The organism is Burkholderia sp. MSMB1826 (assembly GCF_001526325.1).
Lineage (GTDB): Bacteria > Pseudomonadota > Gammaproteobacteria > Burkholderiales > Burkholderiaceae > Burkholderia.
The window spans coordinates 1-57671 of the sequence record NZ_LOYN01000015.1 but is presented as its reverse complement, the minus strand read 5'-3'; the positions used below and the strand labels follow the sequence as shown (position 1 = coordinate 57671).

The window sequence follows — 57671 nt, the reverse complement described above, 5'->3', positions numbered from 1 at the left end:
ATGACTGATACCTTTTCGAGAGTCGGACGGTACGTCTGCTAGCCGGCCGCCGCTTGTTCGTGAAAGCGTCGACGCTGACTGAATTCCGATGCAACCTTCGTGCCAATACACATGAATTTTCATGTAATCGGAGATGGCCGATGCCGACCGTCGAGGCGTCGCGCGTGTGCGTTGTGCGGCGCAGCAACCAATTGCGGTGGCTTTTCGGCAATGAGGTTGTTAAAAGAATAGTACTTTGACCCGTCGGCACCCAGAAACGCAGGAAAACCCGTCCTTGGGACGCCGGCAATATCCCGTTCCTGCAATGGATATCCACGTCCTGCGAAAAGTAAAAGTACATGATTATTCATGTATTGACGGAGGGGATGTGGCGACCGAAAGTGAAGCACATGGGCACGACGTGCCGGACGAATCACTTAGAGGACCACGATGGCCGAGCGATCTTTTGTCGAAGAGGTAAAGAAACTGCGCCTGGGGGCGGGCGAGTTGTTCAGTGGCGAGGGTATTCTTGCCGTAACGAAGGCGCTGCTGGAATCCGGGGTTGCGTACGTCGCCGGCTACCAGGGCGCACCGATTTCGCATCTGATGGACGTGCTGGCCGACGCACAGGACATTCTCGGCGAGTACGGCATCCGCTTCGAGAACAGCGCGAGCGAAGCCACGGCCGCCGCGACGTTGGCCGCGTCCGTCAACTACCCGCTGCGGGGCGCAGTCACCTTCAAGGCGACGGTCGGAACCAACGTGGCATCCGACGCGCTCGCCAACCTGGCATCCGGCGGCGTCGTGGGCGGCGCGCTCATCATCGTCGGCGAAGACTATGGCGAAGGCTCGTCGATCATGCAGGAACGCAGTCACGCGTTCGCGATGAAGTCGCAAATGTGGCTGCTCGACCCGCGGCCGAACCTGCCGTGCATCGTGCAGGCGGTCAAGGACGGGTTCGAGCTGTCTGAAGCGAGCAGCACGCCCGTCATGCTGCAGATGCGCATCCGTTCGTGCCATGTGCACGGTCAGTTCGTGACGTCGCAAAATCGCCATCCCAAATTTACGGTCAAGGATGCACTGGAGAATCCGACGCGGGACCTGAGCCGCATTGTCTTGCCGCCGGCCAGCTTTTGGCATGAAAAGGAAAAGGTGCAGGAGCGCTGGCCGGCAGCGATCCGCTTCATCCAGGAGCGCCAGCTCAACGAATTCTTTGCGGACGGTGCGGCCGACGTCGGGATCGCGCTGCAGGGCGGGAACTACAACACACTGATCCGGGCACTCGAGAAGCTGGGCCTTGCGGACGTCTACGGCGAGTCGAAGATCCCGCTCTACGTAATGAACGTCGCGTATCCACTGGTCGACGCGGAATTCGAGCGCTTCTGCCAGGGCAAACGCGCCATTCTGGTTCTCGAGGAGGGGCAGCCGAACTTCGTCGAGCAGAACGTCGCGAACATCCTTCGTCAACTGGGCGTCGACACCGTGCTGCACGGCAAGGACCTGTTGCCGATGGCCGGCGAATACAACACCGCGACCGTTCTTGCGGGTGTGCGTGCGTTCCTCGAACGATATGGCATCGTCGAGCCGAAGCCGGTTCAGGCACCGGTGCGTCGAGTCATCCCGCTCGTGCAGGCGCCGGCGGATTCGATGTCTGCTGCGAAAGCGCCTGTACTCGCGGCCCAGGCCGACGGCGGCGAGGTCGAGGAAACGGCCGAACTGGATCGCGCGGTTCACGCGCGCCCGCCGGGCTTCTGTACCGGCTGCCCTGAGCGGCCGATCTTCACCGCAATGAAGCTCGTCGAACGCGAGCTGGGCCCGCACCACATCAGCGCGGATATCGGCTGCCATCTCTTCTCGATTCTGCCGCCGTTCAACCTCGGCAATACGACGATGGGATACGGTCTCGGCGGCGCGGGCGCTGCGGCGCTGAACGCGCCGTCCGGGAAGCGCGCGATTTCGGTGATGGGCGACGGCGGGTTCTGGCACAACGGCCTGACGAGCGGCGTCGCGAATTCGGTCTTCAACCGTAGCGACAACCTGACCATCGTCATCGACAACAGTTACACATCCGCGACCGGCGGGCAGGACATCCTGTCGTCGACCGCGACCAATCCGACCCGCAGCACGGGGCACGAGATCGAGAAGGCAGTCAAGGGTGTGGGTGTCGAATGGGTTCGCACCATCAAACGCACCTACGACCTGAAGGCCATGACGGCGACGTTGCGGGAAGCGCTCACCACGACGGCCAAGGGGCCGAAGGTGCTGATCGCGCAGAGCGAATGCATGCTCAACAAGCAGCGGCGAGAGAAGCCCAAGATGCGCAAGGCCATCGCCGCGGGCGAGCGCGTGGTGCGGGAACGTTTCGGCGTCGACCCGGACACCTGCACCGGGGACCATTCGTGTATCCGTTTGTCCGGCTGCCCGTCTCTTTCGATCCGCGAGAATCCCGATCCGTTGCGCCGCGACCCCGTCGCCACGGTGATGGACAGTTGTGTCGGATGCGGGTTGTGCGGCGAGGTTTCGCATGCCGCAGTGCTTTGCCCTTCGTTCTATCGCGCGCAAATCGTCAGCAATCCGACGCGTCTGGATCGCCTGCGCCAGCGCGTGCGCGATGCGGTGATCGGCTGGCTGCAGCGCGGCGATGCGCGGCGTCGTGCCCGGTTTGCGTTCTGATACCTGTCGCACCCGGCGTCGCGCTCCCGTGCGCGGCGCCGCAAAACGAGTCAGGCGGGTTTCGTTACCCGTCATCGCTTCATGAGGAACCAAGGAATGAATGCTGAGCCGATCAAGATCGCCATTCTCGCCATGGGCGGCGAGGGCGGCGGCGTGCTTGCCGACTGGATCGTCAATCTGGGTGAGGAGAACGGCTATTTCGCCCAGACCACGTCAGTGCCCGGCGTGGCGCAGCGCACCGGTGCGACGATCTACTACGTCGAGATGTTTCCGGGCGCGGACGCTGCCGTCCCGCGCGCGCCCGTTCTTGCGCTGATGCCCATGCCGGGCGACGTGGACGTAGTGCTCGCTTCCGAACTGATGGAAGCGGGGCGCGCGGTACAGCGCGGCATCGTCACGTCGGACCGGACGACGCTGGTTGCATCGAGTCATCGTGTCTACTCGATCGGAGAGAAGGCGGCGATGGGGGACGGCCGTGTCGACAGCGATGCCCTCGTGCGTCAATCGCGGCGCGCGGCGAAGCGTTTCGTGCATTTCGATATGGCGGAAGTCGCCGAGCGAACCGGTAGTGTCATCAGCGCCGTGCTGTTCGGGGCACTTTGCGCGGCCGAGGTATTGCCGTTTTCACGTGAACAGTTCGAGGCGACGATCGAGCGCGGCGGTGTGGGCGTCAAGCCGAGCCTCAAGGCGTTCGACGCCGGCTACAAGCGTGCGCAACAGGGCGACACGGAGACCGTGACCGCCTCGTCCAGGCCAGAACCGGCGGCGGCACCCTCATCTCCGCGTCACCCGGCTGTCGCTGCGCTTGTCGAGCGCGCGCGTGGCTTTCCGCAGGAAGCGTCGGTTCTCGCCGTTGAAGGCGTCCGTCGCCTGATCGACTATCAGGATGTCGCTTATGCCCGGCTGTATCTGGATCGCCTGGATGTGCTGCGGTCGGCGCCGGGCGGCAAAGATGCCAAGCTGCTGGGCGAGACGGCACGGCATCTGGCGCTATGGATGTCGTACGAGGACACGATTCGCGTGGCCGATCTCAAGACGCGTGCAAGCCGCTTCGACCGGGTGCGCGGGGAAGTGCGGGCGAAGCCGGAGCAACTCCTGCAGATCAACGAGTTCATGCACCCGCGCATCGAGGAGATTGCCGAGACGTTGCCGGCCGCATTGGGCCGATGGCTGGCACGCCCGCATGCGGTACACCGTTTTGTCGCGCGCTTTGCGCGAGAGGGGCGTGTCGTCAAGACGAGCTCGCTGGGCGGTTTTCTGATGTTGTATCTGCTGGCCCGCTGGCGTCGCTGGCGTCGCGTCACGCTGCGCTATGTGGTCGAGAACGAGCGTATCGAAACGTGGCTCGCGCGCGTGCGCGCGCTGGCAGCGACCGATCCGGCGCTCGCGCTCGAGACGGCGCAATGTCAGCGGCTCGTCAAGGGATACGGCGATACGCATGCACGCGGGCTGAAGAATTATGAGACCGTGATGGCGGTCGTCGATCGCCATGCAACGTCGCTGAAGCCGGCCACGTTGCGCGAGTTGCGCGACGCCGCGCTGGCAGACGAACACGGCAACGCACTGCGTGCCTGCATCCAGCGGCATGCACTTTCCACCGGAGGGCAGGCGTGATGAATCCGCGCAAATTGACACAAAAGCATCGGATCCGCTTCGCCGAATGCGATCCGGCCGGCATCGTGTTTTATCCGCAGTACTTCGTGATGTTCAACAATCTGCTCGAGTCGTGGATCGACGGCCTGCTGCCGGATGGTTTTGCGGGATATATCGGCAAGCACCGCTTCGGTTTGCCCACAGTTCGCCTCGAGGCCGATTTCCGATCGATCAGCCGCATGGGGGACGACGTGGAACTGAGCCTCGAAGTGCTCCGTCTCGGCGGAAAGTCGCTGACGTTGTCACTCACGTGCACCGGCATCGAAGGTGACGTTCGCATGAGTGTGACCCAGGTACTGGTCGCCACGTCGCTGGAGACGCATCGGGCGATCGACATTCCCGTCATTCTTCGTCAGGCACTGAGCCTGGAATCGGTCAACGAATAAGGAGACTAGTGTGAAAATCGTCTGTATTGGCGGGGGACCCGCAGGCCTTTACTTTGGATTACTGATGAAGTTGCAGGATCCGAATAACGAGGTGATCGTGATCGAACGGAACCGGCCATACGATACGTTCGGATGGGGTGTCGTTTTTTCCGACGCAACGCTGGACAATCTTCGCGAGGCGGACCCGGTCTCCGCGAAGCAGATCGCCGATGAATTCAGCCGATGGGACGACATCGATATCCATTTTAAGGATCGGACGATCCGTAGCGGAGGACACGGTTTCATCGGGATCGGGCGCAAGAAGCTGCTCAATATCCTGCAAGCCCGTTGCGAGGAAGTTGGCGTACAGCTGGTTTTCGAAACTGAGATCAAGGACGACCAGGCCGTGGCCAAAGAGTACGGGGCCGATCTCGTCATCGCATCAGATGGCATCAACAGCCCGGTCAGAACGCGATATGCGGATACGTACCATCCGGACATCGACCAGCGGAACTGTCGCTTCGTCTGGCTGGGAACCAACAAGATCTTCGATGCATTCACCTTCATTTTTGTTCCGACCCAGCATGGATGGTTCCAGGCCCATGCGTACCAGTTCGAGGAAGGCCGGTCGACGTTCATCGTCGAAACGACCGACGAAGCATGGCGCGCGGCCGGCATCGACCAGATGTCCCAGGAAGAGGGCATCGCCTTCTGTGAGCGGATTTTCGCGCCGTGGCTGCAGGGCGAGCGGCTCATTTCGAATGCGTCGCACCTGCGCGGCTCGGCGATCTGGATTCGCTTCCCGCGCGTGATTTGCGGCAAGTGGGTTCACTGGACGAAACCCGACGGAGCAGCGGGCCGGGACGTGCCCGTAGTGCTGATGGGCGACGCCGCGCATACGGCACACTTTTCAATCGGCTCCGGAACGAAGCTCGCGCTCGAAGACGCCATCGAGCTGTGCAACACGTTGAAGGCGAAACAGGGCGATCTCCGCGCAGGGCTGGCGCATTACGAGGACGTGCGTGGTGTCGAGGTGCTGAAGATCCAGAACGCCGCACGCAACTCGACCGAGTGGTTCGAGAACGTAGCGCGCTATGCCGCGCTCGAGCCCGAACAGTTCGCCTATTCGTTGCTGACCCGTTCGCAGCGAATTTCCCACGAGAACCTCCGGGTGCGCGACCCGCAATGGCTCGCCGACTATGAGGGCTGGCTTGCGCGGCGTGCAGGCGCGCCGACCACCGACGACGCCCGCCCGCGCCCACCGCTGCTGACTCCCTATACCGTGCGCGGCGTGACGCTGAAGAATCGTGTCGTCGTGTCGCCGACCCTGCTGTATGCGAGCCGCGATGGCGTGCCTGATCCGTTCCATCTGGTGCACCTGGGCAGCCGGGCGCTCGGCGGTGCAGGCCTTTTGCTGACCGAGGCGACCGCGGTATCCGCCGAAGGCCGCATGACGCGGGGATGTCCGGGTTTGTGGAACGACGAGCAGGTTCACGCGTGGAAGCGCGTCACCGAATTCATCCACGCAAATAGCGACGCGCGTATCGGCGTGCAGCTGAGTCACGCAGGCCGCCGCGGTTCGACACAACTCGGCTGGGAGCGACCGGACCATCCGCTGGCGGAGGGCAACTGGCCGCTCGTGTCCGCGAGCGCAATTCCCTATCTCCCCGGTGTTTCCCAGGTTCCGCGCGAAGCCAGCCGGGAAGATCTGGCGCAGATTCGGGCGCAGTTCGTGGACGCGGCGCGCCGCGCGGCAGCCGCCGGTTTCGACTGGATCGAATTGCAGGCTGCCCACGGTTGCCTGCTGTCCAGTTTCATCTCGCCGCTGACGAATCGGCGCGACGACGAATATGGCGGTTCGCTCGAAAACCGTCTGCGCTTTCCGCTGGACGTGCTTGCAGCCGTGCGTGAAGCATGGCCCGCGCATTTGCCGATTTCCGTGCGCATTTCGAGCACGGACTGGGCGGAGGGGGGAACGACGGTCGACGAGGCGGTGGAGATCGCGAAGCGCCTGCATCTCGCCGGGGCGGACGTGATCGACGTGTCGTCCGGCGAAGTCACGCCCGACCAAAAGCCCGTGTATGGGCGGATGTACCAGGCACCGATGGCCGACCGTATCCGCAACGAAGCGGGCGTACCGACGATCGCGGTCGGCGCGATTACGGAAGCGGATCAGGTCAACGGAATCGTTGCATCCGGGCGCGCGGATCTCTGTGCGTTGTCGCGCCCTTATCTGGCGGACCCAGCCTGGCTGCTGCACGAGTGCGCCAAACACGGCTGGAGCGAAGTCGAATGGCCGGCGGCGTATGCGACCGGCAAGGACCAGCTCGAACGCAACTACGCACGTAACCGGACCTGACGTCAGGCTCCCCCACAGGATCGATACAAGGAGATCACGCGATGACAACAGCAGCATACGATCAGTATCGGGAACAGACTGCCGGACGCGCCGACGTCGAGGACACACCGGAGCTGATTGCGTATTACGAACAGCTTTCGAGCATGAAGACCGGCGCGCTGTGGACGGTGGCCAACAAGATCGAGCCGTGGCAGCCGAAGTCCGAATCCGTGCCGGTGCTGTGGCGCTACCGCGATCTGCGCGATCACGTGCTGCGCTCGGTTGAGCTCGTGACGCCGGAGAAGGCGGGACGACGCGTCATTTATCTCGACAACCCCGGCAGGCGCGACGTGTCGGCTGCGGTCGGGTGGCTGTATTCGGGGCTGCAGGTCATGCACCCGGGCGAGGTCGCATCCGCGCATGCGCATTCTTCGTCGGCACTTCGCTTCATCATGGAAGGACGCGGCGCTTACACGATCGTCGACGGCCATAAGATGACCCTCGGGGCCAACGATTTCGTGCTGACGCCGAACGGCACCTGGCACGAGCATGGCGTGGAAGCGGACGGACTGCCCTGCATCTGGCAAGACGGTCTCGACATCCCGCTCGTCAACGCGCTCGAGGCCGGCTTCTATGCCGTGCATCCGGACCTGCATCAGGCGGTTGCCCATCCAGTCGATGATTCGGTCGCCCTGTGGGGTGCGCCCGGCCTGCGTCCGCAAGACGCAGGCTGGAGCAAGCCGTACTCGCCGCTCTTCAAGTACCAATGGGAGCCGACTTATGTGGCGTTGCAGCGATACGCGAAGGCCAGCGAAGGCAGTCCGTTCGACGGCTTGCTGATGCATTACACCAATCCGGTGACGGGCGGGCATGTGATGTCGACGATCGGCGCGAGCATGCAACTGCTGCGTCCTGGATTCGTCGGTAAGGCGCATCGCCACACGGGCAGCTTTCTCTATCAGGTCGCCAAGGGCAGCGGCTACTCGATCATCGATGGACGTCGCTTCGACTGGAGCGAACGCGACATTTTTTGCGTTCCGTCGTGGGCGTGGCACGAACACGTCAACACCAGCGCGACCGACGATGCGTGCCTCTTCTGCTTCAGCGACCTGCCGGTGATGGAGAAGCTCTCGCTGTATCGGGAGGAAAAGCTGGCCGAGAACGGTGGCCATCAACCAGTGGCTTGACCCGGAAATACACAAGTTGCCATTTACACAGACATCAACCCAATCAGGATTCAGCTCATGAAACTCGTTACCTATCGCGCAAATGTGAATGCGGCGGCCCGTCTCGGGGCGATCGTGGACGATACCGTGGTCGATCTGGCGCATTTCGGCGCACACGTCGGCTATGCATTGCCGGACAATATGCTTGATTTCATCGATCTCGGGCCGCACGCGGTGACCGTGACGACCGCGCTGCTGGACAATCACAGTGGAAAATGGCCGCTCGCTGCCGCCGTGCCGCTCGCCAACGTGAAGCTTCTTGCGCCCATTCCGCGTCCGCGCAAGAACATCTTCGGGATCGGCCTCAACTACGTCGAGCACGTCGCGGAATCGAGCCGGACGCTGGACACGTCGAAGGAATTGCCGAAGCAGCCTGTCATCTTCAGCAAGCCGCCGACCACGGTCATCGGGCCGGACGACGCGATCGAGCATAACGAGGCCATCACGAAACAGCTCGACTGGGAAGTCGAGCTGGCGGTGATCATCGGCACGCGCGCCAAGCGCGTCAACGAGGCCGACGCGCTGAACTACGTGTTCGGCTACAGCCTGCTGATTGATATGAGTGCTCGCGACTGCCGACGTGCAGGCCAATGGATCTACTCGAAGGGCCAGGATACCTACGCGCCGTTCGGGCCGGTCATCGTCACGGCGGACGAGATTCCCGACCCCCATGTGCTGGATCTGAGCCTGACCGTCAATGGGGTCACCAAACAGAACTCCAACACGCGCCACATGCTGTTCAAGGTTCCGGCGTTGATCGCCGACATCAGTGCAGGCATCACGCTGGAGCCCGGCGATATTATCGCAACCGGTACGCCGGAGGGGGTGGGCGCAGGTCGCGATCCGCAGGAATGGGTCTGGCCGGGCGACATCATCGAGGCGCGACTCGAGAAAATCGGCGAGCTTCGGCATCCGGTCGTCGCGGTCGGTGATGCCTCGCGCTCCCGCGCCGCCGTCAGCGGCGATTGAAGCGACGACTCGACCGAAATCGGAGGGATTAGACGATGCTTGAACTTCCCCAATTCAAGGCCGCCGCGGTGCAGTCGGCGCCGGTCTTCCTGCAGACGGATGCGACGGTCGACAAGGCATGCCGGCTGATCGAGGAAGCGGCAGACAACGGTGCGCGCTTGGTTGCGTTCCCGGAAGTCTTCGTGGCGGGCTACCCGTACTGGAGCTGGATCATGAATCCGGTCGAAGGCAGCCCGTGGTTCGAAAAGCTGGCGCGCTCGGCAATCGAGTTGCCGGGTCCGGAGATCGCGAAGATTGCGCAGGCAGCGGCGCGTCATCGTATCAACGTCGTGATTGGCGTGAACGAGCGCAACCGCCACGGGATCGGTACGCTGTACAACACGGTCGTCACCATAGCCGACGACGGCCGCATTCTCGGCCGCCACCGCAAGCTGGTTCCCACGTGGGCCGAGAAGCTTACGTGGGCGCCGGGTGACGGCGCCGGGCTGCGCGTGCACGAGACCAGCGTTGGGCCCCTGGGCGTCCTTGCCTGCGGCGAGAACACCAATACGCTCGCGCGCTTCGCATTGCTGACGCAAGGTGAACTCGTGCACGTCGCCAGCTATATCTCGTTGCCGGTTGCGCCGCCCGATTACGACATGGCGGAAGCGATCAAGGTTCGTGCGGCCGCGCACTGCTTCGAGGGCAAGCTTTTCACGATCGTCTCGTGTTCGACGGTCTCGGAGGAGATCATCGAGGCGATGGCGGCATCACATCCGAACGCGCGTGAGCTGCTGTCGCGCCGAAACAGCGCCTTCTCCGGCATTCTCGGGCCGGACGGTCGCGTGATCGGCCAGCCGCTCATCGATGAAGAGGGCATCGTCTATGCGGACATCGACCTTTCGCGCTGCATCCAGCCACGCCAAATGCACGACATCACCGGTCACTACAACCGTTTCGACGTGTTCGATCTGCATGTCAACCGTCGTTCGCTGCAGGCAGCACGCTTCGACGACGTCGCGGCAGCGGACACGTTCGCGGCCCCATCCGAGCCAGCATGCGAACTGAACCAGGAGACGCTGTCTTGAGCAACAATCGTACATACCGTATCGGCCAGATCGTCCCGTCGTCGAACACGACGATGGAGACCGAGATTCCGGCGATTCTGCGCGTCCGTGAAGCCCATCAGCCAGAGCACTTCACGTTCCATTCCAGCCGCATGCGCATGAAGCATGTCACGAAGGAGGAACTGGCCGCGATGGACGCCGACAGCGATCGCTGCGCACTGGAATTGTCGGATGCGCAAGTTGACGTCCTCGGCTACGCCTGTCTCGTCGCGATCATGAGCATGGGGCAGGGCTATCACCGGGTATCCGAGAAGCGTCTGCACCAACGCACGCAGGAGAACGGATCGCCGGCACCGATCGTGACGAGCGCCGGTGCGCTGGTCGACGGTCTGCATGCGATCGGCGCGAAGAAAGTGTCGATTCTCGCGCCGTACATGAAGCCGCTGACGCAACTGGTGATCGACTACATCGAAAACGAGGGTATCGAAGTGGTCGACAGCATCTCCCTGGAAATTCCCGATAATCTCGAGGTTGGGCGCCAGAATCCGCTGGCACCCGTCGAGATCACCAAGCGACTGAAAACGACCGGGGTGGACGCGGTCGTGGCGTCCGCGTGCGTGCAGATGCCGTCGCTGGCGTCGATCCAGCTGATAGAGGATCGGGTCGGCATGCCGGTTGTCTCCTCGTCGGTGGCGACTACGTTCATGATGCTCAAGCGGCTCGGATTGAATACGTCCGTACCGGGCTTCGGGTCCCTGCTTTCCGGGAAGTTCTGATCATGCAGGGTTGGGCTGGCGATTCCTCTCCGGATGCGGGGAGGGAGGTAGAATCCTCGCTGTTTCGTGAAGACGATGAGGCAGCGAGGGGAATGACCAAAACAAAGGCATTTGTCGACAACTACCTGCCGGCCCTGCTCGGCCAAGCGTGGCATCTTGTCTCGACGGAATTTCATGCCGTTGTGGAGCAGCACGGCCTTTCCATTCTGGAATGGCGTGTGCTGTCGACGTTGGCAAGCAATGGCCCGATGACCATTTCCGCGTTGGCGCAAATGACGGTCAGCAAACAGCCGACGGTGACGCGATTATTACTGCGCCTCGAGGCGCAAGGACATGTCGAGCGGTCGACAAGCCGTGACGACCGGCGCTATACGCTCGTCAAGGTGACCCGCAACGGGCGCCGCCTCGTAACCGGCCTGATTGCTCAAGCCGAAGCGCATGAACGGGCGCTGCTGAAGCCCTTCAACTCGCAGAAGATCGAGACTCTCAAGGAAATACTGCACGAATTGATCGACCGGCATCGACCGCCGGTCTGATCTCGATCGACGCCCCTATCGGCGAACCTATTTGGGGCGATACATTGAGAATTTCCCCGCCGCCAGAACTTCGAAGTAGTCGGCGGGGCCGCCTCCGCGCAGAATCGGTTGCGCGAGCGCAGTGTCGTAAATGCCGTCGCGCAGCAACGCGCGATCGATGTGCACGGCTACGACTTCGCCTATCACCATCCAGGTATCGAGACGCGCGACGTCGACGGAGGAAAGTTGTTGCACGTGCGTAACTACGCATTCGAGTGCGACCGGGCTTTCTGCCACGCGCGGGACAGACACGACCGTGGAAGGCGCGGGCGTCAGGCCGGCCAGCTCGAACTCATCCACGTGCGGCGGCGCTTCGATGCTTGTCCGGTTGACCTTGTCCGCCAGTTTTCGCGTCGCAAGGTTGTAGACAAACTCACCCAGTGCTTGAGCGTTCCTGACGCTGTCTTTCTTGCCGACACTGGAGAATGCCACCAGCGGCGGTCGATAGTTGAAGATATTGAAAAAGCTGTAAGGCGCGAGATTCAAATTGTCGTTCGCATCGCTGGTGGAAATCCAGCCGATGGGGCGTGGCCCGAGGATCGCCGGAATAGGGTCATGTGGCAAGCCGTGGCCGTCGGCGAGCCGATAGCTATGAATTCTATCCGTCTTCATCGCAAGAGTCCCAAGTTGATTTGAATTTCTGGGGTTAAGTTACCCGGAACGAGTGATAGGTGGATCCCGCGTCGCCAACTTTCTGCCGAAACTGGATACCGACGGCGCAATTTGGACGACAGTGTGTTGTTTGTCGCGGTTGCCGGCGGCTTGGAAGGCTTCTGGCACGAAGGCGCGCGATTGCCCAATCGAATTTCCGAATTCGTCAGATCTCGAACGGCCTGTATCGATTGCAGAAATCGGATGACGGGTGCAGGAATCGGCTGAAGAGACTGGGCTGTCGATCCGTTAAATAATAGGCCTTGCCGTGAACTGTTTGATGTCGTTCGCATATTCCTGGATTCCGCAGCCTTCTCCTGCACACGGAATAGGTGGCGAAATCGGAACCGTGACGTTCGCAGCGGGATACCAGAAAACGAATCAATTTTCGGAAAGACTACATGAAGAAGCGCGGTCTGAAAGTGTCCACACGCCTATCACTCGGATTTGGTGCGCTGTTTCTGCTATTTCTGATCGGAGGAGTAGTCTCTCTGCGGCAGATCGGAGAGATGAGCATGCGCATCTCTGAAATCGTGGACGATGGAAACGTAAAGCTGTCGTTGGCGGAAGACCTTTCGCGTCAAGTCTTTATCGGAGTGGACTCGGTAAAAACCATGTTGCTGGTGACCGACACTAATGTAGTGGCGGCACTGGCCAAGCGCGGCTACGAGGCCAAACAACGATTCATGAGTGACCGCGAGATGCTTCGCAAGCTGAGTCGAAGTTCCGTCGAGGCTACTTCGCTCGTCGATGCCATATTCGAGACGAATGATAAACGCGCGGTTGCCGACTTTGACCAGTTCATTGCACTTGTGAAGCAGGGGCAGCGCGAAGCGGCGGGGCAATGGTTGGTTGGCCGAACGGCGCCATCCATGCAGGCACTTCAGGATACAATCACACGTTATATCGAATTCCAGGCGGCACGTAATGCGGAGCTGAAGTCGCATAGTCAAACCGACTACGAGCGTTCGAGAATTGCTCTGACAGTAATCTTGACGATCTGCATGGCTGCAGTTGTCGGAACCGGTATCGCTCTGGCGCATAGCTTGCGATGCGAACTGGGTGCAGAACCAGCGGAGGTGCGTGACATCGCCAGTCTGGTCGCACGGGGCGACCTATCTTGTACGTTGCCAATTCAAGGTGCACCGCCTGAAAGTCTTATCGTCGCGATGAGTGAGATGCAGATCGGCTTGCGCCATGTAGTCGAGCGAGTTCGTCACCATGCCGAACGCGTTACTACAGCGAGTCACGAGATTGCGCAGGGCAACAACGAATTGTCGGCGCGCACCGAAAGGCAGGCCGCCTCACTTGAAGAGACCGCGGCCAGCATGACGCAACTGACCGAAACGGTAAAGCAGAATGCCCATAACGCTCGGCAAGCAAATTCGCTCGCCCTTCATGCAACCGACCTTGCCGACACAGGGGACGAGGCAGTGCAGGAGATGGTGTGCACGATCATGGATATTAGCAATAGCTCCAGCAAGATCTCGGATATCACGAACATGATCGAAGGTATCGCGTTCCAGACGAATATTCTGGCGCTCAATGCGGCCGTCGAGGCCGCGCGCGCTGGCGAGCAAGGGAAAGGCTTTGCTGTCGTGGCAAGCGAAGTCCGCGGTCTTGCCCAACGCTCAGCCTCTGCAGCGAAGGAAATCAAGGAGCTAATTGCGTCTTCCGTTGCGATGGTTCAGGATGGTGCGAAGAGAGCCGGTGACGTTGGCACGACGATGAGCGAGGTCAAGCAGGCTATTAAGCGGGTATCTGACATTGTTGGAGAAATTTCTACTGCGTCCGATGAACAGAGCCGTGGCATCGAACAGATTCATCAAGCCATCTCCCAAATGGACGAGGTGACCCAACAAAATGCGGCCCTGGTCGAGCAAGCGGCCGCCGCTACGCAGTCACTTGACAATCAGGCGCAGAACTTGCGGGAGGCTGTGTCGGTATTTCAGCTCGTCGCGTAATCGATTACGTGATCAAGCACGGTTCGTATTGAGCCTATCCGAACATTTGTGCATGAACATAAGCTGATGGCCGAGGCGCCACTTCGTGCCAAGCAAATGCGAGGAAAAGGCGACGATTGCCCCGATAACGGTGAACCTCCACGCGTTCGACGTGGGGGGAAGCTGGGGCGATCATGGCTCAGGTTTCGAACAACGCGTGACCGCGACCGACGGTGCTGCAACGACGTCGCGACGGAGTGGGCGCGGGTCCTCGCGGTGCCGCGCTCGGTGACAACTTTAATGAGCGGCTACCAAATCCTTGAATTCACAAGGGTCCGCGGTGCTCGGGTGGCCCCGAACCGGAGAGGTGACATCAGTGCTTTGCAAACGGCGACAACTTCCTTTGGCCTACGGCTGCCGTGCGCGCATTGTTTCATCATTCTGATGCTGATGCCCTCAGCGGTGTAGGGCACGCGTATGCCGGTACCGCTCTACTGCAGCTCTTCTATTTCGTCTACTGACCACTGACGCCGCAGGCGGTCGAAACGCCGCGTTGGCTGCGACGGGGCTGGATTTTTGCGGCCGCCGCGACCGCTGTCGCCCTAATCCTGCGAGTCACCTGCGTTGGAACATGCGCCGCGGTGCTTCATCGGGATCGCTGGCACCACCGTCCGGAGCAATTTCGATCTCTCGGGGACGGTGTCGGGTTGATCGCCCACACGCGACACGTTCCGTGTTGGCGCATTTTGCTGGCCAGTGCGACGGCGTTGATGGGGTGCCGCGTCGCGGACGGGGCTATGGTGTGGCGTGCGCATGGCTCTAGCCGGAGCGACTTGACCTATTTTTTTGCTGAGCCTAGCGCTCGTCCACCGCGAGTTGTGCCGCGCGCGCCGCGAGGGGTCAACCGATGCCGCACCTGCATTGGGCATGACAGAGGCCCAATACGCGTGCAGCGGCGCTGCGCGCTTGTGACACACCGACAATTGTGGTGCGCTACGGTCTCTAGGCCACATTGATTCTGCCGCCCCAAAAAGGACCTTATCACGACGGCACGATTGCCCGTTCAAACGCGGGTTCCGCGTGACTGGAACGCCGGCGGTTCAAATTCGTCCCGAACGAGTTGATGCTTATCTTCGCGAGGTGGGGGGATGCGACTTTATTTGGGTCTGCCTGAGGCAAAACGGCGAGCGGCGCGAGCAGATAAAAGGGTGTGTGAATAGAAAAATGCCAAAATACGGGATTTTTCTCGCAATATAAGTGGGGACGGAATATGTGAGAGGTCTGGTCTATGAGGAAAATTCGCTAAATTTTCGGGTAAACGCGGATCTTTGCATGGTTGGAGGTGCTGAGAGGTTTGTTGACAAATCCCGTAATTCGGGATTACAGTAAAAACACTTCAGCCAACCCCGTCGAGCAGCCGCATGAACATCCCCCAGTCGGACAGCGATACCGAAGCAAGAAGCGGAGCGAGCGTCGTGCTCGCGACAGCGCGAGACGCCGGTGTCGACGTCTGTTTTGCCAATCCCGGCACGACCGAGATGCCGTTCGTCGGTGCGCTCGACACCGTGGCGGGCATGCGCTCGATCCTCGGGCTGTTCGAGGGCGTGTGCACGGGCGCCGCGGACGGCTACGGCCGCATGGCCGGCAAGCCCGCGATGACGCTGCTGCACCTCGGGCCGGGCCACGCGAACGGCATTGCCAACCTGCACAATGCGCGCCGCGCCCGCACGCCGATCCTGAACATCGTCGGCGATCACACGCGCGAGCATCTGAAGTACGACGCGCCGCTGACGTCCGACATCGAATCGCTCGCCCGTCCGGTGTCGGTGTGGTATCGCAGCGTGGCGCGCGATACCGATCTCGCGACGGATACGGCCGCTGCGATTTCGGCCTCGATGGGCGCGCAGCGGGGCGTCGCGACCCTCGTGCTGCCCGTCGATCTCCAGTCGGCCGTGGTGCGTGGCGCGGCGCTGCCCGCCGTGGTTCGCCCGGCCACGGTGTCGTTCGACGCCGCTCGAGTCGAGCGCGTGGCCGATCTGCTGCTCGGCGACCAGCACACCGTCCTGCTGATGGGCGCCCGCGCACTGTCGGCACGCGGGCAGCGTGCGGCGGCACGCATCGCGGCGGCCACCGGCGCGACCTGCTTCAGCGAGACTTTTCCGGCGCGCGCGGAGCGCGGCGGCGGCTTGCCGGACATCGACCGGCTGCCTTATTTCCCCGAGCCGGCGCGGGCCGCGCTGGCTGGCCGGCGCGTGGTGCTGGCGGGCGCGCTCGCGCCCGTCACCTACTTCGGCTACGAAGGCATTCCGGGCGAACTCGCGCGGCCCGAGGACATCGTGACGCTGGCGGCGCCGGGCGATGCGGCCGACGACGCGCTGGAGGCGCTGGCCGATCGTATCGGCGCGGCAACGAACGACGAGGGTGTCCGCGTCGAGCGCTGGCGCGTGGAGGACGGACCGCTCACGCCGCAGGCCGTCGGCCGCGTGCTCGCGAATGCGTTGCCCGACGACGCGATCGTATCGATCGAAGGCGGTACGTGCGGCTATCCGTTCGTGACCGCGTCAGCGCGCGCCCGTCGCCACACGATCTTGACGAACACGGGCGGTGCGATCGGCCAGGGCCTGCCGGTGGCGCTCGGCGCCGCCGTCGCCTGCCCCGACCGCCGCGTGTTCGCGCTGCAGTCGGACGGTAGCGCGCAGTACACGATCCAGTCGCTGTGGACGATGGCGCGCGAGCGTTTGCCGATCGTGATGCTGATCGCATCGAACCGACGCTACGGCATCCTGCAGACGGAGCTCGCACGCAGCGGCTTGCCGGCCGACACGCCGCACGCCAGCCGCCTGACGCAACTGGACGACCCGCCGATCGACTGGCTCGCGCTGGCGCGCGGCTATGGCGTGCCGGCCGAGCGCGCGAGCACGACGCAAGCGCTGGTGCGGGCGCTCGACGACGCACTCGCGCATGTCGACGGGCCGACGCTCATCGAAATGCAGTTGTCCTGATCGCGCAACCCGCCCCTTTCTCCAATTCAGACTCTCACCTTTCATCGTTATGGATCTGCAACTCCACGGAAAAGCCGCATTCGTCACCGGCGGCAGCATGGGCATCGGCAAGGCGGTCGCGCTCGAACTGGCGCGCGAAGGCGTCAACGTCGCAATCGCCGCGCGGCGCATGGAACATCTCGAAGCGGCGGCCGTCGAGATTCGCGCGGCGCTCGCGCCGCTGGGCAACGCGGCCGGCGCAATCCTGCCCGTCACGGTGGACACGACCGACATGGCGTCGATCGAAGCGGCGATGGCCGCGAGCGTCGAGCGCTTCGGCCGGCTCGACATCCTGCTGAACGGCGCCGCGCATCCGGGCGGCCTCGTGCGGGCCGAGCTCGAACACGCCGATCCGCAGGGGCTGCTGCAGGACATCGATATCAAGGTGGTCGGCTATCTGCGCTGCGCGAAGGCGGCCGCGCCCTACATGCGGCGCAACGGCTTCGGCCGGATCGTCAACGTCGGCGGCCTGACGGGGCGCGGCAGCAAGCAGCTGTCCGGCATGCGCAACGTGGCGATCGTGCACCTGACCAAGACGCTGTCCGACCAGCTCGGCCCGTTCGGCATCACGGTCAACACGATTCATCCGGGCGTCGTCGAGACGCCGCACATCCACGAGCTCTACGAGAAGGAAGCGCAGAAGCAGGGGCTCACCGCCGCGGAAGTCGAGGCCAACTACGTGAAGGTCACGCCGATCCGCCGCGTGCTGCAGCCGGAAGAGATGGGGTGGATCGTCGCGTTTCTCGCGTCGCCGAAGTCCGGCTCGATCACCGGCGAGTCGATCGGCTGCGACGGCGGGCTCACGCGCGGCATTTTTCTCTGACACAAGGAGCATGTCATGACCGCAACCGTACTGGTCGCCACCGCAGGGCAAGGCATCCTGCGCTCGAACGACGACGGCAACACCTGGCATCGCCTCGGGCTCGCCGAACCGATCGAGTTCGACGGCATCGTGCGCGCGCTCGCGGTGGATCCCGCGACGCCGTCGCGCGTCTATGCCGGCGCCGATTCGGGGTTGTGCATCAGCGACGATGGCGGCGCGCACTGGTTCCGGCCCGAGAACCTGCTGAACGGGCAGACGGTCTGGTCCATCGCGATCGACCCCGCGAATCCGGCGGTGCTCTATGCGGGCACCGGCGCGCCGTCGCGCGCCGCGCTTTACAAGTCGAGCGACGCGGGCGTGACCTGGGAGAGAACGGCGCCCGAGTTTCCGGAGTTCTGCTCGGGTGTCAATCGTCCGCGGCTGCTCACGATCTGCGTGGATCCGGACGACGCCCGCAACGTCTGGTACGGCGTGGAGGAGGGCGGCGCGTGGCGCAGCCGCGATGCCGGTGCGAGCTGGACGCGCGTGGACGGTCCCGGCACCGCGATCCGCAACAGCGACATTCACGCGATCGCGATCCTGCCCGCGAGGCCAGGCCGGCCGAAGACCACGGTGCTGCTGACGGTCAATGCGGTGTACGTGAGCGAGGACGACGGCCTGACGTGGGACGGCAAGCTGTCGCGCGACCGCTTCGACGGGCTGTACTACACGCGCACCGTCGTGCAACTGCCGCAGCCGGGAGGCGACCTGCTGATGGCGATCGGTGACGGGACGCCCGGCACCCGCAGCCGCATCTACCGCTCGACCGATCGCGGCTACGCGTGGCGCGAGACGGATCTGCACACGCCGCCGAACTCCACGTTCTGGGCGTTCGGGGTGCATGCGGCCCAGCCGGCGCTCGTCTATGCGGGCACCAAGTACGGACACCTGTTCCGTTCGCGCGACGGCGGCCGGAACTGGACCAAGGAATGGCGCGATTTCAGCGAGATCACGGCGGTTGCGTGGACCCCGTTCGAGGCGCCGCTGGCCGCCCACGCGCAATCGACCCACTGAGCGGAGCGAACGATGACACCGTCCGATATCCGGCAACATGCCGAGCGTGCGAACGCGAGCGGCCTGCCGCTGCCGACGCCGCGCGTGCAGCGCACGCACCTGTCGCTGTTCGTACGGGACCCTGTCCGTTCGAGCACCTGGTACGCCGACGTGCTCGGCATGACGGAAACCGCGCGCGGCGAGCAGTGGGTGTTCATGTCCTTCGGCCAGAAGCACCACGACATCGCGCTGATTCGGGCGGCGTCCGATGCGGAACTCGGCACGATCGGCCTACAGCACTACGGCCTCGAAATCGCAGGCGGCCTGACCGAACTGCGCCGCTTGTACGGCATGCTGATTCGCCGCGACGTGCCGATCGTCAAGATCACCGATCACAAGGTCGGGATCGGCGTGTATTTCACGGACCCGGACGGCAACCGGCTCGAATTCTTCTGCGAAACCGTCATGGACGACGAAGAGGGCAAGCGCGTGCTGCATCGATACAACGCGCCGAGCGATCCCGTCCAGCTCGAACCATTGTTCGACTGACGAGCCGCCTTTCAATCCGCACCATCGACGTTTTATATAGGAATGCAAATGAGCAAGACCGCCAATTTCGAAGGCTTTCACATCCGCAAGTGGTACACGCAGATCGAGGATTCGCTCGCGAACGAAACCGGCCAGCTCGCGGATGGCGAGCCGCTGCGCAAGATCGTGATCGCCGCGGCCGTTCACAACCCGTATGCGGGGCGATTCAGCGAAAACCTCGACGACCTCGTGCGTCCGTCGCCCGCGCTCGGCAAGGAGTTCGCGCGGCGCATCGAGTCGCTGGCCGCCGGGCGGGCGATCGAGAGCTACGGCAAGGCCTGCCTGGTCGGTTCGGCCGGCGAATACGAACACGGCAACGCGTTCCTCACGTCGATCTTCGCGGAGCCGATCCGGGCCGCGTTGGGCGGCGGCAAATCGTGGGTGCCGTCGAGCGGCAAGCGCGGCCCGATCAATACGGTGATCGACGTGCCGCTCGCGCACAAGGATGCGCTCTACGTGCGCTCGCACTACGACACGGTGACGTGCCTGTTTCCCGATGCGCCCAACGACGACGAAGTGCTGGTGATCTTCGCGTTCGCGACGCGCGGCCGGTTGCACGCACGTCTCGGCGGCCTGAAGGCGAGCGAGATCGTCGGTCGCGACGGTCTCGTCTGATCGCGCATGCCGGTCGAGGAGCAGATGATGAACACGGCATCCGCCAAGGATGGATGGGTCGGCAACGATGGACTGAGGCTGCACTACGTGAGCTGGGGGCACGACGATGCGCCGGCCGTGGTGATGCTGCACGGCTTGCGCAGTTACGCGCATACCTGGGCGCCCGTCGCCGCCGCGCTGGCCGACCGCTATCGGGTCGTCGCGCTCGATCAGCGCGGGCGCGGGTTGAGCGACTGGGATCCGCGGCGGGACTACTATGCGCCGGCCTACGTGCGCGATCTCGACGCGCTGGTGCGCGCGCTCGACCTGCGACGATTCGTGCTGGTCGGGCACTCGATGGGCGGCGCCAATGCGTTCGTCTATGCCGCGGCGCAACCGGAACGGCTCGCGGGTCTCGTGATCGAGGACATGGGTCCCGGCGCGTCGGCCGGCTCGCCGGGTTCCGAGCGCATCAAGCGCGAGTTGGAGGACACGCCGGACGCGTTCGCATCGTGGGACGACGCGCGCGCGTTCTGGCGACGCCAGCGGCCGAACATCGCGGAATCCGCGCTCGATTCGCGCGTCGCGCACTCGCTGAAAGAGAGCGAGCCGGGGCGGATCGTATGGCGGCACGATGCGCAAGGGATTGCCGCGGCACGGCTGGCCGCGACGCCTGAACAGCTCGTCCATCTGTGGCCGTCGATCCTCAATCTGCACGTGCCCACCTTGTTGTTGCGCGGCGGCGACTCGGACTTCCTGTCCGCGGACGTGGCGGCCGAAATGGCGGCCGCCAATGCGGAAATCGAGCGGATCGACATTCCGGGGGCAACGCATTACGTGCATGACGATCAGCCGGATGCATTCAATCACGCGCTGCGCACCTGGCTCGATCGTCTCGACGACGCTGCATGGCGCGTGGGAGGCGTGGGCGAATGAAAGCGAACAACCGGAACCGGACATCGGTCGCGATCGTCGGCGCGGGGCCGAACGGTGTGGCGATGGCGAACCTGCTCGGCCTGTACGGCGTCGATACGATCGTCGTCGAGCGGGCGCCGCAGATCGTCGAATTTCCGCGTGCGGTCGGCATCGACGACGAGGCGCTGCGGCTGTTTCAGACGGCCGGTCTGGCCGACGAGCTGAGCCGCGACATCATCCAGAACGTGCCGCTGCGAATGTTCAACGCGAACGGCGAATGCTTCGCCGACATCCGTCCGTCGATACGCGAGTTCGGCTGGTGGCGCCGCAACATCTTCATGCAGCACCTGGCCGAACGCACGCTGCGCGATGCACTGGCCCGCTACTCCCATGTGTCGCTGCGTACGGGCGAAGAGGTCGTCGGTCTGGCGCAGGACGAAGAATGCGTGACGCTTCGGGTGCGCGCGGCCGACGGGCGGCAATACGAACTCGACGCCGACTACGTGGTGGCAGCCGACGGCGGGCGTAGCCCTGTGCGCGAGATGCTCGGCATCGAGCTGGCCGGGACGACGCATCCGATGAAGTGGGTGGTGGTCGACGTCAGGAACGCGCAACTCGACCAGCCGTGTACCGCACTGAACTGCGATCCGCGACGCCCGAACGTCTGCATTTATCTGCCGTTCAACTATCGACGCTGGGAATTTCTCGTGTTTCCGCACGAGGACGAAGAGGCGATCGCGCGACCGGAGTCGATTCGCGCGCTGATCGCACCGTACGTCGACGACGTCGAGCGGCTCGAGATCGTGCGGGCGCGCACCTATACGCATCACTCTCGTGTGGCCGAACGTTTCGTCACCGGACGGGTGGCGCTCGTCGGCGACGCCGCGCACCTGAGCCCGCCGTGGATCGGTCAGGGGCTGAACGCGGGGCTGCGTGACGTCGGCAATCTGGCCTGGAAGCTTGCGGGAGTCGTGAACGGCACGTTGCACCGGAGCGTGATCGCGACGTACGAGTCGGAGCGCCGCGATCACGCGAAGGCGATGATCGATCTCGCGGACACGTTCGGCGCCATGCTGATGCCGACCAGCCGTCCGATCGCGTTCCTGCGCGACCGATTCCTCGCGTTCGCACGGTATGCGCCGGGTCTGAAGGACTACGTGCTGCAGATGCGCTTCAAGCCGATGCCCAGCTATACGCACGGGATCGTGGTCGCGGGTACGTCGGACGCTGTCGGGCGGATGATCGCCCAACCCGACGTCGAAACGGCCGACGGCACGCGTCGCAAGCTCGACGACGTGCTCGGCCCGTGGTTCTCGATCATCGGCTGGCGATGCGATCCACAGGCGTGCCTGAGCGACGACGATCGCGCGTTCTGGACCGCGCTGGGCGCGAAATTCGTGCAGATCGTACGGTCTCGCAGCGGAACGTGCCGTGAGCAGCGCATCGCGAGCGCGCACGGCAGCGTGTGCGTCGAGGACGTCGACAACGCGATGGCCGAATGGTTCGACAGGCACGCGGGACCGCTCGTCGTCGTCCGTCCGGACCGGTACGTGGCAGCGCAGACGGACGCCGTCGGCATGGCCGGCGTGACCGCCGCGTTCCGGGCGTTTGCAGCGCGACAATGGGAGACCGCGGATGTTTGTTGAGCAACGCACCTACACGCTGGTGCCGGGCGGCGTCGCCGAGTATCTGCGGCTGTATGCGGAATGCGGTCGCGCGCCGCAGGAGCACGCACTCGGCACGATGGTCGGCTGTTTCGCGACGGAGATCGGACCGCTGAACCAGCTCGTCTATCTGTGGGCGTTCGAGTCGCTGGACGATCGCGCTCGGCGTCGCGCGGTACTGATGGCCGATCCCGAATTCAGGACGTTTCGCGGCAAGGTCCGGCATCTGCTCGTCCGGCAGGACAACCAGATCCTCCGACAGGAAATCGGCGGCTTGCTGCGCGCACCGTCACCGGCCGCGTGATGCGATCGACGCACTGTCCGGCCCATCGTGCAGTCTTTACCGAGGTATCCGTCTTGATTCCGTTTACGCCCCTGACTTCCCACATGACGCCTGACATGCACCGCGATTACGCGTCGCTCGGGCTGTACATCGACGGCCGGTTTCTTCAGGCCGACGGCCGGCGCACGCAACCCGTTCTCGATCCGGGAACCGATAGCGTGCTCGGCGACCTGCCACATGCGACACCGGATGATATCGACGCCGCGGTGCGCGCCGCGCATCGTGCGTTCGCGACGTGGCGCCGCGAGTCGCCGCTCGCGCGTTCGGACATTCTGCGCCGGGCAGCCGCGCTGGTGCGCGAGCGCGCCGAGGCAATCGGCCGTCACATCACGATGGATCAGGGCAAGCCGCTGCGCGAGGCGATCGCCGAGGTCGTGTCGTCAGCCGAGCAACTCGAATGGCATGCGGAGGAGGGGCGTCGCACGTACGGCCGCGTCGTGCCGTCGCGCTCGCCGGACGTCGCGCAGACGGTGCTGCGGGAACCGATCGGCGTGTGCGCGGCGTTCTCGCCGTGGAATTTTCCGTTCAGCCAGGCGATGCACAAGATCGCGGCCGCGCTTGGGTCGGGCTGCACGCTGGTGCTGAAAGGGCCGGAGGATTCGCCGAGCGCGATCGTCGCGCTCGCGCGCATCTTTCACGATGCAGGATTGCCCGCGGGCTGCCTGAACATCGTCTGGGGCGTGCCGGGCGACGTGTCCCGGCAACTGATCGAATCGCCGCTCGTGCGCAAGATCTCGTTTACGGGATCGGTACCGGTCGGCAAGCAACTGGCGGCGCTCGCCGCGTCGCACATGAAGCGCATGACCATGGAGCTGGGCGGGCATGCGCCGGTGCTGGTCTGTGCGGACGCCGAAATCGAGCGCGCCGCGACGATGCTGGCCACATACAAGTTTCGCAATGCCGGACAGGTGTGCGTATCGCCGACGCGTTTTTTCGTGCAGCGCCCGGTGTTCGAACGGTTCGTCGTCGCGTATCTCGAGGCGGTCGGCAAGATTCGCGTCGGCCATGGGCTGGACGAGGCGACCACGATGGGACCGCTCGCGCATGCGCGACGCGTATCCGCGATCGACGCCTTCGTCGCCGACGCGAAGGCAAAAGGGGCGGAGATTGCCGCGGGCGGGACGCGCTTGCCGGGACCGGGGCACTACTTCGCGCCGACGGTCGTGCTGGGTCCGGCACGCGACACGCGGCTGATGAACGAAGAGCCGTTCGGCCCGATCGTCGGGATCGTGCCGTTCGATGCGCTCGACGATGCGCTCGACGAAGCCAATCGCTTGCCGTTCGGCCTCGCGTCGTACGCGTTCACGACGTCGGCGCGCGATGCGCACCGAATAGGCCGTGCGCTCGAGGCCGGCATGGTCAACATCAATCACTTCGGCATGGGGCCGGCGGAGATCCCGTTCGGCGGCGTCAAGGACAGCGGCTTCGGCAGCGAGGGCGGAACGGAGACGTTCGACGGCTATCTGGTCACCAAGTTCATCACGCAGATGAACTGACCGCGTATGCGTCGGCGATCGGGCGCGGCTTCGCTCGCGATGCCGAGCGAATGCTCAGGTGGCGCCGCCGATCTGGGCGGTGGCGTCGATCAGGAGCTTACCGAGGACGTGTTCGTCGAACAGTGCGAAATGTTCGGCGCGGAAGATCAGCGACAGGCTGCTGTTGACATCGCCGCTGCTGGCGGTGCGAATCGGCGCGGCGATGCCGACGAATCCTTCATCGAGTTCGCCCCGCGAGATCCAGTATCCCGCGTCGACGATCTGCTGGCAGGTGCGCCAGAACTGCGTCCAGTCGGCGGCGAACTCGCCGAGCTCGGCGTTGTGCCGTTCGTGCAGGCGCTTGAGCCGCGCGCGCGACATCGCGGCCACGATCACTTTCGACGAGGCACCCTGGAACAGCGGCATGATGCGGCCGCGGCCGAAGCCCAACTGCAGGTTCTCGGCGCCGGTTTCGTGCATCACGTTGATGATCTGCTCGTCGAACAGCGTCGAGACGAGCGCATCGCCGCCGGTGACCTGAACCAGTTTCTGGATGACGGGCTTCGCGGCGGTGAGCGTCGGGTCCGACTGCCGCATGTTGTAGTCGAGATGGATGATGCGCGGGCCCAGCGTATAGCGGCCGTTGCTGCCGACGAGCAGGCCGACGGAAGCCAGTTCCTTCACGTAGCGATAGCACGTGGTGCGCGAAAAGCCCATGTGTTCGGCGATTTCCTCGGCGGTCATCGACGTCGCGGACGAAGAGAAGACGTCGAGGATGGACAGCATTTTGGTGAGGCTCGACATGACGTGATCCGGGATTCAGACGGCTTGCGGCAATGGAACGGACGGACGAATGCGGTTCGGGCTGCCGACCTGCGGCACGGGATGCGGCGCCGCGGGCGACAGGCCGTAGTCTAACGTAAGTCGTGCAGGGGGCAACCGGAACCGCGTCGGGGTGGATCGCCCCGGCGAAATTGATATGGATTCCTATTCTAATGGGTGAAATTTTGCCGGATCGATGTTGCTGCCGTGCCGGTCGGTTCACGGGCGCATCGGCCGGGACGATTCGATGAGGAGAAGACGATGAAAGCGTGGTTCAGGATGGTGGCATGGTGCGGCTGCGGTGCCGTTGCGCCCGCGTTTGCGCAATCGAGCGTGACGCTTTACGGGTCGCTGGACACGGGGCTGACCTATACGAGCGACGTGGCGTCTGCCCCGCGCGGCGGGCGTCAGCTCGCCTTGCAGGCCGGCGTGTCGCGCAACGACGTGTGGGGCCTGACGGGCAGGGAGGATCTCGGCGGCGCCAACTTCGCGGTCTTTCGACTGGAGAGCCAGTTCCAGACCTCCGACGGTGCGCTGACCGTGCCGGGCTCCGCGTTCAGTTCGCAAGCGTACGTCGGGCTCGGCGGCGACTGGGGGACCGTGACGCTCGGGCGGCAGTTCGATTTCGTCGGCGATCTCATGCCGGCCTTCGCGGTCGGCGCGAATACGCCGGCCGGCCTGCTCGCGTGGGGCTTGCCGACGAATGCGTCGGCCGGCGGCGCGCTCGACAACCGCGTGTGGGGTGTCCAGGTAAACAATGCGGTGAAGTACGTGAGCCCGACATTCGGCGGGGTGGCGTTCGGCGGCATGTGGGGGTTCGGCAACGTGCCCGGCACGGTTGCGCGCAGCAGCGTGCAAAGCGCGATGCTGTCGTACACGCAAGGGGCGTTCAGCGCCGCGCTCGCCTATTTCGGCCAGCACGACGTGGCTGCCGGCGGCAATCTGCGCAATTTCTCGGGCGGGGCAGGCTACAACGTCGGGCCGTTCCGCGTCTTCGGCATGGTGTCGGACGTACGAATCAGTGCCGCCGCGTCGCGGCGGGCCACGACTTACGACGCCGGATTGATCTATGCCGTCACGCCGTCGTTGCAGCTCGGCGGCGGTTTTCAGTATCAGCAGCGCGGCGGCGACATCGGTTCGGCCAACCAGATCACGTTGAGCGCCGACTATTCGCTGTCGAAACGTACCGGCCTCTACGCGGTATTCGCACGCGGGCACGACAGTGCGTACGGCGCGCAGGTCGAAGCGGCGCTCGGCGGGGCGGCGTCCGGCTCGACGCAGACGGCGGTTCGGCTCGGGGTGCGGCATCAGTTCTGACGGTACGGGAAGACACGGGCTGCCGCGTACGCCGTGCGAGCCCGTGTTTTTTCGCCGGGTTCAGAAGCGGTGCATCATCCCGACGCGCAACGCCAGCTGGTTGCGGCCCGACGACTGCCCGGCCGTGCCGAGCACGTGCGCGTAGTCGAAATCGGTGCCGGTATTGCCGGTTGCATGCTGGTACGCGCCCTGGATGTACGTCGAGGTCCGCTTGCTGAAATCGTAGTCGAACATCATCGACACCTGGTGCCAGCTCGGCGACGCATCGGCCGCCGCCGTCGCGACATGCGCGTGCGTGTAGGTATAGGCGGCGCCGAGCCAGAGGTCCGGCCGGAAGAAATACTGGCCGTTGACCTCGAAGTTGTCGAATTTCCACGCGTTCTGCGAGCCTGCCGCCGGCTGATTCGCGAAGTAGAGATTCGATTCGGGGTTGGTCACGTCCACGTGCGAATACGCGGCGGACACCGTCAGCTTGTCGCTGAACTTGTACGAAGCGCCGGCCTCGGTGTTCTGCTGCGAGCGGCCGCTGAATACCGTGTCGTCGCTCGACAGCGCGCCGCCCGCGGTCGCGCCGCCGTTTGTTGCCTTCAGGTAGGCGACGGCGGCGGAGAACGCGCCCATCTGGTACTGCACGGCCGCGCTGTAGACACGGTTTCGCGCAAAGCCGCCCGCCTGGTTCGCGAGCCCGTAGAGCACTTCGCCCTTGAAGCCCGCGTACGCGGGCGAAACGTACTTGACGCTGTTCTGGATGCGGTAGTCCCAGTCGGCGTTGTCGTTGTCGTACGGGTGCGCGCCGAAGTCGCCGAGCCAGTTGCCGGTGGCCGTGAAAGGGCTCCACATGTCGAGCGTGGGATCGTACTGGCGGCCGAACGTGAGCGTGCCGAACCGGTCGGAATCGAGCCCGACGTAGGCCTGCCTGCCGAACATCCGCGACGCCACGCCGAGCGCGCCGGTGCTCGCGTTGAAGCCGTTCTCGAGCTGGAACAGCGCTCTCAGGCCGCCGCCGAGGTCCTCAGTTCCTTTCAGCCCCCAGTTGCTGCCGACGGTATCGCCGCTGACCATCTGGTAAGCCTTGCTGCCGCCCGCGTTGCTCGTGAAATTGATGCCTTCGTCGATCAGGCCGTACAGCGTCACGGTGCTTTGCGCATGGGCCGTCAGGCCGAAACCCATGGCGCTCGCGGCCAATACGGCCGCCATCATTTTCTTCATCGTCGATCTCCAGGTGTGGGCGGCCCACGCGAAACGACGCGGTTTCCGACAGTGCGCGGTGGCACCGGACGCGCGCCGCGTGTCCGTTTATCATTAGTAAAACGAAATATGAATCGGGAAGAAAATCGGTCCGCTGCGATCGAGCGGACCGAATGCGGAGCCTCGCCGGGAACGAGGTTCCGCGTGGCGTCGGCGTTACAGCATCCGCCGCAGCACGTCGTTTTCCGGGTTGCGGTCGAAGAAGCGGTGCTTCAGCGCGCCAAGTACATGCAGCACGATGAGCGCGAGCAACGTGTAAGCGAGCGTCCGATGCAGCCACTGAAACGCTTCGAACCAGTGGTCGTTCTTGGGCAGCAGCTCGGGTACGCGGAAAAAGAAGAACGGCACGCCGTCGCTCTGCGTATACGTGCTGGACATCGAATAGCCCATCAGCGGCACGACGATCGCCAGCGCGTACAGTAGGTAATGACCGACCTTGGCGAGCTTGCGGTCGAGCGTCGGCAGCGTGGAAGGCAGCGGCGGGAGCGGCTTCATCGAGCGAATCGCCAGTTGCGTGACGACCACCAGCAGCGTGAGCACGCCGAATTCCTTGTGCGTCGGGTAGTACCAGTCGAACTTGGCCGGCAGGTTGTCGTCGAGCCGGACCATCGTCCAGCCGGTCCAGAGCTGCGCGCCGATCAGGATAGCCCTGACCCAGTGCAGCAGCCGAAGCGCGAGCGGATATTTCTCTACCGTGAATGCAATGGCCGGGTGTTCCATTTGATTTGTCTTCCTGTGAAACGACACTGCGACAGGCGGGACGCCGGTCATTCATTTCGACGTTCCGCACCGGTCTTCGTCGAACCGAGGCCGGATGGCGATGCGCACGAACCTTCGACGAAAAGTCCGTGCGCCGGGCTGTTTCGGGCGGTCAGGCGATCGCGAGCGAATCCGCGCAGCACTCCTGCAGCGCTTCGCGCAGGGTCACAGCGATGAAGTCGGCTTCGTCCTGCCGCAGCGTCAACGGCGGCGACATCACGATCTTGTTCGCGATCGCCCGCACCAGCACACCGCGCCGGCGCGCGGCATCGGCCACGCGGGCAGCAAATCCTTTGCCGGGATCGAGCGGCGTGCGGCTGGCCTTGTCGGTCACCAGGTCGAGCGCCAGCATCAGCCCCTTGCCGCGTACGTCGCCGACGGTCTCGAAGTCGGCCTTCAGCGGCAGCAATTGCTCGAGCAGGCGCTGGCCGACCCGCGCCGCATTGCCCGGCAGATCCTCGGCCTCGACGATGTCGAGCACGGCGAGCGACGCGGCGCACGCGAGCGGATGCCCGCTGTACGTATAGCCGTGCATGACCACGTGCGAGAAGCCTGCGCCGTGTTCGATCGCGTCGGCGATACGCCCGTTGTACAGCGTCGCGCCGAGTGGGACGTACCCGGCGGAAATGCCTTTGGCGACGCACAGGATGTCGGCGGCGACGCCCCAGCCGCGGCTGCCGAGCAGGTTGCCGGTGCGGCCGAAACCGGTGACGACTTCGTCCGCGATCAGCAGGATGCCGTTGCGGTCGCAGACGGCGCGCACGCGCGCCCAGTAGTCGGCCGGCGGGACGATCAGGCCGCCGGCGCCCTGCACCGGTTCGGCGACGAACGCGGCAATGGTCTGCGGACCGTGGAACGCGATCGTTTCCTCGAGCTGCCGGATGCAGTGCTCGACGAGTTGCCGCGGATCGTCGCAATTCCACGGGTTGCGATAGAGCCACGGCGTGTCGAGCAGCACGCAGCCGGGCAGCAGCGGGCCGTGATTGTAATGGTAGACGCCGTTGCCGCCGATCGACGTGCCGCCCATGTGCACGCCGTGATAGCCGTTGCGCAGCGACAGGAATTTCGTGCGCGACGGTTCACCCGCGGCGACCCAGTACTGGCGCGCCATCTTGAGCGCGGTCTCGATCGCGTCGGATCCGCCGCTGCCGAACATCACCCGTTGCATGTCTTCCTGCGCGAACATCGCGCACAGGCGGTCGGCCAGATCGTAGACGCGCGGATGGGCGACGCCGTCGAAGGTCTGGTAGTACGACAGCTCGTCCATCTGTCGGGCGATCGCGCTTTTCACTTCCGGCCGGTTGTGGCCGACGTTGACGTTCCACAGTCCGCCTACGCCGTCGAGCATGCGGTGGCCGTCGACGTCGTACACGTAGTTGCCGTCGCCGCGCGCGATGACGACGGTGGGGGTCGTATGGCCAGCGGCCGCCGAGCTCATCGGATGCCAGAATCGTTTTTGACGCTTTTGATAGTCCATGGTGTGTCTCGTCTCTCTTACGAAGTGCTTGAACAGGAGGCGGCGCGGTGTGCGTCGCGGGGTCACAGGGCGGCGGTGACGATCTTTTCCTCGAGGTACGAATCGAGCGCGGCCTTCGACAGGTCGCGTCCGATCCCGCTTTGCTTGGTGCCGCCCCACGGCAGGCGTGCGTCGATCGGGCTCCACGCATTGATCGCGACGGCGCCGACGTCGAGCCGCTCGGCGACGCGGTGCGCGGTGCCGACGTCCTGCGTCCAGATCGAAGCGGACAGGCCGAACGGCGTGTCGTTGGCGATGCGAACGGCGTCGTCCTCGGTCTCGAACGGCATGACCATGCCGACCGGGCCGAACACTTCGTCGCGGGCGATCCGCATGCCCGGCTGGACGCCGCCCAGGATCGTCGGACGCATGAAGCAGCCGCGCGGCGGCACCTGTTCGTCGCCGGCCAGCAGGACGGCCCCTTCGGCGAGTGCGCCGTCGACCAGCGCGCGGACGCGCGCGAGGTGACGCGGGTTGATGAGCGCGCCCATCTGCACGCCGGGCTCCGAAGGCGGACCGACCCGGATCGCGCGGGCCGCGTCGGCGAGCCGCTCTTCGAGCGCGTGCGCGATCGAGCGGTGCGCGAGCACGCGCGAGCCGGCCGCGCACGTCTGCCCCTGGTTCGCGAACATGCCGGCCATCAGCGACGGAATCGCGCGGTCGAGATCGGCATCCGCGAAGACGATCTGCGCGGCTTTTCCGCCGAGTTCGAGCGTGACGCGCTTGAAGGTCTTCGCCGCGACGCCGGCGATCGCGCGGCCGACTTCGGTGCTGCCGGTAAAGCTGACCTTGCTCACGAGCGGGTGCGCGACCAGCGCAGCGCCGACTTCCGCGCCCACGCCGTGGACGATGTTCACGACCCCGGCCGGCATGCCGGCTTCGCAGACGAGCTCGCCGAGCCGGGCGACGGCCAGCGGTGCGTCCTCCGACGGCTTGATCACCACCGGACAGCCGGCCGCGAGCGCCGGCGCGAGCTTCCACGCGGCGATCATTAACGGCGCGTTCCACGGGATGATCTGACCGGCGACGCCCACCGGCGCACGCCGCGTGTAGCTGAGCGTCGGGCGGCCCATGAAGCCGTCGGTCGGAATCGTGCGGCCCTCGAGCTTGTCGGCCCAGCCGGCGAAGTAGCGCAGCGTGTCGACGCACATCGGCAGGTCCATCATGCGCATCTCGGCAAGCGGACGTCCCTGTTCGACGGCGAGCAGTTCCGTCAGCGCATCGCCGTTGCGCTCGACCAGGTCGGCCAGCCGAAGCAGCCAGCGGGCTCGGGCCGGGCCGCCCGCGCGTGCCCACGCGTCGTCGTGCAGTGCGGCGTGCGCGGCACGCACCGCGCGATCGACGTCCTCGGCAGTGGACGCGGGCACGGCGGCGATGCGGTCGCCGGTCGCGGGCGCCAGCTTGTCGAAGGTGCGGCCGGCCGCTGCGTCGCAATGCCTGCCGGCGATCAGATTCTGAATTTTCATCATGGTGTCCGTGTTTCCCAGGGGCGAATCGTCGGACCGAACGGATGAGCGATGGCAGCCGCCACGGTCCGGTTTCGACGTCGCATTCACTGTATGTCGACGAAAGCGTGCGTCTTGTCCGCTATCGGCAATCGTTGCCGCGCGCCCGGAATAGGGAATACCCGCGCCGGCGCGACGCATCGCAGATCGCGTCGGCGGCGGGACATCCTCGGGGAACGCGTAACGAGACGACGGTGCGGCGCGGCACCGTCCGGGCGGCGGCTACTGGACGGCGCGTCCGAGTGCGCGGTACAGGTCGGGATCGCTGCGCTTCAGCCGCAGCGCGGCACGGATGCCGAGCGCGCCGACGGCGACCAGGAAATACGGAAACATCGCGACGAAGGTCGAATCCGATCCGCTCAGCACGGACAGGTTGCGCACGACCAGCACGAGGCAGGCGCCGAGCGCGATCACGCTGACGAGCGGCGCGATCAGGCGGTGCACGACGCCGGCGTCCCGATGGTCGCGCGCGAAGAACGCGATCACCGAGGCCGCCACCAGGATCTGCACCGCGATGATGCCGATCGTGGCCAGCGCACTCATCCACGAGAACACGACCGCGAACGGGTCGAGGCGAAAGGCCGCCGAGCCTGCGATGGCCGCGAGCGCGATCAGCGTCTGCACCTTGCCGGCGACGTCCGGGCAGCGATGCACGGGGCACGTATGGCCGAGCTTGCGCCACAGCACGCGTTCGCGGCCCATCGCGTAGAAATAGCGCGTGATCGTATTGTGGAACGACAGGATGGCCGCGAAGAGGCTCGTGACGAGCAGGACGTTCATCGCGTCCGTCGCGATGCCGCCGAGCAGCCGGCCGCTGACGGCAAACCAGAGATTGGCCGGATCGCGCGCGGCCTGCGCGGCGATCCCGCTCTCGCCCCAGGCTTCGACGATCGCCCACGACGACAGCGCGTAGAACGCCATGATGAGGATCACCGCCAGATAGGTGGCGCGCGGAATCGTGCGCTTCGGGTCGCGCGCCTCCTCGGAGAAGATCGCCGTCGCCTCGAAACCCATGTACGAGCCGAGCACGAACACGAGCGCGGTGCCGAGCCCAGGCGCGAACACCATCGCGGGGCTGAACGGTTTCGCGCTGAAGCCGCCGGCGCTCGCGCCGTGCACGACGATCGCGAGATCGAGCAGCATGACGATCGCGATCTCGCCGATCATCAGCATGCCGAGCAGCCGGCCGCTGAACTCGATGCGCCGCGCGCCGCAGACGTGCACGGCGACGACGCACGCAAGCGCGAACGCCCACCACGGCACGTCGACGCCGTAATGCCGCTGGATGCTGTCGTTCAGGAAGAAGCCGAACATGCAGTAGATCGCGATCTGCACCGCGTTGTACGCGACGATCGCGACGAACGCGCCGCCCACGCCGGCCGGACGTCCGAGCCCGTTCGCGATGTACGCGTAGAAGGCGCCGGCATTGGAGATGTGGCGGCTCATCGCGGCATAACCGATGCTGAAGATCAGGTACATGATGCCGGCCAGCACGAATACGCCGGGCACGCCCGGGCCGTTGCCGAGCGAGAATGCCGCGGGCGTCGCGCCGACCATCGCGGTGAGCGGCGCGGCCGCGGCGACGACGAAGAAGACGATGTGGGAGAGTCCGACCGCGTTCCTGCTGAGCCCCGCGTCGGACCGGGATGACGATTCGTTCATGAGTAGTCCCGCTGACCGGATCGTCCATCAGGAATCGACACCGGCATGTCTGATCAATTTCCCGGTGCCGCGGGCCGATCCTGACGAACCGGCCCTGGAGGCTGACGTCCGCCGGCGCCACCGGTGTGCGCTTGGACGGCCGCCCGGTGCAACGCACCGCGAAGCAGGCCGACGACCCAATTTACGGTGCCGAAAAACCGGGCGTTGTCCGCTATCGGCAATCCGCGCGCGTCGAGTGGCAGGGGATTACCCGGATGCGGCGTCACGGCGGGTGCGCGCGGACTCAGCTCAGGCGCGGCGTATGCGACGGCAGCTCGTGGAAATGTTGCTGGTAGTACGCGGAGAAGCGCCCGAAGTGGCAGAAGCCGAATTGCGCCGCCGCGTCGCCGATGCGCATCGTCTCGGGCGTCGTCATCAGGAAGCGGCGCACCGCGTTCAGCCGGATCGAGCGGAGGTAGGCCGTCGGCGTCGTGCCGACGACGTTCTGGAAGCTGTATTGCAGGGTGCGGCGGCTGATGCGCAGGTGGTGGCAGAGATCGATGACGGTCGGCACGTCGTCGCTGTCGAGCGCGATCTCCTGGCTGCGGCGCACGATGTAGCTTTGCGTCGATGCCGACGGCAGCGCACCGGCATCCGACGAGTCGGTCTGCACGAGGTCGAGCAGGATACCGACGACGCTGTGCGCGAGCACGCGTTCGTCGAACGCATCGCGCGCCGTGAGCGAATCGCGGTCGAGCGCCTGGCAGAGCACCTGCTCGAGGCCGTCCAGCGCATCGCGGTAACGCGCGGGCGCGATGGGGAGTACCGGCTGTTGCAGGATGCGCGCCGGCAGGTGCGCGAGTTCGTCGACCTCGCGATCGGCGGTGAGGGTGCGATCGATCGTGAAGGCGAGCACTTCGGTGTCGCTCGGAAGGTGCGCGACGAACTCCTCGCCGCCGCGCAGGGTCAGCAGGCTCGGACGCTCGACGGTGCGGCCCTGGACCACCGGCGCAACCGCGCTGGCGATCGGCAATGCGAAGCAGAGCCGGCCGCGCGGCGCGAGTCCGTGCTGCATCACGCGCTGGTTGATGCGTTCGCGAAAGACGTGAAAGCGCTGGCCGGCGACCTGGCGCAACGTGGTCGTGGCCGTGCCCGGACTGATCTGGTCGTAGTGCTGCGACCAGTTCACGATTGCCTGGGAATGGAGGAACACATCAGAGAAGCACAGTGTTTCAGCGTGCAGGTTCATGGCGTGGCTAATGCATCCCGTCTCAAGTTCGACGCCGGCCGAGGCCGGCTCATGCTGCCAGGCGCGGGCAGCGGGCTCGCGCCATGCGCGCGGTTCGCCTGGATGGCTTCCGAAGGTGCCGTGCAACGCAGCCAGTCCCCCCGACGATCATATCCAGAAAAAAGCACGGCGGGAGGCGCTCGCGATCCTCGGGAGTCTATTTTTTTGTAAATCTCATTATAAGGAATTATATTTATTTTTGTGATGGGGTTTACATAGGGTGTCGTGCGATGCCTTGCACGAGGGAAAGAGGTTCGGGTGATCAAATATTTTCGGCGTTTCTTACGAAACTGACGGATTCGTATCATGGCGGCATCGCGCGCCCTGCGCCCCGCGGCTTCTCTCGTGTTAACTACCGATAAATTCCGAATGGCGGGATTTATATAATTATCCGGCAGCGCTTCGCTTGCTCGCGCGCGCGCAACGTGTTCCAGCGGCATCGATTGCGCCGCCCCTCGGCAACGCAAGCGACGGCCGACCCATTTCCACATACCGGGAGCGGTCCATGTCCGAGTCACCCCCTGCCTTCTTGTATCGTCGGATCGCGCTGCGCGTGATTCCGTTTCTGTTCCTCTGCTACGTCGTCAACTTCGTCGATCGCGTCAACATCGGATTCGCCAAGCTGCAGTTCCTGCAGGATCTCGGCTTGAGCGAAGCCGCATTCGGCTCCGCGGCGGCCATCTTCTTCATCAGTTACGCCGCATTCGAGGTGCCGAGCAATCTGCTGCTGGCGCGTATCGGCGCGAGCCGCACGCTCATGCGAATCATGGTGCTGTGGGGCCTCTGCACGGTCGCGCAGATGTTCGTGACCGGCAGCGCGTCGCTGTACGTGGTGCGTTTTCTGCTCGGCGCCGCCGAGGCCGGCTTCTTTCCGGGCCTGATCCTGTACCTGTCGTACTGGTTTCCGGATACGGTGCGCGCCCGTGTCAACAGCGTGCTGCTGCTCGCCGTTCCGGTCGCGGGGATGATCGGCGGGCCGCTGTCCGGCTGGATCATGGCGCACATGCAGGACGCGATGACGTTGCGCGGATGGCAGTGGCTGTTTCTGATCGAGGGGGTGCCGGCCATCGCGCTCGGGCTGGTTGCGCCGCTGATGCTGAGCGACCGGCCGGAACAGGCGGCATGGCTATCGCCGTCGGACCGCCAGGCGCTCCTGCGCGACCTTGACGCGGAGCGGGCCTCGGCCGTAATCGGCCATGGCCCGGTTGGCGTTCTCGACATTGTCCGCAGCGCGCGCGTGCTGGGGCTTGCGGCGATCTATTTCTGCGTCTACGTCGGGATGGGCACGGTGACGTTCTGGTCTCCGACGGTGCTGAAGGCGGCCGGGGTGACGGGCGTCGCCGGAATCGGTTGGTTGTCCGGACTGATTTCCGTGTTCACGATGATCGGCAACGTGGCGATCGCATGGAGCTCCGATCGCTACGGTGAGCGCCGGTGGCATACGGTGGCCTGCATGCTCGTCACCGCGTGCGCTCTGCTGTTCCTGCGCTTCGCCGTCGGCCATGTCTGGCTCACCGTGACCTTGCTTGCGATCGCGCAGCTGTGCGCGTTCACCGTGCCGATCGTGTTCTGGACGATTCCGGCTGCCCAGCTGACCGGCCGGGCGGCGGCAGCGGGCATCGCGGTCATCAGCATGCTGGGTTCGCTCGGCGGCGCGTTCGGTTCGTGGCTGGTCGGCGCCCTGTTTGCGCGGACCGGCGCGCCCTATGCCGGTCTCACGGTGGTCGCGGGGCTGCTGGTGGTCGGCTCGGTGCTGGTGACGAGGCTGGTGCCGCGCACACTGCCGCCGCGCCGCGCGGCGAGCGAACGGGCAGCGTGGCAGGGTGTCAAATAGAGCGACACAGAGCGACACGCTGTATCGGCCCACGCAGCAGTCGGATTGGCACGGCAGTCCAGTTCGTCCGGGACATGGACTCGCAGCGCCCATGTCATGCGCTGCGAGTCGGGCTGCGAGCGGCTTTCGGGCCGGCAAACGCTGCCGATCGACGCGCTACGCAGGAACGAAGGGCCTGACGACGGTCGACATCGACCGCGCCGAACTGGCCGCACTGTTGCGTGACGCTCGGAGCGCGCAGAACTTCTCGTGGAATGCCGCAGTAGCGCCGAGCCTCCGGAATAGATCGGCTGCCGTACTGGCGGCAATGAGCATACTGTCGATCCAATACCCGCGTTATGGCTACCGTCGCATTTAGATTTTTCTCGAAGGGAGGGGCGCCCAATGAGCGCTAATCGGGCTTGGCGGCACTTACGGCTTCGCGGTAGTCCTCTGCGCGTCAGGTAAGTCAAACTATTGAGGAGATTGGCATGGCGGGTCCGCTGTCGGGTATTCGGATTGTGGAGTTGGCTGGCATTGGTCCGGGCCCGTTTGCGGCCATGATGCTGGCGGACAATGGAGCAGAGGTGATCCGGGTGGAGCGCCCGGGCGGCGTCGCCCCGGTGGACGCCACCATGCGCTCGCGCCGCTCCGTGGTGCTGGACCTCAAGACTCCCGAGGGTAGTGCGGCCCTGCGCGCCCTTTGCAAGACCGCCGATGGCCTCATCGAGGGCTATCGGCCGGGGGTGATGGAGCGTCTGGGACTGGGACCCGAGACGCTGCTCGCGGACAATCCTCGCCTGGCCTATGGCCGCATGACGGGCTGGGGCCAAGATGGGCCATACGCCCAGGCCGCAGGCCACGATCTCAACTACATTGCCATCACGGGCGCCTTGCATAACATCGGTCGCCGTGGCGAGCCGCCGGCGGTGCCCCTAAATCTGGTGGGCGACTACGGCGGCGGCGGCATGTATCTGGCCTTCGGCCTGCTGGCGACGATCTGGAATGTGCAGAAGACCGGCAAGGGCCAGGTGATTGATTGCGCCATCGTCGATGGTGCGGCCAGCCTGATGACCGTGTTCTACAGCATGTTCGCGCAAGGGACCTGGAAGGACATGCGTGGCTCCAATCAGGGCGACGGCGGCTCGCACTTCTACGACGTCTATCAGACCGCCGATGGAGGCTACATCTCCATCGCCTCGGTCGAGCCGCAGTTCTACGCCACTATGCGTCAGCTGACGGGGCTGGACAGCGATACTGACTTCAACCGGCAGATGGACCCGGCCGCCTGGCCGGCGCTGAAGGACAAGGTCCGGGCGTTGTTCCGCACTAAGACGCGGGATCAATGGTGCGCGCTGCTGGAGGCCACCGATGCCTGCTTCGCGCCGGTGCTGTCCATGGCCGAGGCGCCGAAGCACCGCCACAACGTTGCGCGGGGAACCTTCATTGAGATCGATGGGCAGGTCCAGCCGGCGCCGGCGCCGCGTTACTCGCGGACCCCCAACGCGACACCCAGAGCCTACGGTCCTGTCGGCGCCGACACCCAGACCGTCCTCGCCGAACTCGGCCTCGCAACATCTACATCGCAAAGTTGAAGTCGGAGGGGCCTCGCAAACGCAATCCTGGAACGGCGCTTACCGTGGCGGCCTATCTGACGCAGCTCTCGTCGGTAAGCGCAGCGGCTTAGACAGTCTTGGAGAACACAGCATGCCGCCGCACGTCGCCGGCTGTCAGCCAATTGTTTCTGGTAGGTTTCGTGGCGAATGTGCCAGGCCACCAGCCATGAGGGCTTTGCGAGGCTTGTCTCCGGGCAGGCATCGCCCATTCGCACAAGCGCTGATGACATATTCAGAGTCCAGTGTCCTGCTGCATTGTTCGACCGCGGCAGGACGCCGGAACGTCTTATCTATCAAAAGTATACAAGCAAAGACGTACTTCCAGTGATCGCGGATTTCTGGCTCGGAATCGTTGAAATCGGTCGAGGATGGTCCACATACGACACTCCAGCCGTCACATAGACTCCCGAATAAACCTTGGCTGTATAGCCAAGCGATACCGTAGTGGTTTTATCAACTGTCAACGTGCGTCCTGCCAGTACGGCGTCTTGAATCGCATACTTGCTAAAGCGATTCTGGTTGACGATGAAGGAAATCATGTCCGCGGGCCGTGACGAGAAGAGGCCTTTCGCATATAAGCGAGCTTCGTAGTAGTCCGTGAATCTATTGACAGACGCGGGGGAATGCATGATCGAAAAGCCGGCGTAGATACCTCGGGCGGAATCACCGACTTGGTAAACCTGATAGTCCCCTAGCAGGGTGAACATATAGTTGTGAGCCCGTGTCCCGGGAGCGCTAAGGCTTTCGAAGTCGCTAGTGTTATAGGTGTAGCCCGCACGAAGCCAGATATCGCGCTGCCCCGGCCCGCCGTTTCGACGCAGGCCGAACTCTTCAAGATAGAGGAGCCCAGTGTCGGCGCCGCCCCATCCCAGACCAGCACCAGTATTCGTCTGAGTGACTTCCGTCACAAGGCCAGCAGGATCGAGGGACCTCTGTACGCCGACCTGGTTGTAGAAGCCGCCACCCAGATAGGTTTTCACATTGACGCCAGGCCGTGTCGCCAGCGTGCTGCTCATCCCTGTCTGCGTTGGAATGCTCGCGCTTACCCCGAACGTCCCGCCGGCAATGTTTCCGCCCACATTCGTACCTGTGTAGTTGAAGCTGTTCGACAGATACCCAATGTTTAGTTCGACCCGCCCGTCAAACAGCGGCTGGTACCACTCGAGCACACCAACGCGAAACCGCTGAGACGGTCCGATGGGTTCCCAATTGACCCTGATGAACGAAGTGGATGCGACCAACTGACCACCGTTGAGACCCACGCGCGACAGGTCATAGGTGAGATAGAAGAAATTCACGCTATACCAAGTCGCCTTCTGACCGTTATAGACCTGCGGCAATGGAGAACGCCCATGGTTGTGAAAATCGTAGGAAACCGAATTGTTGGTCCAGCCAAACCATCCGAATCCATTGTCTGCAAGTTTCGACCGAAAATTGAACGGATCTGGATCAATAGTGCCTGCCGGCTCGGGCATGCGAATATTCCAACCCTTCGGGCTATACGCAGCCAAGCGTGTCATTTTGTCCGAAACAGACTCTGCGGCAACCGCAGGCGCGGGAGGAGTCGCCGCGCTGGATGGCGTGTCGGGCACCAAATCTGAAGACTCTGCCACAGCCGCCGGGGCTGGATTGGGGGGCGACGCAACACTCGATTCGGAGTCGGGCGCCTGACCTGTCGCGGCGGTGGCCATACTGGAACACGGAAACAATGACGCTACCAGCACTGCAACCATGGGCGTCGGACGACGATATCGGAAGTAGGGCACGGAGTCTCCAAATTGAAGCGGCGGAACATTCTGGGGTTCCGCCGTAGAGCACCTACCTGAAGCGGGCCATCACAGCGTTACGACGGCGTGAGGATGTCGACGACATCCGGATGCCGCACAAGACGCCGACCACCGAAGTCCGCCAAATTGGGCACTCCAAGGTCTTAACATACGCAAAAAAATGCGTTTCCCGACGGCATCCCTGTCTTGACGCCGGTAAACCAACTTTCATTCCAAGCGGCAGGGCGTGATGCTGAAGTGAGTGATGCGCAGGCCGATCGGGTTGTCCTTTTCCTCGTCTGGTTTCAGGGTCTCGGGCGCAAGCAGAAAGCTGATTGTGAGCAGCATCTGTTTCGGTCGCGACGGCTTGCCGTTCACGCTTTCGATCAGCGTGAAGATCAGATAGGCGAGTTGCCCGTCGGGCGAGAACGATGTCGAGTTTTCGATGAACTCGCGCGTAAGACCTGGTGTCTGCACGACGCGCTGGGCGACCGGATCGGTTACCGTGACGTAGGTTTCGATCTCCCGTGTCGCCGCGCCCGACGTCCAGGCTCGTCTTCCGGAAAACCGTCGGCTGCTTGCCCGCAATGATCTGTACGACCGCGCGCGGCATCATGAGCGGCAGCATCCCGGGAGCCGGGTCGCGCGTGTGACGCAGCGCGAGGCATGGTGGAATCCCGTCGCGCCGTTGCCGCCGGTCGGTGGCGACCCCGCACTGCATGGCGTCGAGCCGGACGAGCAGGACATCTGGTTCGACATCGGCGAGCGTGTGGGGCACATGGCGGTGTTGGGCACGACGCGTGTGGGCAAGACCCGGCTGTGCGAAGTGCTCGTGGCCCAGGATATCCGTCGCGGCGACATCGTGATCGTGTTCGATCCGAAGGGCGACGTTGACCTGCTGCTGCGCATGTATGCCGAGGCAAAGCGTTGCGGGCGGGAAGGCGAGTTCACGTTCTTCCACCTCGGCTATCCCGACAGGTCGGCACGCTATAGCCCGATTGGCACCTACTCGCGGATCACGGAGGTGGCAACACGTATCGCCGGCAACCTGCCGAAGGAGGGCCAGTCGGCCGCGTTTCGCGACTTTGTTTGGCGTTTCGTGAACGTAATGGCGCGGGCGATGAGTGCGCTGGGCATCCGCCCGACCTACGAGATGATTTACCAGAACGCGGTGAACATCGACGGGCTGGCGCTGCGATATTTTCGTTTCTGGCTGGATCGCGATCACGCCGGCTGGGAGGCGGGGCTGGAACCGCTGGACAAGGAAGAGGCAAAGCAGGCAATGCGTCTGCAACGCAATCAGGAAGTGCTGCAGGTGGCGAACCTGATCCGGCAGAAGGGCTGGACTGATCCGATCGCCAACGGCTTGCTATCGGTGATCAGCAACGAGCGCTCGTATTTCGACAAGCTTGTTTCGTCGCTCTATCCGCTCCTGGAAAAGCTCACCACCGGGAGGACATCTGAGCTGTTGTCGCCCGACTATGACGACGCTCATGATCCGCGTCCAGTGTTCGACTGGAACCGGGTGATGGACCGCGGCGGCATCGTGTACGTTGGACTGGATGCCTTGTCCGACTTTGAGGTCGCCGGCGTCGTCGGCAACGCAATGTTCGCCGATCTGACGTCGACCGTGGGCCGCATCTACAAGTACGGGCACGGCTACGGGCAGAGCATGGCGGCGGGAAGGCGGCGCGTGTCGATCCACGCCGACGAATTTAACGAACTGGTCGGAGATGAGTTCGTACCGCTGGTCAACAAGGCGGGCGGCGCGGGTTTTCAGGTCACAGCTTACACACAGACGAGCGCCGACCTGGAGGCAAAGATCGGCTCACGCGCGAAGGCCGAGCAGATCTTCGGCAACTTCAACACGCTCGTGATGCTGCGGGTGAAGTACGTGACGACGGCGAAGATCCTGACCGACCAGCTCCCGATGGTCGACGTGAAGACGTTCACGCTTGCGTCGTCGGCAACCGACGCCGTGCGGCGCGGCGAGGGCGTGCATTTTACCGCGCAGACGCACGACCAGATTTCAGTGCGGCAGGTGCCGACGCTGCAGGCGGCCGATCTGACGCAGTTGCCGAAAGGCCAGGCGTTCGCGCTCATCGAGGGCGGCCAGCTTGTGAAGATCCGGTTGCCGCTGCTCGAGGCGCATGACCCCATCATGCTCCCTGGACTGGACGATGTGGTGGCGGACATGCGGTCGCGCTATGTGTCCTATGTCCAGGCGGTGTCGCCGTTCGATGACGCAGGCGGTGTGGCGCCCGATACCATCGGCGGCGCGGTGGGTAGTTTTATGCCGGTTCGGGCGCACGTCGGTGCTTCGCAATCAACCGAACCGTGGGCTGTGGAAGGCAAGGGCGCGGGATTCTGACGCGACGGGAGCGAGCGTGGCTGCGAAGACGCGTGACGGAAATGCCGATAGCGTGAAGTCGTTTTTCTGGATCGTCGATCTGGCGATCCACGTTGCTCTCTGGCTGCTGCTGGCCAGCATTCTCGCAGTGATAGCGGATCTCGTGGCCGCGCATCTCCTTTGGCGCGACGATCCGGTGGGCGCGGTCCAGGCGCTCCTGCGCTATTACCTGAACGAGACGACCGATCCTGACATGGCTGCGCGGGCGGCCGACGGCGCTTACTGGAGCTGGTTTGGCTGGACCGGTATCGATGCGTCGGCGCGGGCATGGGAGGCAGGCGTACTGCCTTCGCATGGTCTGGGCTCGTACCTGCGACCGGCGTTTTCCGGGGCGACACGCGAGGCGCTCATGGTTGCGATGGTCGGATTGAAGCTCTTCGGCGTTCGCATCGCCATGCTCGCGATGACGATTCCGCAGTTCGCGCTCGCGATCGCCGTCGCTCTGGTTGACGGGCTGATAGCGCGAGACGCGAGACGAGCGCAGGGCGGACATGAATCCGCTACCCGTTACCACCATGCAAAGCATCTGCTGATGTTCGGCGTCATCCCGTTGACTTCAATCATCTGGCTGGTCGCGCCGGTACAGTTGCCGATCTGGTTGCTTTTCTGGCCAGTGTCGATAATGATCGTGATCGCCGTATGGAACATGGCGAAGTACTTCAAGAAGTACACGTAGGTTTCAATTTGTCGCCCTATACTTCGCCCATGAAAAAGCTGAAGAGACAGGTCGTGCAGCGACGTGTGGTGGTTCGACGCTCGCCTGTGCATGGGCGCGGCGTGTTCGCGTTACGGGCGCTCGAAGCCGGCGAGCGGATTTTCGAATACAAGGGTGAGACGATCGAGTGGTCGGCGGCCGTCAGGCAGCACGGAAGCTCTGGCGCAGCCGGCCACACGTATTTCTTCGGCTTGTCGGACGGACGGGTAATCGACGGCGGGCGCCGGGGAAACAGCGCGCGATGGCTGAATCACTCATGCGATTCCAATTGCGAGGCACTGGAGATCGGAGACCGTGTATTCATTCACGCGTCGGCCGCGATTGCACCCGGCGAGGAGCTTTTTCTCGATTACCAGTTGGCCGTAGACGATCCGACGGACGAAGAAACCAGACTGAGCTACGTCTGTCGGTGCGGCGCGTTGAGTTGCCGCGGCACGATGCTGGCTGTGGGCGTGTCGTGATGTTGCCGGCGGGTAGTTAGCGGCCCGACGGTAGCGTCGGCGCCGACCGCTCTCGGGCCGAGGTGCGGTTCGCGAGCCAGGCTTCCAGTTCCGATTCGCGCCAGCCTGTTGCACGTTCTCCGATGCGAATGGGGCGCGGGAACTCTCCGCGGCTGATCATTGCATAGATGGTTGCGCGGCACAGGCCGATCTTTTTCACAACATCCTTCATGCGCATTACCTGATCCATTTTGCACAACTCCGGGATGCCCTGGTCATGTTCGATTATCCATAGTGCCCGTCTCACCGCAATGGACACGATGAATCGACATCGTGATGGAACAAGTGGAATGATGAGCTTGCCAGTCGTACCAACTGTACTGTGTGACAGTTCAGATTTACACTTTGTTACCGCTTTGTTGGGCGAGCCACGGGCTCGGATCTATGGCCAACAGAGACGTCTCGAATAGATCCGGCTGATGCGGCTGACCGACAGGAAGAGCTGCGGCACCTTCCAGTGCGCTGACTCGCACGCCGAGTAGGCGCAGGGGGCGCTTCAGGGGGATGCGTTTCAGACATTCCGTGGCCGCACGACGGATTGTGGTTGCGTCGGCTGTTGCTACCGAGATACTCAGATCGCGTGTGACCGTTTCGAACGTGTCGAAGCGCAACTTGATCCCGACGGTGCGTCCGGTATATCCCTTGCGTTGCAAGTCCTCTGCAACCCGGACGCAGAGTCGTGTGAACGTCTCTGAGAGCAAGGGGCGATCGCGGTGCGGGTGCAGGTCCCGCTCGAAAGTGGTTTCGCGGCTTATCGACTTCGGTTCCGACGACACGACGACCGGTCGCTCGTCGATGCCCTGTGCCACTTCCGTCAGCCACGTGGCGTAGCGCAGCCCGAAGTGAGTCTGTAGAAATTCCGGCGCCGCGTTTGCGAGGTCACCGACGGTATGGATGCCGAGCGACGCGAGCTTCTCGCTGGCCTTCGGCCCGATGCCGTTCACCTTTCGAGCGGGTAGCGGTCAGATACGCGACGAAACGTCGGCTGGCGTCAGGATTGTCAGTCCGTCAGGTTTGTCGAGCTCCGAGCCGATCTTCGCGAGCAGCTTGTTCGGTGCGATACAGATCGAGCACGTAAGCCCGGTCGCATCGCGCACCGCCTGTTTGATCGCCGCGCCAATCTCTGGAGAGTCGCCATGCACGTCGGTCAGGTCGATGTAAATCTCGTCGATCCCGCGGTCCTGGATCTGCGTCGTGAATGTCGCCACGGCCGTCTTGAAGAGCCGTGAGTAGTGCCGGTACGAGTCGAAGTCGGTTGGCAGTAGGATTGCATCGGGTGCGAGTTGCGCCGCCTTCATCATCCCCATTGCAGAGAATACGCCGAGCGCGCGTGCCTCGTAAGTGGACGTAGTCACGACTCCGCGGCCCGCGTATTCGCGAAGCCGCCGGAAGCGTCGGGTGCCGTCAGGCAATATTTTGGGTATCGCGTTGCGGCCGCCGCCAATCACGACTGGCTGACCACGCAACTCCGGGTAACGCAGCAGCTCGACGGATGCATAGAATGCATCCATGTCGAGATGGGCGATACGTCGCGATTCGATCATTGCGATGCGGGATAGAACAGGTGAGCCTTGGCGCTGATAAGGGATGTGTTATCTATTTCAATCCATGGATGAGTCTGGTCACCTTTCCAGTCAAACGAGAACGGATCATGAAGTAGATAGTCCTCAATGCATCGAAGTCGCTCGACGTCATAGGAATCGATCTCGAAGAGTCGCTCGCTAGCGAGCCTTTTCTTGAAAAGGAGGGGAAAGAGCATCGAAGTGAAAGCAAGGTGTGCACGTGCTGACCAAACGAACCGATCCGCATCCCGCTGTTTCCCGTGAGCCGACATTCCACGGACGGCACAAAATTCTCTGGCCCACGCGTCGAGAAGGCGTGTCGCGTGAGGGCGACGCTTTTTCCATTCATTTTCGAGTGGACCATGCTGCTCCGAAGCTGGCAGCATATCGCCGATCGCGCTTTCGATCGCCTTGGTGAAACTATCCGCCTTCTGGTCGATACCCAGCAGCCATTCGAATGCCGACTTCATCATGACCAATTCCACATGCTCCGGAATGTCCGGGGAGTCGGTGTTCGCGCAGCAGAATTCGACCAGCGCCTCGTACAGGCCGGGTGACTTCGTCGGATCAATGCGCAATGTGGCCTCGAGCAGTTGCTTGTCGATGCTGACTATTGCCCGCGATTCGACGTGATTTGGACGATGAAATGCGAACTCGTCGGACGACCAGTGATGGGTTGTGCCCCCATCGCGACGGCGAGTAGTAAATGCAAATGATCCCGTCTGACCAGGTCGTAAAGCCTGGACGACGAGCGTGTACGCATCGTAGTTGCAATAGTGGAAGGAGCCCGAAAAGAGCTTGCGCTGGCTCAGCGCGGAAAAGGCAACTGCGTTTCTCGCGCGAAAAAGTGCGTCAAGATTGCCGGTCACTTCCGAGCCTGCCACCCAGTCTTCCAGTTCGAGAACTGTGGCTCGCGCGATCGGCATGTGAGGGTGATCGGCATAGGCGGCGAGGACACCATCCATGTCGGTCTGGCTAATTTCAGGACGGCTTCCGGGACGTTGTCCGCGTCGGTACGGCGACAGTCGCACGGTGCCTGCGTCGATGACTTCCTCGACGCTCACCCAGGGGAAAAATGCGATTGCATTTGGCATGATGAGAGGTGGGGATGGGGAAGGTGGCTTTCGGGGCGTGGCGGTCTCTGACTAACGTCACATAGCGCCAATCTGTGGTGCTCTAATAGCTGCATTGGGTTCATTCGGCCAGTTGGCATCAAGGCAGAAGACGTCTCGAAACGTTATTCCTTCGTGTTCGACAAGCCGGCCATTCTCCACGGAGGCATATGGGAAGCGCAAGGCGCTGGGTGGAACGGGTAATGCGGCCCACGGATTGACGTAGAGTAAATTCGATCCACGCGCGACGAAATGCCAGGGATCGAACCGACGGAAGAGCCAAGTGCCGCTTAACCTCGTATGCTGAGGTCCTTGTGGCCCGTGCCATACGCCGTCGGGCAAGCGGACGACTTGTCTCTCACCGTGCGACCCGTCACGTGGAATCCAGAACTGCAACTGGCCGAAGAGGGCGTCTCGCTCCTGCGTTACATCCGCGAATTCCTCTTCGACGTTGATTGCTACGACGAGCGGCAGATCCAGATTTCCATAGCGCGAAGCTTTGGATTTTGCCGCAGACTTAACCGCCTGGACGATGTTCACCGATCGGATGCCGAGGCCGCGTATCCCTATCGTCCGACCTCCCGACGCACGTCCCGGACGACGCGGGATCGCTCTGACGATGATCGTCCAGCCGTCGTGTTCGTACCGCAGTTCCTCGCGGGGACGCCCTTCCCTGATCTGTGCTTCAACAGCATTGGCATCCAGCGATGCAAGCCATCGTCTAATGCGATGGCGCAGATTCTTGCGAGGCACGTTGGTTCGTGGGCTCCCTTCAACGTCCAGGTCGAGGACGAAATCCGGACACGGCATGTCATCAATCGCACGCAGTACTTCGGCTTTTCGCCGTTCCGCTGCCAGTTCGGCATCGCTGAACTGACGCGCGAGGGTAGCTTCAATGTAGAATGCCTCCGCAGTGCCGGTACGCACCCGGAAGTCCGGTCGCCTGCCATTGCCATTCGGCACCTCCGGGTGTACGTCAACCGTCCAGCCCATTCTCAGGAAACACGCGTAAAGGAACAGTTCGAACGCGGCCGAGGCAAACTGGATGTCTGACTGCCGGAGGCGTTGGATGATTTCAGCCCGATGCTCGTTCGGATACTCCTGCAGGCAGCACTCAAGGAAGTCGCGAACCCTTGCAGCTTCCGCGCGACTCGATACGTTGAGATAGTCGAAATCACCTTCGTCCTCGCGCTTACCATCGAGCCGCGTCCGATCAATGTCGTTACCAAAAATCATTGCGTTTCCGCTCCAGAACGATTCGGGGTTACTCGAAAAAACATGCTATTGAGATCTGGAAGGCTGGCATACAGTGGCGTCGGCGTGGTTACGCTGCCGACTCTGTTCCGCGGTCTTTGACTGTCACCGATTTGTTCGGCACGTAGACCCGTCGCGATCCAGTTTCACCGACCACCAGCGAGTATTTCGATCAACGTCGTAGCATTACGCTGTCCCTGATCCTCGAAGCAGTTGTTGAAAATCACGTGCGTTCTGTCGACATGCGATGCGATGTTGCGGATAGAGCCGGCGAGTGTGGTGAGCTCGTCGTTGCCGTAATCGTAGTCGAAGCGAACGGATGCAGACGTTGCTCCCGTTGCATTCCACGTAGTTGCGTTTCTACCGTGGAGTCTCACCAACGTCAGTGCTGGGTTAGTCACCACCCAGACAGTTTGTGCGCGGTTCTTGACGTCGGCCGGTGCGTCCATGACAACGTGAACGAGGCCATGGATCTTGAGCATGGCGAGTGTTGAGTTGAGATGCCGATCGTCCAGCCACGAGCTGTTGCGGAACTCGACCGCAACGAGATCGCCATGCATACGGCGGGCGCATTCCTCGACATGGGCGACGCCTTCAGGTGCGCTTGTCAGCCACGGCGCGAACTGGAACAGCACCGCGCCCAGCCGGCCGGTTCTGCGAAGTGGGTCGAGCGCCTCGCGATACCGTCGCCAGAGTTCGTCGAGTACATCGGCGGGTAAATCACGGTAGTACAGGTTCTTCTTGTCGCTGTCCGGAATTGCTGCGGCTATGTCGGCCGACAGCGCCTCGCGTGGCGTCTGGTGACCCGTCAGCAGACGGAACGCCTTGAAGTTGAATGTGAAGCCCTCGGGCGTACGTTCGGCCCATAACCGGGAGTTCGAGGCGGACGGCATGCCGTAGAAGCTGGAGTCCACCTCGACCAGCGGAAAGCATGACGCGTAGTAGCGCAGACGCGCCTCCGCGCTGCTGCAGCCCCGCGGATAGAACCGCTTGCAGGCGATGAGGGTTTTGTCCGTCCAGCCAGCCGTGCCACACAGGATGTTCATCGCCGCCTCCTGATCCGATGCAGTCGCAGTTCCGTTGTTTCACACCACAAAAGGCCCTCCGTCCGGACCTAGCATCGGCGGAATGGTTGGTGCCCTGTTGGCGGGTTTCTGGCCGGGTGTGCTCGTCATGCTACCGGACGGCATCGGCGCCATTTCAGCCAGGCGGCGCGTGCGGGCATCGGTCTGCGCAGACGGTGGACGATGGACGAGGTGCGTAACGCTACGACCATGGAGAAGCTTCTGCTGTGCTTCAGGCGGATTCCAGACCTCCACGTAGCGGCTCGTGCGCACTTCCGCCGTTCCGGCCAGTACAGGAAACGCAACAGGCGGCAGAAGCAGCAAGGCAAGATGGTGCAAGGCATTCTCCTTCGGACAGCGACCATCTTGGCGCGTCGGGCAACGCTGTCCGGTGCCGACACAGGATCCATCGCAGCCACGGTAGAAGTGGCGATCGATGATAGCGCGATCCACCAGCGAGGCGTTCGTTGGCGCGGGCATCGGCGCGTCGGCCGTTCGGCCGTTTTCTCGGACGAAGAAGGCTGATTCGCCGGCCTTGCTATGTTGGATTGCTTCGTCGATTACCGCATCGCCTGGCGCGTCGCGCAGGCTGGCGATCGGGCATCGGCTGCGTCCTGCATACGCATATGTCCATGTCGCACTACCAAGAGAATAAAAGTGCCAGCTTGCAGCGATGAATGTCCGTGTACGATACTGTACATTCATACAGGTATTTTCGCAAACCGGTGATCTCTGTTGGCATCTTTCCTGAAGAACTCCACCCGTGGCTCTGGCGTGCGTCGTCGCGGCTCGTCCACGTACGTGGGCGGCCCGTTGGGGCCTTGACGGACCTGCTGCTTCAGCAGTCAGGCGCAGGCCGGCTGCGCTGCTCGCGCCCGTTGTGGCTGCGTCGGGCATCTGAAGCCGAGGGCATCCTGGGGGCTACCGTTCAATCGGGCTGACGCTCCGACGCCATCCACTCGAACTGCTTCGTGGGCGGCTGGCGAAACAGGGACTGATGCCCGCTTGCGTGCTTCGCGGGTACCGCAATGGGCAACTTGCACGGGGATGCGGGATTGTGACGGTACGACAGGAGCCTGCAACAGCGAACGGTGTGATCTTCATCAGATGGAGGATGAAACCGGCAACGCGAACGCGATCATCCTGCCGGAGGTACCCAGGGCGTAGAGGCGCGAGGTACTCGGTGCATCGCTGCTCGGGCGTGTACGATCTGGCAACGCGAGGGTGAAGTTCGTCGTCCGGTGGCGCAACCTCTATTTGATCTCTCCGGCCTGTCGATCGGCAGTTGCAACTTCTGCTGACGTTTGCGGTTGGCCCCACGCGGACGCAAGTGCAGCAGCCTGCCAGTAGACCTGTAACGCATTTTCCCGGCTTGGCAATCGAAAGCAATGTGCGCCGCGGTTACCCGGTGGAGGCGCCGGAATATTGGCCGACAGGGCGCCGAGACCCGTATAATGCATCGCAAACCGCAGTACATCACCCTGAGGGGTAGCTCTCATGTCTCATGCGCGATCGAAGACCAAAACTGCAACCCTATCTATAAGAATTGCCCCCGAAATCAAGGCGGCAGCAGAGGCCGCTGCCAAATACGAGAGACGCAGCATCACCAGCCTGATTGAGGTCTTGGTGATTAGGCACTGCGACGCATTGGGACTGACGCAACGATCGAAAGAGAAGGACGGGAAGTCATGAAGAAAAGCATCAAATCGGCGCGGCCCGAGGGTTCCTCGCAAAAGAGCGCTGGAGAAATCCGGTTCTATCGCTCAAATGAGAAGCCGTACGGGGCTTTCAGTAACCTATATCCAAGGCCGATTGAGTTCGATGGTCGTATCTACCCGACAACGGAACACGCTTATCAGGCCGGCAAGGCAAGCAAGCCGGCCGTCCGGGAGTGGATTCTAAGCGCACCGACGCCAGCTCTAGCAGCAATGGCTGCGCATGGCCTCTATACATGGGATGTTGTTCCAAACTGGGCTCAAATCAAATTCGATCGAATGCGCGCAGTGTTGCGAGCGAAGTTCAGTCAACATGACGACTTGCGCGATCTACTTCTCTCCACCGGAACGATGCGACTGGTTGAAGCGGGAACCGTGAACAATGCGGTGAACCGGCTTTGGGGTGAAGTGGACGGAAAGGGCGAAAACATGCTCGGCGTGATGCTGATGGAATTGCGGGAAGAGCTCTCCATGCAGTACGCGCAGCGGACGCCGACCGCAAGTCAACGGATCATGGACGGGGAGGAAAGGAAGCCGCAATCAAAAGCCGGTCAGGCACGTCGAGGCGGTGTGAAGGCAGCGTCCTCCAAATCCACCGCCCCCAAAAAGCGAATTGCTTCGAAAACCGTCGACAGTTCGGTTTAAACAACTTCGTCGGATGTGTACATGGGTAATAGTCAATACGATGGTGAGCTTGATCAACTTGCTGAAACGTTTTCGCGTGCGTTAAGTGCCGACATAGATGACCTGAAGGCTGCAGTTGCCAGCGTCGCGGACTCCAGCGTTATTGCCGTTGGTTCAGGCGGCTCATACACGGTTGCATCACTTCTGTGCAATCTGCATGAAGCCTACACCGGTCGGGTTTCCCGCCCTTCTACACCGCTGGAAATAGTATGCAACCCGACGTTAGCTTCCTCCAGTCCGGTGTTTCTCATCTCCGCCGAGGGAAAGAATCCGGACATAGTTGAAGCTCTTGAGCGAGCCCGTCGTCACACATCTAGGACTGTGCACGTTCTCACCAACAGGTCAGACAGCGTCCTAATGAAGCATGTTCGCGAGCTACCGGAGGTTCGGACATATGTGTTCGAGCTGACCAAGAAGGATGGCTATCTGGCGACAAACAGTTTATTGCTGGATGCAACCATCGTCGCGCGCGCCTACGGGGAACTTGATGAAAATGCGCAGAAGCTTCCCCGATCATTTGACGACCTTCGTGTAAGTGATCAACCGATTGCGCAATGGGTACAGTGGGCCTCCGGGTTTGTCGACGAAATAGTACGTCGCAAAGGACTGATTGTCGTCTTCTCACCACTGTTGCGACCAGTTGCTGCAGATCTTGAGTCTAAACTAGCGGAATCGGCGCTACTTTACTGCCAGGTTGCGGACATACGATCATTTGCACATGGGCGCCACCTATGGCTCTCCGAACGTCCAGAAGACTGCGCAATTCTCGCCGTGATTGAGCCGGGGCTCGAGTCGCTCTGGCAACAAATGGCGGAGTTGATGCCGCCGGAAGTTCCTGTGCTTTCGATGAAACTTGCGGGTGCAAGGCCACGGGACCTCCTTGCCGGGCTTGTCGCACAGATGCACATCGTCTCACTCATAGCTCAGAGGATTAATAGGGACCCGGCAAGGCCCGACGTGCAGACATTTGGACGTCAACTTTATTATCTTGACCTGCCTAAGTTCATTTCAGCTCCCGAAGATACTGTCCCACGCGGAGAGCAATCGAAATACGAAGTGCTCGGGGCACGATGGCCCTCGACGGGCCACAGCGGTGCGCTTGGGCGTTCGCTCGAATCCTTCGAGAGGGCACTGTCGCAGCAGACATTCCGAGCGATTGTTTTTGACTACGACGGTACGATATCCAGTTCGCAAAGCCGAGATGCTCCCCCGTCGCCTAAAGTAGTGTCGCAAATCGAACGTCTTCTCGCGGCTGGGGTCAGCGTGGGGATCGCATCTGGTCGAGGTGATTCCATCCAAGGACACCTTCGGAATGCGTTGCCGTCTCATCTGTGGAAGAACATCTATCTCGGGCTCTATAACGGGGGATGGATAGGCACACTCGGCGAAGAGCTCGAAAAATCAGAGAAAACCAATGAATTTCTCATTCATGTGCGACGTATCGTCGGGCAACTGCAGGCCCTCGGTGTCCCAATCAAGCACATACGCGAAACGTATCCCTACCAAGTCAGCATCCGACTGGAAGATGGAGTGAACGCGGAAAACATGTGGTTCGTTGTGGCTGATGCGCTAAAGCACGCTGGGTTGGATTCATCGACCGTAGTTCGAAGCAAACATTCGGTGGACGTGCTGGCCTCCGGCGTGGACAAGTCGCACTTGGTTGCACATATGGCGCAGGCATGCAAAGTTGATCCATATGAGATCGTGACTATGGGCGACCAAGGAGCGTGGCCGGGGAATGATTCGTCGCTGCTGGAACATCGCTTTTCGCTCAGCGTCGATCAGCCCACGCGACGCATAGACAGGGGATGGAAGCTAGCGCCGCATCACAAGCGAGATGTCGACGCGACCCTTTGGTACCTTGAGCGAACTGTAATCGCCGAGGATGCGGAAGCATTTCGCTTTACCTTCGAATAATGACAATGCCTCGGGGAAGGTATGAAAGACGAAAACGCACAGCATCTGCTCGCCAAGGTAATGAACTGGCAAGACCAGGAAGCAGTTCTGGAATATGTACCAGTATTGCGTCTGCTCGCGGACTACAAATATGATGGATATCAGCGCTTTGGGCCCGGAAAGCGTTTTATTGAAAGTCTCGCGCTTTGGTTGAATCAGTTCGACTCATCGGACAGGCAGTCTGCGTTGGACCTTGTTCTGAAGCGGCTTGTATATATCTCCGACCCGGAGATTTCTCATCTTGTGCAGCATGCATATCCCGATGTGATCGTGCAGGAGCGCATCCGGTTAGTCGCCGAAGAGCGGAGCCTGCCAACATACAGGGTAGGTGAGATCTGTCGCGATCCCCGGTTTGAAGAGTTGCAGAACAAATCGCTATACCTCGGGCTGAGCGACGGTGCTCGCACTAACGAGTTGCGGCGCTTTAGCGGGGGCGAGATCAGCAACGAACAGATTTGGCAAGCATACGAACTCGGGGACGCAAAGGCAGAAGACATGTTGGATGCTCTGCGCAAGACCCTGTCGAAAGGCGAGCCCGAACCACCAAAGACAAATGAGGAAATTTGGCGTGCGTTCGAGGCGGGAGGCGTTGCGCAAGCGAATGGTCTGATCGATCTGCTGCGACCGTCCAATTCGGAGCATCAACGGTCGAGAGATGCCAAATTCACGATTGTTTGGCTGATGGATGATTTTTCCGGGAGCGGAAATACGTACATTCGGTTTGACGGAGCGTCGGGCCGATTTAAGGGCAAAATAAAAAAAATCTACGAACGCTTGCATCAAGGTGATCTAGTTGATACCTCCCACTATGAGGTGTTCCTGTTGCTATATGTTGCAACAAGGCAGGCTATTGACCACATCGAGTACTGGTCAGAACGGTTTGCTCTAGAAAATGGTTATAAACCGCTGCAGGTGCGCGTACTTTGCACTATCGAGCAAGACGTGAGTTTGGCAAAAGACAATTCGACTGAGTTTCGGCGGATTCTGTCAGAACAGCGCTACTACGATCCTGCTGCGTTTGACGAGCACATCGAAGTAGGAGGAACCAATACGGCTCAAATGGGTTTTGCAGGTTGCGCATTGCCTATCGTATTATCTCACAATACACCGAACAATTCAGTTTATCTGCTGTGGGGCACGGAGTCGGGTCGTTTCCCGGGTCTGTTCCCGCGGATCAGCCGCCACAAGGAGTTTTAAGTGGCTTACCGAGCAAATCCATTTCTTGAGCGCATGTCGGAGAGGACTTCCGATCAGGAATTCGTCAGACTCTTTTCGCCCAGAATACTCGAGCGGTTGCACGAGGACGCGTTCGAGGGGGCGGTGCATCTCTTTACCAGCCCCCCTGGCGGTGGGAAGACCACACTGCTGCGTGCCTTTACGCCTATGGCGTTGCGCGCCTTTTGGAATGCACGGGCCGTTCAGGAGACAAGTGAGTCCTATCAGCGCTTGATGGCTAGACAGGTACTTCACGAGACGGATGGCCCTCAACTTCTCGGAGTTCTTCTGTCATGTGCATCCGGATACGCAGACTTACCTGCCGGTGCTTCGATGGCACAGGCGGGCCTGTTTAGAGCGTTGCTTGATTGCCGAGTAGTCCTTCGTACATTGCGCAGCCTGGCATCGCTTCTTGGCTACACCTCAACTGATCAATTGGCGGAACTACGGCTGGAGTACGACGAGGCAGGGCGCGATTTGACCTGGATCCCAACGGATCCATCGGCGCTTGAGGTTGTCAAATGGGCGGAAGAACGGGAAAGGTATGTATATGAGAAGCTAGATTCACTTGGAGACATGGCGTCCGATTTTCCTGCCCATGTCCGCTTCGAAAGTGTACTGTGGTTGCAGTGCGTCCGTTTCGTACACGAAGGAAGACCGGTCGCACCAAAACGTCTGTTGATGATTGATGATCTTCAGAGCCTACGGAGAAGGCAGCGAAAGTTGTTGCTTGAAGAGTTCGTCGAACTGCGTACAGCGGTCCCGATCTGGCTAGCAGAAAGAAGCATTGCACTAGGGGACGAACTGCTATCTCAGGGAGCCCGCGAAGGTCGCGATGTCAGACATTATCCGCTGGAGGAGATGTGGGCTGGCAATAGAGGAGGGCATCAGTTTGCGACTTTTGCGCAAAGCATTCTCGATCGAAGACTCGACGTGCAGCGGGTCATCCCTGCAGGTGCCTTTTCACAATATCTTGAAGATCAACTGGCTGCAGATGAAATAAAGGGCGCATTTGCCGTCGCACGGGAGAACTTTAGCAAAAGCGTTAACCCGATCAAGAACGACATTCGATATGCAGAATGGCTTTCGCACGCCGAGCTAAGTCAGAAAGGCGAAACGTACGACGCGCTTTTGGATCTCTATGTGACCAGAATCATGATCGCGAGAGTGGAGGCGCGCCGGCAGTTGACGCTCGATCTCGCTCCATTGCCGGCTGTAGAAGTTGAGGACAGTGACAGCAAGGTGCTTGGCGCAGCGGAGGTCTTCTGCCACGAAGAACTTGATGTGCCGCTTTACTACGGGATTGATCGTCTTTGTTCGCTAGCTACTGGCAACGTGGAGGAATTACTTGGAATTGCTGCAAACTTGTACGAGGGCATGAGAGCGAAACAGGTGCTCCGCAAGCAACTTGATCCGAGATTGTCGCCTGCAGAGCAGGAGCGGCGTATTAAGGAAGTGGCGAAACGTAAGCACGATTTCATTCCGAAAAACCATACCGAAGGTACACGAGCGCAAAATTTGCTCGACGCGATTGGGCAATACTGCTATGAGAAAACGTTCCAACTAAACGCCCCTTACGCGCCCGGCGTTACCGGCGTGCGACTTAGCCAGTGGGAGCTGAATAAGATACGGCCAGGGGCGGGAAATGTTTCCGATCTCTATGCATTGCTCGGACGCGTCCTGTCCGAGTGCGTAGCAGAAAACCTATTGACAACTCGCGACAGCGCGGCAAGCACGAACCGTGAAGGCGGAACGGTCTTCTATCTGAATCGCACTTTATGTGCTTACTATGAACTCCCGCTGCAATACGGCGGCTGGCAAGACGTTACCGTGGATGTCCTGGTAGGGTGGTTAGACCGCGGACCGACTGCGGCGAAACGTCGATCGTTGGAGGTGCTGCGATGACACTTTGGAACCGCTACGTATTTCGACGAGGAACTGAAGCACAGGATATGTGGGACAGCATGTTCGCCGTCCGACGTGCTGATACAAAGCCGGTGTCGTTGCTTTATATTGGTGGTCGCGGGTTTGACTCTAGAGCGCGGATGGTCATGGAGCAGTTCGTGGGTAGCTTAGTACGGTCGCGCGCTGAGGTTAAACGAGCGGAACTTGTTCTCGTTGGATTCAGCAGCTATCAATTGAGTGAAGAACTGCAAGCCCAAACTGAGGAGAACGCCTCTGCGCTGCAAGAGGTGTTCTCGACGATTGGGACGACTGAGACGACGCGGACAGTGACGATCGGGGAAGGCATCGACGGTGAAGATGACATTAGCGCAAGCAGTGCATTGCGTCGAGGTACCGAACAGATTGTGCAGATGGTCGACGGCCAGACCGACATAGTACTGGATGTTAGCTCTCTCCCTCGAATCGTCTACCTTTCTATAATGTTGGGCCTGTTGCAGCGATTGATCGCGGGTTCTGACTCGCCTGCATCTCTAGCTGCCTCAGGCGTCACATTTCAAGTGCTGGTGGGAGAGGACGCGGCGCTCGATGGCCAGATTCGTTCTGAAGATCCCGCCAATGAACTCGTCCTGATACCGGGTTACGCAAGTGCGCTGCAAACCGAGAGCACGCAAGACTGGCCGCTGGTGTGGTTTCCCATTCTTGGGGAGAATCGTACAGCGCAGATGCAGAAGGTGATGTCTGCGGCGATACCGAATTCGGCAGAGATATGCCCAGTGCTTCCCCATCCGTCGAGAGAGCCGCGGCGTGGTGATCGGTTACTAATCGAATATAAGGAACCGTTGTTTGACGCTCGAGAGACGCCACTGACGAATGTTCTCTATGCACATGAGGCGAATCCCTTCGAAGCGTACCGTCAATTGCTAGGCGCGATGAAGCGATACCAGCAAAGCTTCAGCGTTCTGGGTGGCTGTAGGCTGGTTGTTACGCCTCTCGCCAGCAAGCTCATCACCGTCGGGGCGGCGCTTGCATGTTTTGAGATGAAATTGAATAGCGCCAAAGAGAGATATGGAGTCGCGATTCCATATGCAGAACCAAAACGGTACGTAGTTTCTGCGGCGACCGTACGCGCTTCGAGGCCCGACGTCTCGTCTATCGTCCTAACGGGCGATGCGTACGTTTGATCCGGCGATTCCGCAACGCGTATCGTATGGCCGCGCTGTGCCCGACGGTGTGGTTGCGTAGGTCCGCGTACAACCAGTCCGCGCTTTGCTTTCTGGAGATCTATGCGCGGAGGCCGATGCTTCAGAGCGCTATTTCATCACGTTCGCGCCGGTTTGCCGCCTGTCGAAGTGATCAGCGTACCACTGCATCATGGCATGATGCTGTCGGAGATCAGTCTTCGTTTATCCGCTCCATCCATTTTTCCGTGAAAATTGGTACCGCTGGCTTCGTCGGGAAAATATATCGAGATTCAATTTCGGGTATGATTTTTTTGACCCTGACCCAAGAAATAGTCCGGTGCAAAAGTAGAGAAATTCGGCATGATGTGTCCAAGCGGACACGAAGGCCATGCCATGAAGACGAGCAAATTTACGGAAGAGCAGATCGCATTTGCCCTG

The 57671-nt window shown here is 62.2% G+C and carries 44 protein-coding genes and 4 pseudogenes (1 of these 48 running past the window's edge); 31 read left to right on the top strand and 17 right to left on the bottom strand.

Going from position 1 to position 57671, the window contains the following annotated elements; translation table 11 throughout:
• Positions 1-2, bottom strand: partial view of an AraC family transcriptional regulator gene (locus tag WS95_RS07240; RefSeq protein ID WP_059823054.1) — a 2-nt sliver only. The gene continues 1018 nt to the left of window position 1, outside the view; only 2 of the gene's 1020 nt are visible here; the start codon is cut by the window's left edge — 2 of its three bases fall inside, at positions 1-2; its stop codon lies beyond the left edge, outside the window.
• 427 nt (positions 3-429) lie between these two features.
• Here WS95_RS07240 and WS95_RS07235 point away from each other — a divergent pair, with 427 nt between their 5' ends.
• The 9 genes from WS95_RS07235 (at position 430) to WS95_RS07195 (ending at position 11561) form a co-directional block, all read left to right on the top strand.
• Entirely contained in the window at positions 430-2652 is a 2223-nt protein-coding gene (locus WS95_RS07235; protein WP_059823052.1) for a thiamine pyrophosphate-dependent enzyme, read from the top strand.
• Between the two features lie 96 nt (positions 2653-2748).
• Entirely contained in the window at positions 2749-4266 is a 1518-nt protein-coding gene (locus WS95_RS07230) for an indolepyruvate oxidoreductase subunit beta family protein (protein WP_156444451.1), read from the top strand.
• Positions 4266-4691, top strand: coding sequence for an acyl-CoA thioesterase (locus WS95_RS07225; protein ID WP_059823049.1), 426 nt, complete (start codon positions 4266-4268; stop codon positions 4689-4691). The genes WS95_RS07230 and WS95_RS07225 overlap by 1 nt, the downstream gene beginning before the upstream one ends.
• 10 nt (positions 4692-4701) lie before the next feature.
• Positions 4702-7029 (top strand): bifunctional salicylyl-CoA 5-hydroxylase/oxidoreductase, encoded by a 2328-nt coding sequence (locus tag WS95_RS07220; protein WP_059823047.1) that lies wholly within the window; start codon positions 4702-4704, stop codon positions 7027-7029.
• A 41-nt stretch (positions 7030-7070) separates the two neighbouring features.
• Positions 7071-8195 carry a cupin domain-containing protein gene (locus tag WS95_RS07215; protein ID WP_059823046.1) on the top strand — a complete coding sequence of 375 codons (1125 nt, stop codon included), beginning with the start codon at positions 7071-7073 and terminating at the stop codon, positions 8193-8195.
• A gap of 57 nt (positions 8196-8252) precedes the next feature.
• Positions 8253-9203: a fumarylacetoacetate hydrolase family protein gene (locus tag WS95_RS07210; RefSeq protein WP_059823044.1), complete on the top strand. Its 951-nt coding sequence runs from the start codon at positions 8253-8255 to the stop codon at positions 9201-9203.
• 35 nt (positions 9204-9238) lie between these two features.
• The gene (locus WS95_RS07205; protein ID WP_059823042.1) at positions 9239-10270 is read left to right on the top strand and encodes a carbon-nitrogen hydrolase family protein; all 1032 of its coding nucleotides are present in this window, start codon (positions 9239-9241) and stop codon (positions 10268-10270) included.
• The gene (locus tag WS95_RS07200; protein WP_306454094.1) at positions 10267-11025 is read left to right on the top strand and encodes a maleate cis-trans isomerase family protein; all 759 of its coding nucleotides are present in this window, start codon (positions 10267-10269) and stop codon (positions 11023-11025) included. Before WS95_RS07205 ends, WS95_RS07200 begins: the two co-directional genes overlap by 4 nt.
• 92 nt (positions 11026-11117) lie before the next feature.
• Positions 11118-11561: a MarR family winged helix-turn-helix transcriptional regulator gene (locus WS95_RS07195; protein WP_059823520.1), complete on the top strand. Its 444-nt coding sequence runs from the start codon at positions 11118-11120 to the stop codon at positions 11559-11561.
• Between the two features lie 27 nt (positions 11562-11588).
• On the opposite strand, the gene WS95_RS07190 is transcribed toward WS95_RS07195, so the two are convergent.
• Entirely contained in the window at positions 11589-12212 is a 624-nt protein-coding gene (locus WS95_RS07190) for a flavin reductase family protein (RefSeq protein WP_059823039.1), read from the bottom strand.
• A gap of 440 nt (positions 12213-12652) precedes the next feature.
• On the opposite strand from WS95_RS07190, the gene WS95_RS07185 reads away from it, so the two are divergent.
• The 10 genes from WS95_RS07185 (at position 12653) to WS95_RS07140 (ending at position 24690) form a co-directional block, all read left to right on the top strand.
• Positions 12653-14215, top strand: a complete 1563-nt coding sequence (locus WS95_RS07185; protein WP_059823037.1) for a methyl-accepting chemotaxis protein — start codon at positions 12653-12655, stop codon at positions 14213-14215.
• Between the two features lie 1400 nt (positions 14216-15615).
• On the top strand, positions 15616-17196 hold the full coding sequence (locus WS95_RS07180; protein ID WP_059823035.1) for an acetolactate synthase large subunit: 1581 nt from the start codon (positions 15616-15618) through the stop codon (positions 17194-17196).
• A gap of 49 nt (positions 17197-17245) precedes the next feature.
• On the top strand, positions 17246-18058 hold the full coding sequence (locus WS95_RS07175) for an SDR family NAD(P)-dependent oxidoreductase (RefSeq protein ID WP_059823033.1): 813 nt from the start codon (positions 17246-17248) through the stop codon (positions 18056-18058).
• 15 nt (positions 18059-18073) lie between these two features.
• Positions 18074-19111 (top strand): WD40/YVTN/BNR-like repeat-containing protein, encoded by a 1038-nt coding sequence (locus tag WS95_RS07170; RefSeq protein ID WP_059823031.1) that lies wholly within the window; start codon positions 18074-18076, stop codon positions 19109-19111.
• 12 nt (positions 19112-19123) lie between these two features.
• Positions 19124-19639: a VOC family protein gene (locus WS95_RS07165; RefSeq protein WP_059823030.1), complete on the top strand. Its 516-nt coding sequence runs from the start codon at positions 19124-19126 to the stop codon at positions 19637-19639.
• A 48-nt stretch (positions 19640-19687) separates the two neighbouring features.
• The gene (locus WS95_RS07160; RefSeq protein WP_059823519.1) at positions 19688-20293 is read left to right on the top strand and encodes an amino acid synthesis family protein; all 606 of its coding nucleotides are present in this window, start codon (positions 19688-19690) and stop codon (positions 20291-20293) included.
• A gap of 27 nt (positions 20294-20320) precedes the next feature.
• Complete coding sequence (locus WS95_RS07155) at positions 20321-21208, top strand: alpha/beta fold hydrolase (protein WP_179950174.1); 888 nt, start codon at positions 20321-20323, stop codon at positions 21206-21208.
• On the top strand, positions 21205-22833 hold the full coding sequence (locus WS95_RS07150; RefSeq protein WP_059823027.1) for a bifunctional 3-(3-hydroxy-phenyl)propionate/3-hydroxycinnamic acid hydroxylase: 1629 nt from the start codon (positions 21205-21207) through the stop codon (positions 22831-22833). Before WS95_RS07155 ends, WS95_RS07150 begins: the two co-directional genes overlap by 4 nt.
• The gene (locus WS95_RS07145; RefSeq protein WP_059823025.1) at positions 22823-23155 is read left to right on the top strand and encodes an NIPSNAP family protein; all 333 of its coding nucleotides are present in this window, start codon (positions 22823-22825) and stop codon (positions 23153-23155) included. The genes WS95_RS07150 and WS95_RS07145 overlap by 11 nt, the downstream gene beginning before the upstream one ends.
• A gap of 83 nt (positions 23156-23238) precedes the next feature.
• Positions 23239-24690, top strand: coding sequence for an NAD-dependent succinate-semialdehyde dehydrogenase (locus tag WS95_RS07140; protein WP_059823024.1), 1452 nt, complete (start codon positions 23239-23241; stop codon positions 24688-24690).
• A 54-nt stretch (positions 24691-24744) separates the two neighbouring features.
• Here the strand turns inward: WS95_RS07140 and WS95_RS07135 are convergent, their stop codons facing one another.
• Positions 24745-25473 (bottom strand): IclR family transcriptional regulator, encoded by a 729-nt coding sequence (locus WS95_RS07135; RefSeq protein WP_059823022.1) that lies wholly within the window; start codon positions 25471-25473, stop codon positions 24745-24747.
• Between the two features lie 279 nt (positions 25474-25752).
• Here WS95_RS07135 and WS95_RS07130 point away from each other — a divergent pair, with 279 nt between their 5' ends.
• Entirely contained in the window at positions 25753-26808 is a 1056-nt protein-coding gene (locus WS95_RS07130; RefSeq protein WP_059823020.1) for a porin, read from the top strand.
• 60 nt (positions 26809-26868) lie between these two features.
• Here WS95_RS07130 and WS95_RS07125 read toward each other — a convergent pair whose 3' ends face one another.
• The 6 genes from WS95_RS07125 to WS95_RS07100 form a co-directional block, all read right to left on the bottom strand.
• Positions 26869-28017 carry a porin gene (locus WS95_RS07125; RefSeq protein ID WP_059823018.1) on the bottom strand — a complete coding sequence of 383 codons (1149 nt, stop codon included), beginning with the start codon at positions 28015-28017 and terminating at the stop codon, positions 26869-26871.
• A 195-nt stretch (positions 28018-28212) separates the two neighbouring features.
• A complete protein-coding gene (locus tag WS95_RS07120) occupies positions 28213-28776 on the bottom strand; it encodes a cytochrome b (protein WP_059823017.1) in 564 nt (187 codons plus the stop codon).
• 151 nt (positions 28777-28927) lie between these two features.
• Positions 28928-30292, bottom strand: coding sequence for an aspartate aminotransferase family protein (locus WS95_RS07115; protein WP_059823015.1), 1365 nt, complete (start codon positions 30290-30292; stop codon positions 28928-28930).
• A gap of 62 nt (positions 30293-30354) precedes the next feature.
• Positions 30355-31800, bottom strand: a complete 1446-nt coding sequence (locus WS95_RS07110) for an aldehyde dehydrogenase family protein (RefSeq protein WP_059823014.1) — start codon at positions 31798-31800, stop codon at positions 30355-30357.
• A 258-nt stretch (positions 31801-32058) separates the two neighbouring features.
• Positions 32059-33498: an APC family permease gene (locus WS95_RS07105; RefSeq protein ID WP_059823012.1), complete on the bottom strand. Its 1440-nt coding sequence runs from the start codon at positions 33496-33498 to the stop codon at positions 32059-32061.
• A 283-nt stretch (positions 33499-33781) separates the two neighbouring features.
• Complete coding sequence (locus WS95_RS07100) at positions 33782-34726, bottom strand: helix-turn-helix domain-containing protein (RefSeq protein WP_059823010.1); 945 nt, start codon at positions 34724-34726, stop codon at positions 33782-33784.
• Between the two features lie 592 nt (positions 34727-35318).
• Here WS95_RS07100 and WS95_RS07095 point away from each other — a divergent pair.
• Positions 35319-36599, top strand: a complete 1281-nt coding sequence (locus WS95_RS07095) for an MFS transporter (RefSeq protein WP_257139632.1) — start codon at positions 35319-35321, stop codon at positions 36597-36599.
• 470 nt (positions 36600-37069) lie between these two features.
• A complete protein-coding gene (locus WS95_RS07090) occupies positions 37070-38173 on the top strand; it encodes a CaiB/BaiF CoA transferase family protein (protein ID WP_059823006.1) in 1104 nt (367 codons plus the stop codon).
• Positions 38174-38487: 314 nt separating this feature from the next.
• Here the strand turns inward: WS95_RS07090 and WS95_RS07085 are convergent, their stop codons facing one another.
• The gene (locus WS95_RS07085) at positions 38488-39885 is read right to left on the bottom strand and encodes a carbohydrate porin (RefSeq protein WP_179950173.1); all 1398 of its coding nucleotides are present in this window, start codon (positions 39883-39885) and stop codon (positions 38488-38490) included.
• Between the two features lie 303 nt (positions 39886-40188).
• Positions 40189-40512 (bottom strand): annotated as a pseudogene (locus WS95_RS07080) (VirB8/TrbF family protein); the annotation flags it as partial.
• Here WS95_RS07080 and traD point away from each other — a divergent pair.
• The 3 genes and pseudogenes from traD to WS95_RS07065 form a co-directional block, all read left to right on the top strand.
• Positions 40508-42331: pseudogene (gene traD, locus WS95_RS07075) on the top strand (type IV conjugative transfer system coupling protein TraD); the annotation flags it as partial. The pseudogenes WS95_RS07080 and traD overlap by 5 nt on opposite strands.
• Positions 42332-42347: 16 nt before the next feature.
• Entirely contained in the window at positions 42348-43046 is a 699-nt protein-coding gene (locus tag WS95_RS07070; RefSeq protein WP_059823002.1) for a DUF4400 domain-containing protein, read from the top strand.
• A gap of 29 nt (positions 43047-43075) precedes the next feature.
• On the top strand, positions 43076-43546 hold the full coding sequence (locus tag WS95_RS07065) for an SET domain-containing protein (RefSeq protein WP_059823000.1): 471 nt from the start codon (positions 43076-43078) through the stop codon (positions 43544-43546).
• 16 nt (positions 43547-43562) lie between these two features.
• On the opposite strand, the gene WS95_RS07060 is transcribed toward WS95_RS07065, so the two are convergent.
• From WS95_RS07060 to WS95_RS35305, 6 genes and pseudogenes are all read right to left on the bottom strand, one after another.
• A complete protein-coding gene (locus WS95_RS07060) occupies positions 43563-43775 on the bottom strand; it encodes a helix-turn-helix transcriptional regulator (protein WP_059822998.1) in 213 nt (70 codons plus the stop codon).
• A gap of 148 nt (positions 43776-43923) precedes the next feature.
• Positions 43924-45129: pseudogene (gene dinB / locus WS95_RS07055) on the bottom strand (DNA polymerase IV).
• Positions 45126-46241 (bottom strand): hypothetical protein, encoded by a 1116-nt coding sequence (locus WS95_RS07050; RefSeq protein ID WP_156444449.1) that lies wholly within the window; start codon positions 46239-46241, stop codon positions 45126-45128. The pseudogene dinB and the gene WS95_RS07050 overlap by 4 nt, the downstream one beginning before the upstream one ends.
• A gap of 57 nt (positions 46242-46298) precedes the next feature.
• Positions 46299-47495, bottom strand: a complete 1197-nt coding sequence (locus tag WS95_RS34685; protein WP_156444448.1) for a hypothetical protein — start codon at positions 47493-47495, stop codon at positions 46299-46301.
• Positions 47496-47659: 164 nt separating this feature from the next.
• Complete coding sequence (locus tag WS95_RS07040) at positions 47660-48559, bottom strand: DUF72 domain-containing protein (protein ID WP_059822992.1); 900 nt, start codon at positions 48557-48559, stop codon at positions 47660-47662.
• Between the two features lie 39 nt (positions 48560-48598).
• Positions 48599-49282, bottom strand: coding sequence for a hypothetical protein (locus tag WS95_RS35305; protein ID WP_179950172.1), 684 nt, complete (start codon positions 49280-49282; stop codon positions 48599-48601).
• 217 nt (positions 49283-49499) lie between these two features.
• On the opposite strand from WS95_RS35305, the pseudogene WS95_RS35625 reads away from it, so the two are divergent.
• The 6 genes and pseudogenes from WS95_RS35625 to WS95_RS07015 form a co-directional block, all read left to right on the top strand.
• A pseudogene (locus tag WS95_RS35625) lies at positions 49500-49878 on the top strand (error-prone DNA polymerase); the annotation flags it as partial.
• A 387-nt stretch (positions 49879-50265) separates the two neighbouring features.
• Positions 50266-50937 (top strand): NADAR family protein, encoded by a 672-nt coding sequence (locus WS95_RS07030; protein WP_082746866.1) that lies wholly within the window; start codon positions 50266-50268, stop codon positions 50935-50937.
• Between the two features lie 21 nt (positions 50938-50958).
• Positions 50959-52893, top strand: a complete 1935-nt coding sequence (locus WS95_RS32830) for an HAD-IIB family hydrolase (RefSeq protein ID WP_082746865.1) — start codon at positions 50959-50961, stop codon at positions 52891-52893.
• Positions 52894-52914: 21 nt separating this feature from the next.
• The gene (locus WS95_RS07020; RefSeq protein WP_059822988.1) at positions 52915-54129 is read left to right on the top strand and encodes a phosphoribosyltransferase-like protein; all 1215 of its coding nucleotides are present in this window, start codon (positions 52915-52917) and stop codon (positions 54127-54129) included.
• Positions 54130-56052: an ORC-CDC6 family AAA ATPase gene (locus WS95_RS32825; RefSeq protein ID WP_082746864.1), complete on the top strand. Its 1923-nt coding sequence runs from the start codon at positions 54130-54132 to the stop codon at positions 56050-56052.
• Positions 56049-57233, top strand: coding sequence for a hypothetical protein (locus WS95_RS07015; protein WP_082746863.1), 1185 nt, complete (start codon positions 56049-56051; stop codon positions 57231-57233). The genes WS95_RS32825 and WS95_RS07015 overlap by 4 nt, the downstream gene beginning before the upstream one ends.
• The last annotated feature ends 438 nt before the right edge of the window (positions 57234-57671 follow it).

Excerpts from the sequence above, each read along its gene's own strand:
- WS95_RS07235 (WP_059823052.1), top strand. The coding sequence starts at position 430 with ATGGCCGAGCGATCTTTTGTCGAAGAGGTAAAGAAACTGCGCCTGGGG.
- WS95_RS07230 (WP_156444451.1), top strand. The coding sequence starts at position 2,749 with ATGAATGCTGAGCCGATCAAGATCGCCATTCTCGCCATGGGCGGCGAG.
- WS95_RS07225 (WP_059823049.1), top strand. The coding sequence starts at position 4,266 with ATGAATCCGCGCAAATTGACACAAAAGCATCGGATCCGCTTCGCCGAA.
- WS95_RS07215 (WP_059823046.1), top strand. The coding sequence starts at position 7,071 with ATGACAACAGCAGCATACGATCAGTATCGGGAACAGACTGCCGGACGC.
- WS95_RS07210 (WP_059823044.1), top strand. The coding sequence starts at position 8,253 with ATGAAACTCGTTACCTATCGCGCAAATGTGAATGCGGCGGCCCGTCTC.
- WS95_RS07205 (WP_059823042.1), top strand. The coding sequence starts at position 9,239 with ATGCTTGAACTTCCCCAATTCAAGGCCGCCGCGGTGCAGTCGGCGCCG.
- WS95_RS07195 (WP_059823520.1), top strand. The coding sequence starts at position 11,118 with ATGACCAAAACAAAGGCATTTGTCGACAACTACCTGCCGGCCCTGCTC.
- WS95_RS07190 (WP_059823039.1), bottom strand. The coding sequence starts at position 12,212 with ATGAAGACGGATAGAATTCATAGCTATCGGCTCGCCGACGGCCACGGC.
- WS95_RS07185 (WP_059823037.1), top strand. The coding sequence starts at position 12,653 with ATGAAGAAGCGCGGTCTGAAAGTGTCCACACGCCTATCACTCGGATTT.
- WS95_RS07180 (WP_059823035.1), top strand. The coding sequence starts at position 15,616 with ATGAACATCCCCCAGTCGGACAGCGATACCGAAGCAAGAAGCGGAGCG.
- WS95_RS07175 (WP_059823033.1), top strand. The coding sequence starts at position 17,246 with ATGGATCTGCAACTCCACGGAAAAGCCGCATTCGTCACCGGCGGCAGC.
- WS95_RS07170 (WP_059823031.1), top strand. The coding sequence starts at position 18,074 with ATGACCGCAACCGTACTGGTCGCCACCGCAGGGCAAGGCATCCTGCGC.
- WS95_RS07165 (WP_059823030.1), top strand. The coding sequence starts at position 19,124 with ATGACACCGTCCGATATCCGGCAACATGCCGAGCGTGCGAACGCGAGC.
- WS95_RS07160 (WP_059823519.1), top strand. The coding sequence starts at position 19,688 with ATGAGCAAGACCGCCAATTTCGAAGGCTTTCACATCCGCAAGTGGTAC.
- WS95_RS07155 (WP_179950174.1), top strand. The coding sequence starts at position 20,321 with ATGAACACGGCATCCGCCAAGGATGGATGGGTCGGCAACGATGGACTG.
- WS95_RS07150 (WP_059823027.1), top strand. The coding sequence starts at position 21,205 with ATGAAAGCGAACAACCGGAACCGGACATCGGTCGCGATCGTCGGCGCG.
- WS95_RS07145 (WP_059823025.1), top strand. The coding sequence starts at position 22,823 with ATGTTTGTTGAGCAACGCACCTACACGCTGGTGCCGGGCGGCGTCGCC.
- WS95_RS07140 (WP_059823024.1), top strand. The coding sequence starts at position 23,239 with ATGACGCCTGACATGCACCGCGATTACGCGTCGCTCGGGCTGTACATC.
- WS95_RS07135 (WP_059823022.1), bottom strand. The coding sequence starts at position 25,473 with ATGTCGAGCCTCACCAAAATGCTGTCCATCCTCGACGTCTTCTCTTCG.
- WS95_RS07130 (WP_059823020.1), top strand. The coding sequence starts at position 25,753 with ATGAAAGCGTGGTTCAGGATGGTGGCATGGTGCGGCTGCGGTGCCGTT.
- WS95_RS07125 (WP_059823018.1), bottom strand. The coding sequence starts at position 28,017 with ATGAAGAAAATGATGGCGGCCGTATTGGCCGCGAGCGCCATGGGTTTC.
- WS95_RS07120 (WP_059823017.1), bottom strand. The coding sequence starts at position 28,776 with ATGGAACACCCGGCCATTGCATTCACGGTAGAGAAATATCCGCTCGCG.
- WS95_RS07115 (WP_059823015.1), bottom strand. The coding sequence starts at position 30,292 with ATGGACTATCAAAAGCGTCAAAAACGATTCTGGCATCCGATGAGCTCG.
- WS95_RS07110 (WP_059823014.1), bottom strand. The coding sequence starts at position 31,800 with ATGATGAAAATTCAGAATCTGATCGCCGGCAGGCATTGCGACGCAGCG.
- WS95_RS07105 (WP_059823012.1), bottom strand. The coding sequence starts at position 33,498 with ATGAACGAATCGTCATCCCGGTCCGACGCGGGGCTCAGCAGGAACGCG.
- WS95_RS07100 (WP_059823010.1), bottom strand. The coding sequence starts at position 34,726 with ATGAACCTGCACGCTGAAACACTGTGCTTCTCTGATGTGTTCCTCCAT.
- WS95_RS07090 (WP_059823006.1), top strand. The coding sequence starts at position 37,070 with ATGGCGGGTCCGCTGTCGGGTATTCGGATTGTGGAGTTGGCTGGCATT.
- WS95_RS07085 (WP_179950173.1), bottom strand. The coding sequence starts at position 39,885 with ATGGCCACCGCCGCGACAGGTCAGGCGCCCGACTCCGAATCGAGTGTT.
- WS95_RS07065 (WP_059823000.1), top strand. The coding sequence starts at position 43,076 with ATGAAAAAGCTGAAGAGACAGGTCGTGCAGCGACGTGTGGTGGTTCGA.
- WS95_RS07060 (WP_059822998.1), bottom strand. The coding sequence starts at position 43,775 with ATGGATCAGGTAATGCGCATGAAGGATGTTGTGAAAAAGATCGGCCTG.
- WS95_RS07050 (WP_156444449.1), bottom strand. The coding sequence starts at position 46,241 with ATGCCAAATGCAATCGCATTTTTCCCCTGGGTGAGCGTCGAGGAAGTC.
- WS95_RS34685 (WP_156444448.1), bottom strand. The coding sequence starts at position 47,495 with ATGATTTTTGGTAACGACATTGATCGGACGCGGCTCGATGGTAAGCGC.
- WS95_RS07040 (WP_059822992.1), bottom strand. The coding sequence starts at position 48,559 with ATGAACATCCTGTGTGGCACGGCTGGCTGGACGGACAAAACCCTCATC.
- WS95_RS35305 (WP_179950172.1), bottom strand. The coding sequence starts at position 49,282 with ATGAATGTACAGTATCGTACACGGACATTCATCGCTGCAAGCTGGCAC.
- WS95_RS07030 (WP_082746866.1), top strand. The coding sequence starts at position 50,266 with ATGAAGAAAAGCATCAAATCGGCGCGGCCCGAGGGTTCCTCGCAAAAG.
- WS95_RS32830 (WP_082746865.1), top strand. The coding sequence starts at position 50,959 with ATGGGTAATAGTCAATACGATGGTGAGCTTGATCAACTTGCTGAAACG.
- WS95_RS07020 (WP_059822988.1), top strand. The coding sequence starts at position 52,915 with ATGAAAGACGAAAACGCACAGCATCTGCTCGCCAAGGTAATGAACTGG.
- WS95_RS07015 (WP_082746863.1), top strand. The coding sequence starts at position 56,049 with ATGACACTTTGGAACCGCTACGTATTTCGACGAGGAACTGAAGCACAG.